General features: G+C 69.1%; 54 protein-coding genes (1 of these 54 cut by a window edge). 27 read left to right on the plus strand and 27 right to left on the minus strand.

Annotated features, from left to right (window positions below):
- Window positions 1–3: 3 nt before the first annotated feature.
- The gene (gene folD, locus PARJ55_RS0115825; RefSeq protein ID WP_028713924.1) at window positions 4–882 is read left to right on the plus strand and encodes a bifunctional methylenetetrahydrofolate dehydrogenase/methenyltetrahydrofolate cyclohydrolase FolD; all 879 of its coding nucleotides are present in this window, start codon (window positions 4–6) and stop codon (window positions 880–882) included.
- A 95-nt stretch (window positions 883–977) separates the two neighbouring features.
- On the plus strand, window positions 978–1862 hold the full coding sequence (purU, locus tag PARJ55_RS0115830; RefSeq protein ID WP_028713925.1) for a formyltetrahydrofolate deformylase: 885 nt from the start codon (window positions 978–980) through the stop codon (window positions 1860–1862).
- Window positions 1863–1974: 112 nt separating this feature from the next.
- Here the strand turns inward: purU and PARJ55_RS0115835 are convergent, their stop codons facing one another.
- From PARJ55_RS0115835 to PARJ55_RS0115845, 3 genes are all read right to left on the minus strand, one after another.
- The gene (locus tag PARJ55_RS0115835; RefSeq protein ID WP_028713926.1) at window positions 1975–3642 is read right to left on the minus strand and encodes a SulP family inorganic anion transporter; all 1668 of its coding nucleotides are present in this window, start codon (window positions 3640–3642) and stop codon (window positions 1975–1977) included.
- A 66-nt stretch (window positions 3643–3708) separates the two neighbouring features.
- The gene (locus PARJ55_RS0115840) at window positions 3709–3966 is read right to left on the minus strand and encodes a helix-turn-helix domain-containing protein (protein ID WP_028713927.1); all 258 of its coding nucleotides are present in this window, start codon (window positions 3964–3966) and stop codon (window positions 3709–3711) included.
- A gap of 133 nt (window positions 3967–4099) precedes the next feature.
- Window positions 4100–6142, minus strand: a complete 2043-nt coding sequence (locus tag PARJ55_RS0115845; RefSeq protein WP_028713928.1) for a TonB-dependent receptor domain-containing protein — start codon at window positions 6140–6142, stop codon at window positions 4100–4102.
- Between the two features lie 242 nt (window positions 6143–6384).
- On the opposite strand from PARJ55_RS0115845, the gene PARJ55_RS0115850 reads away from it, so the two are divergent.
- The 8 genes from PARJ55_RS0115850 to PARJ55_RS0115885 all read left to right on the plus strand — a co-directional run bounded on the left by PARJ55_RS0115850 (window position 6385) and on the right by PARJ55_RS0115885 (window position 11372).
- Window positions 6385–6999, plus strand: coding sequence for a ribonuclease D (locus PARJ55_RS0115850; RefSeq protein ID WP_028713929.1), 615 nt, complete (start codon window positions 6385–6387; stop codon window positions 6997–6999).
- A gap of 10 nt (window positions 7000–7009) precedes the next feature.
- Window positions 7010–7957 carry an SIS domain-containing protein gene (locus PARJ55_RS0115855; protein ID WP_028713930.1) on the plus strand — a complete coding sequence of 316 codons (948 nt, stop codon included), beginning with the start codon at window positions 7010–7012 and terminating at the stop codon, window positions 7955–7957.
- Window positions 7958–7959: 2 nt separating this feature from the next.
- A complete protein-coding gene (locus tag PARJ55_RS0115860) occupies window positions 7960–8541 on the plus strand; it encodes an LPS export ABC transporter periplasmic protein LptC (protein ID WP_028713931.1) in 582 nt (193 codons plus the stop codon).
- A 52-nt stretch (window positions 8542–8593) separates the two neighbouring features.
- Entirely contained in the window at window positions 8594–9079 is a 486-nt protein-coding gene (gene lptA / locus PARJ55_RS0115865; RefSeq protein WP_028713932.1) for a lipopolysaccharide transport periplasmic protein LptA, read from the plus strand.
- Window positions 9080–9082: 3 nt separating this feature from the next.
- The gene (gene lptB / locus PARJ55_RS0115870) at window positions 9083–9817 is read left to right on the plus strand and encodes an LPS export ABC transporter ATP-binding protein (RefSeq protein ID WP_028713933.1); all 735 of its coding nucleotides are present in this window, start codon (window positions 9083–9085) and stop codon (window positions 9815–9817) included.
- A 165-nt stretch (window positions 9818–9982) separates the two neighbouring features.
- Window positions 9983–10558 (plus strand): ribosome hibernation-promoting factor, HPF/YfiA family, encoded by a 576-nt coding sequence (gene hpf, locus PARJ55_RS0115875; RefSeq protein ID WP_028713934.1) that lies wholly within the window; start codon window positions 9983–9985, stop codon window positions 10556–10558.
- 82 nt (window positions 10559–10640) lie between these two features.
- Window positions 10641–11105 (plus strand): PTS sugar transporter subunit IIA, encoded by a 465-nt coding sequence (locus PARJ55_RS0115880; RefSeq protein ID WP_028713935.1) that lies wholly within the window; start codon window positions 10641–10643, stop codon window positions 11103–11105.
- Between the two features lie 75 nt (window positions 11106–11180).
- Window positions 11181–11372, plus strand: a complete 192-nt coding sequence (locus tag PARJ55_RS0115885) for a hypothetical protein (RefSeq protein ID WP_028713936.1) — start codon at window positions 11181–11183, stop codon at window positions 11370–11372.
- A gap of 79 nt (window positions 11373–11451) precedes the next feature.
- Here PARJ55_RS0115885 and PARJ55_RS0115890 read toward each other — a convergent pair whose 3' ends face one another.
- Window positions 11452–12321 carry a branched-chain amino acid aminotransferase gene (locus tag PARJ55_RS0115890; RefSeq protein WP_028713937.1) on the minus strand — a complete coding sequence of 290 codons (870 nt, stop codon included), beginning with the start codon at window positions 12319–12321 and terminating at the stop codon, window positions 11452–11454.
- A 151-nt stretch (window positions 12322–12472) separates the two neighbouring features.
- On the opposite strand from PARJ55_RS0115890, the gene PARJ55_RS0115895 reads away from it, so the two are divergent.
- Window positions 12473–12988, plus strand: a complete 516-nt coding sequence (locus PARJ55_RS0115895) for a MarR family winged helix-turn-helix transcriptional regulator (protein ID WP_028713938.1) — start codon at window positions 12473–12475, stop codon at window positions 12986–12988.
- Window positions 12985–13704 (plus strand): response regulator, encoded by a 720-nt coding sequence (locus PARJ55_RS0115900; RefSeq protein WP_028713939.1) that lies wholly within the window; start codon window positions 12985–12987, stop codon window positions 13702–13704. Before PARJ55_RS0115895 ends, PARJ55_RS0115900 begins: the two co-directional genes overlap by 4 nt.
- Window positions 13705–13857: 153 nt before the next feature.
- Here PARJ55_RS0115900 and secA read toward each other — a convergent pair whose 3' ends face one another.
- Complete coding sequence (gene secA, locus PARJ55_RS0115905) at window positions 13858–16563, minus strand: preprotein translocase subunit SecA (protein ID WP_028713940.1); 2706 nt, start codon at window positions 16561–16563, stop codon at window positions 13858–13860.
- Window positions 16564–16771: 208 nt separating this feature from the next.
- Between secA and PARJ55_RS0115910 the strand changes: the two genes are divergently transcribed.
- The 4 genes from PARJ55_RS0115910 (at window position 16772) to PARJ55_RS24785 (ending at window position 19660) form a co-directional block, all read left to right on the plus strand.
- Complete coding sequence (locus PARJ55_RS0115910) at window positions 16772–17611, plus strand: peptidylprolyl isomerase (RefSeq protein ID WP_028713941.1); 840 nt, start codon at window positions 16772–16774, stop codon at window positions 17609–17611.
- A 1-nt stretch (window position 17612) separates the two neighbouring features.
- Window positions 17613–19016 carry a bifunctional glutamate N-acetyltransferase/amino-acid acetyltransferase ArgJ gene (argJ, locus tag PARJ55_RS0115915; protein ID WP_028713942.1) on the plus strand — a complete coding sequence of 468 codons (1404 nt, stop codon included), beginning with the start codon at window positions 17613–17615 and terminating at the stop codon, window positions 19014–19016.
- On the plus strand, window positions 19013–19411 hold the full coding sequence (mutT, locus tag PARJ55_RS0115920; protein WP_028713943.1) for an 8-oxo-dGTP diphosphatase MutT: 399 nt from the start codon (window positions 19013–19015) through the stop codon (window positions 19409–19411). Before argJ ends, mutT begins: the two co-directional genes overlap by 4 nt.
- Before the next feature lie 120 nt (window positions 19412–19531).
- Window positions 19532–19660, plus strand: a complete 129-nt coding sequence (locus PARJ55_RS24785; RefSeq protein ID WP_028713944.1) for a hypothetical protein — start codon at window positions 19532–19534, stop codon at window positions 19658–19660.
- A gap of 264 nt (window positions 19661–19924) precedes the next feature.
- Here PARJ55_RS24785 and infB read toward each other — a convergent pair whose 3' ends face one another.
- The 6 genes from infB to pip form a co-directional block, all read right to left on the minus strand.
- Window positions 19925–22468 (minus strand): translation initiation factor IF-2, encoded by a 2544-nt coding sequence (gene infB, locus PARJ55_RS0115930; RefSeq protein WP_028713945.1) that lies wholly within the window; start codon window positions 22466–22468, stop codon window positions 19925–19927.
- A gap of 7 nt (window positions 22469–22475) precedes the next feature.
- Window positions 22476–23096 (minus strand): RNA-binding protein, encoded by a 621-nt coding sequence (locus PARJ55_RS0115935; protein ID WP_028713946.1) that lies wholly within the window; start codon window positions 23094–23096, stop codon window positions 22476–22478.
- A gap of 15 nt (window positions 23097–23111) precedes the next feature.
- Window positions 23112–24788, minus strand: a complete 1677-nt coding sequence (nusA, locus tag PARJ55_RS0115940) for a transcription termination factor NusA (RefSeq protein WP_028713947.1) — start codon at window positions 24786–24788, stop codon at window positions 23112–23114.
- A gap of 3 nt (window positions 24789–24791) precedes the next feature.
- Window positions 24792–25412 (minus strand): ribosome maturation factor RimP, encoded by a 621-nt coding sequence (gene rimP, locus PARJ55_RS0115945; protein ID WP_028713948.1) that lies wholly within the window; start codon window positions 25410–25412, stop codon window positions 24792–24794.
- Window positions 25413–25550: 138 nt separating this feature from the next.
- Window positions 25551–26000, minus strand: a complete 450-nt coding sequence (locus PARJ55_RS0115950; RefSeq protein WP_028713949.1) for a TspO/MBR family protein — start codon at window positions 25998–26000, stop codon at window positions 25551–25553.
- 30 nt (window positions 26001–26030) lie between these two features.
- The gene (gene pip, locus PARJ55_RS0115955) at window positions 26031–27011 is read right to left on the minus strand and encodes a prolyl aminopeptidase (RefSeq protein ID WP_028713950.1); all 981 of its coding nucleotides are present in this window, start codon (window positions 27009–27011) and stop codon (window positions 26031–26033) included.
- A gap of 51 nt (window positions 27012–27062) precedes the next feature.
- Between pip and ubiG the strand changes: the two genes are divergently transcribed.
- The gene (gene ubiG / locus PARJ55_RS0115960) at window positions 27063–27830 is read left to right on the plus strand and encodes a bifunctional 2-polyprenyl-6-hydroxyphenol methylase/3-demethylubiquinol 3-O-methyltransferase UbiG (RefSeq protein WP_028713951.1); all 768 of its coding nucleotides are present in this window, start codon (window positions 27063–27065) and stop codon (window positions 27828–27830) included.
- Between the two features lie 97 nt (window positions 27831–27927).
- Here the strand turns inward: ubiG and PARJ55_RS0115965 are convergent, their stop codons facing one another.
- From PARJ55_RS0115965 to PARJ55_RS0115980, 4 genes are read right to left on the minus strand one after another with little or no spacing between them, the layout of a single operon-like run.
- On the minus strand, window positions 27928–28431 hold the full coding sequence (locus tag PARJ55_RS0115965; protein ID WP_051416308.1) for a MarR family winged helix-turn-helix transcriptional regulator: 504 nt from the start codon (window positions 28429–28431) through the stop codon (window positions 27928–27930).
- 13 nt (window positions 28432–28444) lie between these two features.
- Window positions 28445–29296: a carbon-nitrogen hydrolase family protein gene (locus PARJ55_RS0115970; protein WP_198019373.1), complete on the minus strand. Its 852-nt coding sequence runs from the start codon at window positions 29294–29296 to the stop codon at window positions 28445–28447.
- On the minus strand, window positions 29293–29556 hold the full coding sequence (gene grxC, locus PARJ55_RS0115975) for a glutaredoxin 3 (protein WP_028713954.1): 264 nt from the start codon (window positions 29554–29556) through the stop codon (window positions 29293–29295). Before grxC ends, PARJ55_RS0115970 begins: the two co-directional genes overlap by 4 nt.
- 34 nt (window positions 29557–29590) lie before the next feature.
- Window positions 29591–30328 (minus strand): double zinc ribbon domain-containing protein, encoded by a 738-nt coding sequence (locus tag PARJ55_RS0115980; protein ID WP_028713955.1) that lies wholly within the window; start codon window positions 30326–30328, stop codon window positions 29591–29593.
- A 31-nt stretch (window positions 30329–30359) separates the two neighbouring features.
- Between PARJ55_RS0115980 and PARJ55_RS0115985 the strand changes: the two genes are divergently transcribed.
- The 4 genes from PARJ55_RS0115985 (at window position 30360) to PARJ55_RS22310 (ending at window position 33167) form a co-directional block, all read left to right on the plus strand.
- Entirely contained in the window at window positions 30360–31199 is an 840-nt protein-coding gene (locus PARJ55_RS0115985; RefSeq protein WP_028713956.1) for a methyltransferase domain-containing protein, read from the plus strand.
- Complete coding sequence (hemH, locus tag PARJ55_RS0115990) at window positions 31196–32227, plus strand: ferrochelatase (RefSeq protein WP_028713957.1); 1032 nt, start codon at window positions 31196–31198, stop codon at window positions 32225–32227. The genes PARJ55_RS0115985 and hemH overlap by 4 nt, the downstream gene beginning before the upstream one ends.
- Window positions 32228–32477: 250 nt before the next feature.
- The gene (locus PARJ55_RS23415) at window positions 32478–32747 is read left to right on the plus strand and encodes a YjhX family toxin (protein ID WP_084637885.1); all 270 of its coding nucleotides are present in this window, start codon (window positions 32478–32480) and stop codon (window positions 32745–32747) included.
- A gap of 60 nt (window positions 32748–32807) precedes the next feature.
- Window positions 32808–33167, plus strand: a complete 360-nt coding sequence (locus PARJ55_RS22310) for a GNAT family N-acetyltransferase (protein WP_232215726.1) — start codon at window positions 32808–32810, stop codon at window positions 33165–33167.
- Between the two features lie 151 nt (window positions 33168–33318).
- On the opposite strand, the gene PARJ55_RS0116000 is transcribed toward PARJ55_RS22310, so the two are convergent.
- A complete protein-coding gene (locus tag PARJ55_RS0116000; protein ID WP_028713958.1) occupies window positions 33319–33972 on the minus strand; it encodes a L,D-transpeptidase in 654 nt (217 codons plus the stop codon).
- 230 nt (window positions 33973–34202) lie between these two features.
- On the opposite strand from PARJ55_RS0116000, the gene PARJ55_RS0116005 reads away from it, so the two are divergent.
- Window positions 34203–34766, plus strand: coding sequence for a CAP domain-containing protein (locus PARJ55_RS0116005; protein WP_028713959.1), 564 nt, complete (start codon window positions 34203–34205; stop codon window positions 34764–34766).
- Between the two features lie 357 nt (window positions 34767–35123).
- Here the strand turns inward: PARJ55_RS0116005 and PARJ55_RS0116010 are convergent, their stop codons facing one another.
- The 6 genes from PARJ55_RS0116010 to PARJ55_RS0116035 all read right to left on the minus strand — a co-directional run bounded on the left by PARJ55_RS0116010 (window position 35124) and on the right by PARJ55_RS0116035 (window position 41565).
- Complete coding sequence (locus tag PARJ55_RS0116010) at window positions 35124–35639, minus strand: murein L,D-transpeptidase family protein (protein ID WP_028713960.1); 516 nt, start codon at window positions 35637–35639, stop codon at window positions 35124–35126.
- 65 nt (window positions 35640–35704) lie between these two features.
- The gene (locus PARJ55_RS0116015) at window positions 35705–36922 is read right to left on the minus strand and encodes a class I SAM-dependent RNA methyltransferase (protein WP_028713961.1); all 1218 of its coding nucleotides are present in this window, start codon (window positions 36920–36922) and stop codon (window positions 35705–35707) included.
- Complete coding sequence (locus PARJ55_RS0116020; protein WP_028713962.1) at window positions 36919–38790, minus strand: ABC transporter ATP-binding protein; 1872 nt, start codon at window positions 38788–38790, stop codon at window positions 36919–36921. The genes PARJ55_RS0116015 and PARJ55_RS0116020 overlap by 4 nt, the downstream gene beginning before the upstream one ends.
- A complete protein-coding gene (locus PARJ55_RS0116025; RefSeq protein WP_028713963.1) occupies window positions 38790–39956 on the minus strand; it encodes a CCA tRNA nucleotidyltransferase in 1167 nt (388 codons plus the stop codon). The genes PARJ55_RS0116020 and PARJ55_RS0116025 overlap by 1 nt, the downstream gene beginning before the upstream one ends.
- On the minus strand, window positions 39953–40540 hold the full coding sequence (locus PARJ55_RS0116030) for a CoA pyrophosphatase (protein ID WP_028713964.1): 588 nt from the start codon (window positions 40538–40540) through the stop codon (window positions 39953–39955). The genes PARJ55_RS0116025 and PARJ55_RS0116030 overlap by 4 nt, the downstream gene beginning before the upstream one ends.
- Window positions 40540–41565 carry an Hsp33 family molecular chaperone HslO gene (locus PARJ55_RS0116035; RefSeq protein WP_028713965.1) on the minus strand — a complete coding sequence of 342 codons (1026 nt, stop codon included), beginning with the start codon at window positions 41563–41565 and terminating at the stop codon, window positions 40540–40542. Before PARJ55_RS0116035 ends, PARJ55_RS0116030 begins: the two co-directional genes overlap by 1 nt.
- A 219-nt stretch (window positions 41566–41784) precedes the next feature.
- Between PARJ55_RS0116035 and rpe the strand changes: the two genes are divergently transcribed.
- From rpe to PARJ55_RS0116050, 3 genes are read left to right on the plus strand one after another with little or no spacing between them, the layout of a single operon-like run.
- Entirely contained in the window at window positions 41785–42477 is a 693-nt protein-coding gene (gene rpe, locus PARJ55_RS0116040; protein WP_028713966.1) for a ribulose-phosphate 3-epimerase, read from the plus strand.
- Window positions 42474–43664: a 3-deoxy-D-manno-octulosonic acid transferase gene (locus PARJ55_RS0116045; RefSeq protein ID WP_028713967.1), complete on the plus strand. Its 1191-nt coding sequence runs from the start codon at window positions 42474–42476 to the stop codon at window positions 43662–43664. Before rpe ends, PARJ55_RS0116045 begins: the two co-directional genes overlap by 4 nt.
- A gap of 51 nt (window positions 43665–43715) precedes the next feature.
- Window positions 43716–44135, plus strand: a complete 420-nt coding sequence (locus tag PARJ55_RS0116050) for a DUF1178 family protein (RefSeq protein WP_028713968.1) — start codon at window positions 43716–43718, stop codon at window positions 44133–44135.
- Between the two features lie 37 nt (window positions 44136–44172).
- Here PARJ55_RS0116050 and PARJ55_RS0116055 read toward each other — a convergent pair whose 3' ends face one another.
- The 4 genes from PARJ55_RS0116055 to PARJ55_RS0116070 form a co-directional block, all read right to left on the minus strand.
- Window positions 44173–44949 carry an ABC transporter ATP-binding protein gene (locus PARJ55_RS0116055; RefSeq protein WP_028713969.1) on the minus strand — a complete coding sequence of 259 codons (777 nt, stop codon included), beginning with the start codon at window positions 44947–44949 and terminating at the stop codon, window positions 44173–44175.
- Window positions 44949–45983 (minus strand): iron ABC transporter permease, encoded by a 1035-nt coding sequence (locus PARJ55_RS0116060; protein ID WP_036714324.1) that lies wholly within the window; start codon window positions 45981–45983, stop codon window positions 44949–44951. Before PARJ55_RS0116060 ends, PARJ55_RS0116055 begins: the two co-directional genes overlap by 1 nt.
- Window positions 45980–47077, minus strand: coding sequence for an ABC transporter substrate-binding protein (locus PARJ55_RS0116065; RefSeq protein ID WP_028713971.1), 1098 nt, complete (start codon window positions 47075–47077; stop codon window positions 45980–45982). The genes PARJ55_RS0116060 and PARJ55_RS0116065 overlap by 4 nt, the downstream gene beginning before the upstream one ends.
- Before the next feature lie 62 nt (window positions 47078–47139).
- A complete protein-coding gene (locus tag PARJ55_RS0116070) occupies window positions 47140–48546 on the minus strand; it encodes a YncE family protein (protein ID WP_051416310.1) in 1407 nt (468 codons plus the stop codon).
- A 138-nt stretch (window positions 48547–48684) separates the two neighbouring features.
- On the opposite strand from PARJ55_RS0116070, the gene PARJ55_RS0116075 reads away from it, so the two are divergent.
- Window positions 48685–49521, plus strand: coding sequence for an alpha/beta hydrolase (locus PARJ55_RS0116075; protein ID WP_232215727.1), 837 nt, complete (start codon window positions 48685–48687; stop codon window positions 49519–49521).
- 121 nt (window positions 49522–49642) lie between these two features.
- On the plus strand, window positions 49643–49858 hold the full coding sequence (locus PARJ55_RS0116080; RefSeq protein ID WP_028713974.1) for a hypothetical protein: 216 nt from the start codon (window positions 49643–49645) through the stop codon (window positions 49856–49858).
- On the opposite strand, the gene PARJ55_RS0116085 is transcribed toward PARJ55_RS0116080, so the two are convergent.
- On the minus strand, window positions 49833–53542 hold the 3' portion of the coding sequence (locus PARJ55_RS0116085) for a non-ribosomal peptide synthetase (RefSeq protein WP_028713975.1). It continues 166 nt past the right edge of the window; only the last 3710 of its 3876 coding nucleotides appear in the window; its start codon lies off the right edge, out of view — the gene reads right to left on this strand; its stop codon occupies window positions 49833–49835. The two genes, PARJ55_RS0116080 and PARJ55_RS0116085, sit on opposite strands and share 26 nt — an antisense overlap.

Raw genomic sequence — 53542 nt, forward strand, 5'->3', positions numbered from 1 at the left:
GCGATCATCGACGGCAAGGCTTTTGCGGCCGGGGTTCGGGCGCGGGTTGCCGGGCATGTGGGGCGGCTGCAGGCCGCGCACGGGGTGGTGCCGGGCCTGGCGGTGGTGCTGGTGGGCGAGGATCCGGCCAGCCAGGTCTATGTCAGGAACAAGGGCATCCAGACCCGCGAGGCCGGCATGGCGAGCTTCGAGCACAAGCTGCCGGCCGAGACCGCGCAGGCGGAACTGCTGGCGCTGATCGAAGGGCTGAATGCCGATCCGGCGGTGCATGGCATCCTGGTGCAGCTGCCGCTGCCCGCGCATATGGACGCCGATGCGGTGATCAACGCCATCGATCCCGCGAAGGACGTGGACGGGTTCCACATCTCGAATGTCGGGCTGCTGGGGACCGGGCAGAAGAGCATGGTGCCCTGCACGCCCCTGGGCTGCCTGATGCTGCTCCGCGACCGGCTGGGCGATCTTTCCGGGCTGAACGCGGTGGTGGTGGGGCGCTCGAACATCGTCGGCAAGCCGATGGCGCAGCTGCTGCTGGGCGACAGTTGCACGGTGACCATCGCGCATTCGCGCACGAAGGACCTGGCCGGCCTGTGCCGGACGGCCGACATCCTGGTCGCGGCGGTGGGCCGGCCGCGGATGATCCGCGGCGACTGGATCAGGCCGGGGGCGACGGTGATCGACGTGGGCATCAACCGCATCGCGGAGGAGGGCCGCTCGCGCCTGGTCGGCGACGTGGATTTCGAGGCCGCCGCGCAGGTCGCCGGCGCCATCACCCCGGTGCCGGGGGGCGTCGGGCCGATGACCATCGCCTGCCTGCTGGCGAATACGCTGACCGCCTGCTGCCGGGCCAATGGCTGGCCCGAGCCCGAGGGCCTGACCGCCTGAGCGCGCCGCCGGACCGGGGCGCTGCCCCGGACCCCGGGATATTTGCACAAGAAAGAAATCAGGGCCTTTGCCCTTGCAAGACAGTGGAGAAACCGATGAACAAGTTCTGCCTGACCGTTGCCTGCGAATCCACGCGCGGCATCGTGGCCGCCATCTCGGGCTTTCTGGCCGAGAATGGCTGCAACATCACCGATTCCAGCCAGTTCGACGACCCGCAGACCGGCAAGTTCTTCATGCGCGTCAGCTTCGTCTCCGAGGAGGGCGTGGGGCTGGAGGAATTGCGCGCCGGGCTGGCCGAGCCGGCCAAGCCCTTCGGCATGGACTACGCCATCCATGACGAGGCCGAGAAGATGAAGGTGGTGATCATGGTCAGCCGCTTCGGGCATTGCCTGAACGACCTTCTCTATCGCTGGCGCATCGGGGCCTTGCCGATCGACATCGTGGCGGTGATCAGCAATCACATGGACTATCAGAAGGTGGTGGTGAACCACGACATTCCCTTCCACTGCATCAAGGTCACCAAGGAGAACAAGCCGCAGGCCGAGGCGCAGCTGATGGCGGTGGTCGAGGATTCGGGTGCCGAGCTGGTGGTGCTGGCGCGCTACATGCAGGTGCTCTCGGACGCCCTGTGCAAGAAGATGTCGGGGCGGATCATCAACATCCATCATTCCTTCCTGCCGAGCTTCAAGGGCGCCAACCCCTACAAGCAGGCCTTCGAGCGCGGGGTGAAGCTGATCGGCGCGACCAGCCATTACGTGACCGCGGATCTGGACGAGGGCCCGATCATCGAGCAGGACATCATCCGGGTGACGCATGCGCAATCGCCCGAGGATTATGTCAGTCTCGGCCGCGACGTGGAAAGCCAGGTCCTGGCCCGCGCCATCCACGCCCATATCCACCGCCGGGTGTTCCTCAACGGCAACAAGACCGTCGTCTTCCCGGCGTCTCCGGGAAGCTATTCCAGCGAGAGAATGGGCTGAAACAGCGCCGGGCGGCCATCGAGCCGCCCTTTTCGCGCCCGCCGCTTCACCGTTGGAAAAATACTCCCGCCGGAGGCAAGACCTCCCAGCAGGCACCGCCCGCGCAGAGTCGCTATGACCCGTGACGCCGGCGCAGCGCCTCCTCGACCGTCGGCGCATAGCGCGCCAGCGGGCGGCGCAGCCCATGCGTCAGCAGCACCCGGCGGATGTCGCGGCTGGTGCCGGTCAGCCACAGCGCGATGCCGCGGCGCTGCGCCTTGTGCGCCAGTCCCTCGATCATGTTGGCGCCGGTGGAATCCAGGAAAGGCACGGCGCTGAAATCCACCACCAGCACCCGAAACCCGTCCTGGATGCGATCCAGGACCGAGCCGATCGAGGCCGTGGCGCCGAAGAACAGTGCTCCCGAGATGCGATAGACCACCACGTCGCGCGGCTGCGGCTGGTCCGGGCGCGGCTGGGCGCTGTCGGCCGTGTCGGCGCCGACCAGCGCCTCGACCCCCACCGCCTGGCTCATGCGCTGGATGAACAGCACCGAGCCGAGCGCCAGCCCGACTACGATGGCTTCGGTCAGGTCGCGGAAGATCGTCAGCCCGAAGGTGACCAGCAGCACCGCCGCCTCGCCCCAGCCCGAGCGCAGCAGGATGGCGATGGCGGGTTTCTCGATCATGTTCCAGGCCACCACTGCCAGCACGCCGGCCAGCGCCGCCAGCGGGATATAAGACGCCAGCGGTGCCGCCAGCAGCATGAAGCCCAGCAGGAACAGCGCATGCAGCATCCCCGCCACCGGCCCATGCGCGCCGGCGCGCACATTGGTCGCCGTCCGCGCGATGGTGCCGGTGACGCAGATGCCGCCGAACAGCGCCGAGCCCATATTGGCCACGCCCTGCGCCACCAGCTCGCAATTCGAGCGGTGGCGGCGGCCGGTCATGCCGTCCGCGACCACCGCCGACAGCAGCGATTCGATGGCGCCGAGCAGCGTCAGCGACAGGGCGGCGGGCAAGAGCGACAGCACCCTGTCCAGCGACAGCTCCGGCAGCGCGGGGGCGGGCAGGGAGGACGGAATGCCGCCGAAGCGGCTGCCGATGGTCGCGACATCCGCCCCCGTCGCCGCGGTGAAGCCCGCCGCCAGCGCCACGGCGATCAGCATGCCGGGCCAATGCGGCCGGGCGCGCTTCAGCCCCAGGATCACCGCGATCGTTCCCAGCGCGATCCCCAGCGCGGCGGGGGACAGGCTGGCGCGGGCTTGCCAGAGGGCGGGGATCTTCTCGACCAGCTCGCCCGGCTCATGGGCCAGGGACAGGCCGAAGATCTCCTTCAGCTGGCTGGTGAAGATGATCACCGCGATGCCGGCGGTGAAGCCGACCGTCACCGGAAAGGGGATGAACTTGATGAAGGTGCCCAGCCTGAGCAGGCCGATGGCCACCAGCATCAGCCCCGACAGGAAGGTCGCCAGGATCAGCCCCGACATGCCGTGCTGCGCCACGATGCCGGCGACCAGCACGATGAAGGCCCCCGCCGGCCCGCCGATCTGGTAGCGCGAGCCGCCAAGCGCCGAGACCAGGAAGCCGCCGACGATGGCGGTATAGAGCCCCTGCGCCGGCGAGGCGCCGGAGGCGATGGCGATGGCCATCGACAGGGGCAGCGCCACGATGGCGACGGTCAGCCCGGCCAGGGCATCGGCGCGCAGCTGGGCCGCGCCATAGCCCTCGCGCAGGACGGTGATCAGTTTCGGGGTGAACAGCGGCGCAAATCCGGGCGCCGCGCTTGCCTGCTGGTTCATCTGGGCCGCACCTTCGCGAAGGAGGCGGCGGGATCGTCGGCTGTCTGTCGGCGGTCGCCGTCGCGATTACGTCTGCGGACCGGATTTCAGCCGCACGCCGCGCCCGCCCGAGGGGCTGGCGGCGCCCTCGCCGATCAGCTCGATCCCGGCGGCCTCCAGCGCCTCGACCACGCGGGTCAGGCTTTCGACCACGCCGCGCACATTGCCGTCGCTGGCCTCCATGCGCTGGATGGTCGGGACCGACAGGCCCGAGAGCTCGGCCAGGCGCTTCTGGTCGATGCCAAGCAGGGCACGCGCCGCACGCATCTGGGCCGAGGTCATCATGCAGTGATTTCCAATCCTTGATGATGGATGTCTAGCAGGGTGATAGTGATATTTCAAACATCATTTCTGCCGGCTCAGCCATAAAAAAGGCCCCCGCGGGCGAGGGCCTTTTCTATGCGTCTGTCGGGATGGATCAGAAGTCCATCTTCACGCCCAGCGTGACGGTGCGGCCGGGGGCGTAGAGGGGGTCGATGATCCGGCTGCCCATGACGCGTTCGACATAGCTGCTGCGCTCGTAATAGCTTTCGTCGAACAGGTTATCGACGCCCAGATGCACGACCACGTTCTCGTAGTTCTGGGGACGCCACTGGCCATAGACGTTCACGATGGTATAGGAATCGTGATCTTCGAAGCCGAGCGGGGCGCCACTCTCATCGACCAGTGAACCGCTGTTCAGCGAACCGGCCCATTCGACGGTGCCGCCGACCTTGAGGTTATACTGGGGGATCTCCTGGTCGATGAACAGGGTGGCCAGCTTGCCGACCGGCATCACGGTGCCGCCGTCCGGAACCTTGTCCTCGCCGTTCTGGGTTACGTCGGCCTTGGTGAAGCTGGCGCCGATGCGGCCCGAACCCCAAGTGTAGCTGCCTTGCAAGGTAAAGCCCTTGCTGCGGTATTCGTCGGCATTGGTCAGATAGCCGCTGGCAACATCATATTCGGCCAGCCCGTCCAGCCGCGTGTCGAAGAAGGTGATGTTTCCGGTCCAGTTGCCCTGATTGGCATTCAAGCCCAGCTTAACGTTGCGAGCCGTCGCCGGCTCATAGTCGGGGTCGGTGGTGAACGCATCGTTCCGCGCGTGCAGCAGACCGTATTCGCCGATTTCGTAACCCAGCCATGTGCGCGATGCGCCGGCAAAGACCTCGTATCCTTCCGCGAATTCATACGAAATCGTGCCATTCACGCTGGCGCCGGTATCGGAATAGCTGTTGTTGTTCCAGTCGGTATAGCGGTGATGATCCAGCCGCAGACCAGTGGACAGGTCGATGCCGTTGTCGAACGCAAAGCGGCCCTGCACGAAAGTGCCGATCTGCATGGTGTCCAGGTTGAACGGACGCGTCCGCGCCGCCGAGTGGTCACCGTAGTTGTCGATGTGATAGTCGTCGTGCTGCCAATCTATCCCGGCGGTGATCCGGCCCTGGTCCAGCGTGTAGGTGTTCTTCAGAACGCCGCCGATGGTCGTGGTTTCAAGAATCATGTCGCCATTGGGGCGGGACGACGCGCCTGGATCGTCGCTGATCAGGTCGCCGAGGGCATAGTTCGGGCGCCAATATTCGTTGCGGCTGACATAGACCGTCGCTTCGGGGTCCCAGGCATCGGTCGGCGCGGTCGAACTGTATTTCAGCTTCAGCGTGTTGCGCGTGACTTTCAGCGGATAGACAGCGTCGTCCGCATTCAGGTCCATGTTCATCTTGATGACGCGGTCGGCGTCGTCCTTGCTGTGGTCATAGGACAATTCGACGCGATGCGTGTCGAATTCATAGCCCAGCTTAAGCAATGCACCCCGGGTGGCCGGTTCGGTGCCCGGCATCTCGCGACCGTTCGCGGCCTCGTAATTGTCGCCGTTTGCGCCGTGCACCATGGCAAACCAGTCGAAGCCCTCATAGACCCCATAGCCGGCCAGCGAGCCCGCGACGCCGCGGCCGTTGCTGCCATAGGACAGCCCGACGCGGCCGCCCTGGGTCCTGCCATCGGTCAGCAGGTCCTTGGCGCCGACGGTTTCATAGCGCAGCGCGCCGGCGGCGGCGCCGAAGCCGGCATCGGCAGCGGCGGCGCCAGCCTCGACCTCGACCGATTTCAGGAAGGCCGGGTCGACGACGTTCGAGCCGGTATGATGCCAGCTGGTCGGCCCTTGCGGCACGCCGTCCACGGTGACGGCCAGGTTCGACTGCTCCATGCCGAAGACGTGGATGCGCTTGGACGGGCCGGCGCCGCCGGAAACGGTGATGGCGGAATCGCGGGCGAACAGCTCGGACACGTCGGCGGGCTGCATCGCCTCGATATCCTCCGGGGTGACCGACACGCCGCCGGTCGCCTCGACATTCTCCTGGCCGTCGGCGATCAGGGTGATCGGATTCAGGACGACGGCCTCGGCATTCTGACCCTCCTGGGCGTAAAGGGCTGTCGCGAGCGCAAGCGAGGATACGCCCGCCAGCGGGATGATACGGCGCATTTTCATGGTCACTGCCTTGATTCGTTCGAAACTGGCGCGAGTTATATGGCCGGTCCCAAAATGCACAAGTATTTTACTCGGATATTATGCCGGTCCAGAGAGAAACAATCGGGATTGTTGCGCTCCTGCGCCACCTTCCGGCGGGATGCGGCGATGGGCCGCGGCCTGCCGACTTCCGACGCCGGGGCTGGCGCAGGCGGGGGCAAAGGGGTTACAGCAACCCAAACCCGCAGCCCGAGAAGCCACAGATGACGATTACCCTTTACCACAACGACCTGCCGGACGATCTGGACCTGGGTCCGGTCGTGGCCATCGACACCGAGACGATGGGGCTGGACCCGCGCCGCGACCGGCTGTGCCTGGTGCAGCTGTCCTCGGGCGACGGCAACGCGCATCTGGTGCAGATCGCCCGCGGCCAGCACGAGGCGCCGAACCTGACCCGGATGCTGACCGATCCCGGGGTGCTGAAGCTGTTCCATTTCGGCCGTTTCGACATCGCGGCGCTGGAGGCGGCCTTCGGCGTGGTGACGAAGCCGGTCTGGTGCACCAAGATCGCCAGCAAGATGGTGCGCACCTATACCGACCGGCACGGGCTGAAATACCTGCTGTCCGAACTGGTCGGCGTCGACATCTCCAAGCAGCAGCAGACCAGCGACTGGGGCGCGGCCGAACTGACGGATGCGCAGCTGGAATATGCCGCCTCGGACGTGCTTTACCTGCACGCGCTGAAGGCCGAACTGGAAAAGCGGCTGGCGCGCGAGGGGCGGCTGGGCCTGGCCGAGGCCTGTTTCGACTTCCTTCCTGCCCGGGCCCATCTGGACCTGCTGGGCTGGGGGGATGAAAACGACATCTTTCACCACTAGGTTGCGGGCCATGAGCGCATATCTCGACACCGCCCGCAGGGTGATCCGCACCGAGGCCGAGGGGCTGGCCCTGCTGGCCGAGAGCCTTGGCGACAGCTTCGACCGCGCGGTCGAGACCGTCCTGGCCGCGCGCGGCCGGGTCGTGGTCTCGGGCATGGGCAAGTCCGGCCATGTCGGGCGCAAGATCGCGGCGACGCTGGCCTCGACCGGGACGCCGGCGCAATTCGTCCATCCGGCCGAGGCGAGCCATGGCGACCTGGGCATGGTGACGCAGGGCGACGTGGCGCTGGTGCTGTCCAATTCGGGCGAGACGCCCGAGATCGCCGATATCGTCGCCCATACCCGGCGTTTCCAGATCCCGCTGATCGGCGTCGCCGGACGGGCGCAATCGACGCTGCTGCGCCAGGCGGACGTGGCGCTGGTCCTGCCCGCGGCGCCCGAAGCCTGCGGCACCGGCATTGTGCCCACCACCTCGACCACCATGACCATGGCGCTGGGCGATGCGCTGGCCGTGGCGCTGATGGAGCATCGCCAGTTCACGCCCGAGCATTTCCGCACCTTCCATCCCGGCGGCAAGCTGGGCGCGAAGCTGTCGCGGGTGGCCGACCTGATGCATGAGGACATGCCGCTGGTCCCCGAGACCGCGCCCATGGCCGAGGCGCTTCTGACCATCAGCCAGAAAAGCTTCGGCGTGACCGGGGTGACGGATGCCGCGGGGCGGCTGACCGGCATCATCACCGACGGCGACCTGCGGCGGCACATGCAGGGCCTTCTGGACCATAGCGCCGCCGAGGTGATGACCCGCAACCCGCGCACCATCGGCCCGGACGCGCTGGCCGAGGCGGCGCTGGCCGAGATGCAGGCGCGCCGCATCACCTGCCTGTTCGTGGTCACCCCCGAGGGGGCGCCGGCCGGGCTGATCCACATCCACGACTTCCTGCGCACGGGGCTTGTCTGACGGTGACCACCCGCTCGTGCATCGTGGCCTGGTTGCGGGTGATCCTGCCGCTGACGGCGCTGGCGATCCTGTCGGTGCTGTTCCTTCTGGGCCGCAAGCCCGACCCCGAGGCCAGCATTCCCTATGCCGACGTGGACCCGCGCGAACTGGCCGAGCGGCAGGCGGTGACCAGCCCGACCTATGCCGGCGTGACCGAGGACGGGGCGCAGCTGAGCATCTCGGCCGCCGAGGCCCGGCCCGGCGCGGAACAGGGCGACGGCTTGGCGCAGGCGGTGCGCATGACCCTGCGCGCCCAGGACGGGCGGGCGGCGGATGTCAGCGCCGGCACGGCTGCGCTTGAGGGCGATCAGGTCCGGCTGGGCGAGGGGGTGCGCATGACCACCGCCGACGGCTGGGTGCTGACCGCGCCCGAGCTGCGGGCCTCGACCGGCGAGGGCAGGCTGGTTTCGGATGAAGAGGTCAATGTCCTCGCCCCCTTCGGCGATATGACGGCGGGGCGGATGGAGCTGCGGCCCTCGGGGGAGGGCAGCGGCGATCACGTTCTTGATTTGAGCGGCGGAGTTCGCTTGATATACCGGCCATGACCCGGCGCCGACTCCCGCGCAAGGGGCCCTCAGGCGCCAGAAAGGAAATCCGATGATCCGGCCCGGACCGCTTTTGCCCGTGTTCCTGTCGCTTGCGCTGGCGGCGGGCGCGGCCATGGGCCAGACCACCGGCTTCGGCAATGCGCAGGATGTCAAGCAGCCGGTCGAAGTCACCGCCGATTCGCTGACCGTGGATCAGAAGACCGGCCAGGCGACCTTTTCCGGCAATGTTCTGATCGGCCAGGGCGCCATGCGGCTTTCGGCCGCGCGCGTGACGGTGACCTATGCCCAGGGCGACCAGCGCCGCATCAGCGCCCTGCATGCCGAGGGCGGCGTCACCCTGGTCAGCGGCGCCGACGCGGCCGAGGCGCAGGCCGCCGAATACGATGTCGAGACCGGCACCGTCGTGCTGACCGGCGACGTGCTTCTGACCCAGGGCGGAAACGTGCTGGCCGGAGACCGGGTGACGGTGAACCTGGAAAGCGGCACGGCCAATGCCTCGGGGCGGGTGCGCAGCGTGCTGCAGCCGGGGGACTGACCGATGGCGGGGGAACAGGGGCTGCGGGTCCGGGGCCTGCGCAAATCCTATCGCAACCGTCCGGTGATCCGCGACGTGGCGCTGGATCTGGACCGCGGCGAGGTGGTGGCGCTCCTGGGTCCGAACGGGTCGGGCAAGACCACCTGTTTCTATTGCGTGGCCGGGCTGGTCGCGCCTGATTCGGGTCAGGTGCTGATCGACGGGCAGGACGCCACCGCGCTGCCGATGTATCGCCGCGCCCAGATGGGCATCGGCTATCTGCCGCAGGAGATGTCGATCTTTCGCGGCCTGACGGTCGAGCAGAACATCATGGCGGTGCTGGAACTGGTCGAGCCGCATGTGCACCAGCGCCGCGAGCGGCTGGAGGAGCTGCTGGGCGATTTCTCGATCGGCCATCTGCGCAATGCCTCGGCCATGGCGCTGTCGGGCGGCGAGCGGCGGCGGGTCGAGATCGCCCGCTGCCTTGCGGCCGATCCGGCCTATCTGCTTCTGGACGAACCATTCGCCGGCGTCGATCCCATCGCCGTGGGCGAGATCCGCGCCCTGGTCCACGACCTGAAAAGCCGCGGCATCGGCGTGCTCATCACCGATCACAACGTGCGCGAGACGCTGGAGATCGTGGACCGCGCCTATATCCTGCATGACGGCCACGTGCTGAAATCCGGCACCACCGCCGAGATCGTCGCCGATCCGCAGGTGCGCCGCGTCTATCTGGGCGAAACCTTCCGCATGAACTGAATGCAAGGTCATGCCGATCCGCCGCGCGCAGCCGTTGACACAGCGCCGCGGCTGTCACCAAATGAGGGTATGGCCGGGCAAGACCGCCCGGCCAGAGAAACCCGGACGCGACGCCCGCGCGAGGGCGTTGGCGACAAGATCGGGCAACCGAAAGGACGGACCACCATGCGCTACCAGATCAGCGGAAAACAGATCGACGTGGGCGATGCGCTTTCGACTCACGTCAAGACCGAACTGGGTGAAACCGTTGAGAAATATTCGCAACGCCCGACGGATGCGACGGTCATCTTTTCCCGCAACGCGCATGAATTCATCTGCGATGCCGTGGTGCATCTCTCGACCGGGCTGACCGCCCAGGCCAAGGGCGCGGCCACCGATATCTACGCGGCCTTCGAACAGTGCCGCGAGCGGATGGACAAGCAGCTGCGCCGCTACAAGCGCCGGCTCAAGGATCACTACAAGGATCGGACCCAGCCGGTTGAATTCGAGCAGGCGGGCATGTATGTGCTGGCCGCCGATGAGGACGAATGGGAATCGCAGGGCGACGGCCTGCAGCCCATGATCATCGCCGAGATGGAGACCCGCGTGCCAACCCTCTCGGTCGGCGAGGCGGTGATGCAGATGGAACTGGCCGGCAGCCCGCTGCTGGTCTTTCGCAACGAGAAACATGGGGGCGTGAACGTGGTTCACCGCCGCGACGACGGCAACGTGGGCTGGATCGACCCCCGCAATCTGGGCTAGACTGACGCAGAAGGGCAGTCTTGTTGAACCAAACGTCCCGGCTGCGCGGCCCGCAGCCGGGACCTGACAATTTTCGGGCGACATGCAGATCAGCGACATTCTCTCTCCCGCCGCCGTGCGGACGATGAGCCAGACCACCAGCAAGAAACGGTTGTTCCAGGAAATCGCCGAGCAGGCGCGCGCGGTCTATGGCGTGGACGCGCCGCAGACGCTGGACGCGCTGCAGGAGCGCGAAAGCCTGGGCCCGACCGGCGTCGGCCATGGCGTGGCGCTGCCGCATGCGCGGCTGCACGGGCTCGACCGCGTGGTCGGCCTGTTCCTGCGGCTGGAAAAGCCGCTGGATTTCGACGCGGTGGACCGCCAGCCGGTGGACCTGATCTTTGCGCTGCTGGCGCCCAAGAATTCCGGCGTCGATCACCTCAAGGCGCTGGCGCTGGTCTCGCGCACGCTGCGCGACCAGGACCTGCGCGCCAAGCTGCGCGCCAACGAGGACCCGGTGGCGCTGCACGCCATGCTGGCGGCGGCGCCCGGCATCAAGGCGGCCTGAGGTCGCAGCCCGGCCGGCAGGGGGTGAAATGCCCCCGCATCCGCGCTATACTCCCGCGCGGGGAGGAAGACCGAAATGACCAGACATATCGCAGACCGCAGTCACGAAAGCAGTTCCGGCCGCACGCAATACTACACGCGGCAGGAACGCGAATCCGGCCTTCATCCGGCCATCGCCGCCCTGCGCATGCGGCCCCGCGTCCGCAGCGAGGCTGCGAATCGCCGGGCCGCCGAATTCGCCAGGATCGAGCGCGGCCATCGGGTCTGACCGCTGACCCGCCAATGCGGAACCGGCCGGGCGCTGCCGCCCGGCCGGTTTTCATTCCGTCCTTCGCCCGGGGCCGCGATCAGCTGCGGACCAGCTGCTCGTAATCCTCGGCGATCTTGCGGGTGGTGTCGCCGACCTGGAAATGCCAGTCGCCGATCTGCCCGACCGGGGTGACCTCGGCCGCGGTGCCGGTCAGGAAGCATTCCTGGAAGCCCGCCAGCTCCTCGGGCTTGATGCGGCGCTCATGCACGGCGGTGCCGTTGTCCTTCAGCATCTGGATGACGGTCTGCCGGGTGATGCCGTTCAGGAAGCGGTCGGCCAGGGGCGTGTGCACCTCGCCATCCTTGACGAAGAAGATGTTGGCGCCGGTCGCCTCGGCGACATAGCCCTCCCAGTCCATGAACAGCGCGTCCGAGCAGCCCTTCTCCTCGGCGGCGTGCTTGGACATGGTGCAGATCATGTAAAGCCCGGCGGCCTTGGCGGCGGTGGGGATGGTCTCGGGGCTCGGCCGCTTCCACTTGGCGATGTCGAGCTTGGCGCCCTGCCATTTCGCCTCGCCGTAATAACTGCCCCATTCCCAGGCGGCGACGGCCATGCGCACCGGGTTGCGGCGGGCGGAAACCCCCATGTCCTCGCCCGAGCCGCGCCACATCACCGCGCGGACATAGGCGTCCTTGAAGCCGTTGGCGTTGAGCACCTCTTCCTTGGCGGCGTCGATCTCCTCGGCGGTATAGGGCGACTGCATGTCCAGCAGCCGGGCCGATTCGATCAGCCGCAGCGAATGCTCGTGTCCCTTGAAGATCTTGCCGCTGTAGCAGCGCTCGCCCTCGAACACCGAGCTGGCATAGTGCAGGGCATGGGTCAGGATGTGGATGTTCGCATCGCGCCACTCCACAAGCTTGCCATCCATCCAGATCTTGCCGTCACGATCGTCATATGCGCCCGCCATTTTTCCCTCCGGCCGGTTCTGTTTGCGGAATGTTGCGTTGGTCTGCCGCGTCTGGCAAAGAAAGTTGCGCAACTTGCGGTCTGGGCTATCCATTCATGGTTGGAAAGTCAATAAGTCTGACGTAATAAGGGCCATGCATTACGGAGAGGTCATGCAGAACAAGGGTGGCGTCGCCGCGGCAGGAAGCGAGAACCTGCTGTTTCTTACCGACGATCAGCTTCGCCGCGGGATCGAGGCGATGTTCTTTGCCTATCGCGCCTTCACCGCCGATCCCGACCTGATTCTGGCCGAGCTGGATTACGGCCGCGCCCATCACCGGGCGATCCATTTCATCAACCGCGAGCCGGGGCTGACGGTGACCGCGCTTCTGGACGTGCTGGGGGTGACCAAGCAGTCGCTGAACCGGGTGCTGCGCACGCTGATCGAGGACGGGCTGGTCGAAAGCCGCATCGGCCGCCGCGACCGGCGCGAGCGGCAGCTCTACCTGACCGAAAAGGGCGCGGCGCTGGAGCGCCGGCTGTCCGAGGCGCAGCGCGCCCGCATGCGCGCCGCCTATCGCGCCGCCGGACCGCAGGCGGTGGCGGGCTTCCGGCAGGTGCTCGAGGCGATGATGGACCGCGAGACGCTGCGCCAGTATCGCGCCCTGAAGCAGCTGCCCGACGCATGACCTCGGCCGACCTGCAGCCCGCCGCCCATATCCTTGTCGTCGATGACGACGAGCGCATCCGCAGCCTGCTGCGCCGCTTCCTGATGCGCAACGATTTCCTGGTGACCACGGCGCGGGACGCCGCCCATGCCCGGCGCCTGCTGGAGGGCCTGGATTTCGACCTGATCGTGCTCGACGTGATGATGCCGGGCGAGGACGGGTTCTCGCTGACCCGCGACCTGCGCAAGCAGATGACCACCCCGATCCTGCTGCTGACCGCCAGGGGCGAGACCGGCGACCGCATCGAGGGGCTGGAAAGCGGCGCCGACGACTACCTGCCGAAACCCTTCGAGCCGCGCGAGCTGCTCTTGCGCATCGCCGCCATCCTGCGCCGTATCCCGGCGGCCGAACCCAAGGGGCCGAAGTTCCTGTCGCTGGGGCCCCTGCGCTACGACGCCGACAAGGGCGAGCTTTGGCAGGGCGACGCCCCCTTGCGCCTGACCGGGACCGAGCAGGCGCTGCTGAAGCGCCTGGCCGATACGCCGCGCCAGCCGGTCAGCCGCAGCGCGCTGATCGAGGATCTGGGCCGCAGCCCGTCGGAGGAGCCGGGTGAGAATTCCGAACGCGCCATCGACGTGCAGATCACCCGGCTGCGCCGCAAGATCGAGCCCGATCCCAAGGAGCCGCGCTACCTGCAGACCGTGCGCGGAACCGGCTACATGCTGGTGCCGGACTAGGAACCTTCCGCGCAGCTTTCGCGGCCGCAATGGGTATTTGGAAAACAGAGAAGCACGAGCCGCCTCGCTCGGATCTTCTCTGTTTTCCAAATACCCATTTGCCGAGTGCGCAATCCGCATGGCGCATGAAAAAGGGGCCCGAAGGCCCCCAGTTCATGCCAGCGCGCCGTGGCAGTGCTTGAACTTCTTGCCCGAGCCGCAGGGGCAGGGATCGTTGCGCGAGGGGTTGCCCCAGGTCGTGGGGTCGGTCTCGTCGAAGCCGGCGACCCGGCCCGAAACCTCGCCGCCCTCGGCTTCCTCGTGTTCGGGATGCATCTGCGCCTCGGTCGCCGCCTGCTGCTGCTGGTATTCGCGCAGCATCTGCTCGCGCTCGGCATCGGTCAGCGGCCGGATGCGGGCCAGTTGCTGGGTCACGTCGAAGCGCAGCCCGTCCAGCATGGTCTCGAACAGCTGGAAGGCCTCGGTCTTGTATTCCGACAGCGGGTCGCGCTGTGCATAGCCGCGGAAGCCCACGACCGAGCGCAGATGCTCCAGCGTGACCAGATGCTCGCGCCATTTGCTGTCGATCTGCTGCAGCAGCACCTGCTTTTCGATCTGGCGCATGTTCTCGGGGCCGAACTGTTCGGTCTTTTGCGCCATATAGGTATCGGTGGCCTGCTGGATGCGTTCGCGGATCGCGTCCTGGTCCACGCCGTCCTCGGCTGCCCAATCGGCGATGGGCAGGTCCATGTTCAGCTTGTCGACCACCGCGTCGTGCAGGCCCTGGACGTCCCATTGCTCGGCATAGGCGCGCGGTGGCAGGTGCTGGTCGATCAGGTCGTCGATCACCTGCGCGCGCATGTCGGCGGCGATGTCCCCGACCTCGTCGGTATGCATGATTTCCAGGCGCTGGCTGAAGATCGCCTTGCGCTGGTCGTTCATCACGTCGTCGAATTTCAGCAATTGCTTGCGGATGTCGAAGTTGCGGCCCTCGACCTTGGCCTGGGCGCGTTCCAGCGACTTGTTGACCCAGGGGTGGACGATGGCCTCGCCATCCTTCATGCCCAGCGTCGACAGCACCTTGTCCAGCCGTTCCGAGCCGAAGATCCGCATCAGGTCGTCTTCCAGCGACAGGAAGAACAGCGAGCGGCCGGGGTCGCCCTGGCGGCCCGAGCGGCCGCGCAGCTGGTTGTCGATGCGGCGGCTTTCGTGGCGTTCGGTCGCCAGCACGAACAGCCCGCCGGCGTCCAGAACCGCCTGTTTCTCGGCGGCGTGCTCGGCCTCGATCTGGGCGCGCAGCTCGTCGGGATGGGCCTCGGGGTCGGCGGCCAGCGCCTCCATCACCTTCATCTCGACATTGCCGCCCAGCTGGATGTCGGTGCCGCGGCCGGCCATGTTGGTGGCGATGGTCACGGCGCCCAGCTTGCCGGCATCGGCGACGATCTTCGCCTCCTGCTCGTGCTGGCGGGCGTTCAGCACGTTGTGCGGGATGCCTTCCTTGGTCAGCATCTGCGACAGCATCTCGGATTTTTCGATCGAGGTCGTGCCGACCAGGATCGGCTGGCCCTTGGCATGGGCTTCCTTGATCGCCTCGATCACCGCGGCGTATTTCTCGGCCGCGGTGCGATAGACGCGGTCGTGTTCGTCGATGCGCTGCACCGGGCGGTTCGTGGGCACCTCGACCACACCCAGCTTGTAGATCTCGGCGAATTCCTCGGCCTCGGTGGCCGCGGTGCCGGTCATGCCCGACAGCTTGTCGTAGAGCCGGAAATAGTTCTGGAAGGTGACCGAGGCCAGCGTCACGTTCTCGGGCTGGATCGCCACGCCCTCTTTCGCCTCGATGGCCTGGTGCAACCCGTCCGACAGCCGGCGGCCCTTCATCATCCGGCCGGTGAATTCGTCGATCAGCACCACCTCGTCGTCGCGCACGATATAGTGCTGGTCGCGCATGAACAGCTTGTGCGCCCGCATCGCCTGGTTGGCGTGGTGGACGATGGTGGTCGATTCGGGGTCGTAAAGCGTCTGGCCCTCGGGCAGCACGCCCGCCGCCTGCAGGCGCTTTTCCAGGAACTCGTTGCCTTCCTCGGTAAAGGTGGCGTTGCGGGCCTTTTCGTCCAGCTTGTAATGCTCGGGCGCGAGTTCGGGCATGAAGGCGTCGAGCGTCTTGTAGAGCTCGCTGCGGTCCTGCGAGGGGCCCGAGATGATCAGCGGCGTCCGCGCCTCGTCGATCAGGATCGAGTCGACCTCGTCGACGATGGCGAAGAAATGCCCGCGCTGGGTCATCTGCTCGATCGAGCCCTTCATGTTGTCGCGCAGGTAGTCGAAGCCCAGCTCGTTATTGGTGGCATAGGTCACGTCGGCCCGGTAGGCCTCGCGCTTCTCGGCGTCCTCCTGGAAAGGATAGACCACACCGGTGGTCATGCCCAGCTGGGCAAAGACCTTGCCCATCCAATGCGCGTCGCGCTTGGCCAGGTAGTCGTTGACGGTGACGACATGCACGCCCTTGCCCGCCAGCGCGTTCAGATAGGCCGGGAAGGTCGCGACCAGGGTCTTGCCCTCGCCGGTCTTCATCTCGGCGATATTGCCCTGGTGCAGGAAGATGCCGCCCATCAGCTGGGTGTCGAAGGCGCGCAGGCCAAGCGCGCGGCGCGCCGCCTCGCGGCAATTGGCGAAGGCCTCGGGCAGAAGCTTGTCCAGATCCTCGCCCGCTTGCGCGCGGCCCTGCAACTCGCGGGTCTTGCCGATCAGGTCCGCATCGGAGAGGGCGCGGAACTGTTCCTCCAGCGCGTTGATCTGGGCCACCAGCGGGCGGACCGATTTCACCTTGCGGTCGTTGGGCGTGCCAAAGACCAGTTTCGCCAAGTTTCCGATGCCGAGCATATGAACCTTCAAAATCGCGTATCTGGGGGTGCGCGGGACGTTCCGCCCACTTGCCGGCACCATTCGCCTTGCCCTATCACTTGGGCCGGAAAAACGGCGACGGGCGCGCATTTTCGGTTGCGCCGGATGTATGCCCCGGCCGGCCCACTGTCAACGCTTGCGCCCGTTCACCTCTGCGTGGACGCGCCGTCCCACGAAGGGGAAACCTATGCTGAAACCGCTTCTTGCCGTCTCCGTGCTGCTCTCGGGGGCCGTATCGGCCATGCCCGGCCTGGCGCAGGACGCCGATACCGTGGTCGCCACCGTCAACGGCGAGTCGATCACGCTGGGCCAGATGATCGCCATGCGGCAGGGGCTGGACGCGCAGACCACGCAGGGCCTGCCGGATGCGGCGCTGTGGGACCTGATGCTGGACCAGATGATCCGCCAGACCGCCGTGGCGCAGGCCGCCGAGCCGCTGAGCAAGCGCGACGCCGTGGCGCTGGAGATCGAGAAGCGCGCCTATCTGGCCGGCTCGGTCCTGGAAAAGGTCGCGAGCGCCGAGCCGAGCGAGGCCGAGTTGAAAGCCGCCTATGACCAGGCCTTCGGCGGCCAGACCGAGCCCAAGATCGAATACAATGCCGCCCATATCCTGGTGAAGACCAGGGAAGAGGCCGATGCCATCGCCAAGGAGTTGCAGGACGGCGCCGATTTCGGCACGCTGGCCGAGCAGAAATCGACCGACAATTCCGGCCCGAACAAGGGCGACCTGGGCTGGTTCCAGCCCGAGCAGATGGTCGAGCCCTTTGCCGATGCCGTGAAGGCGCTGGACAAGGGCCAGGTCTCGGAGCCCGTCGAGACCCAGTTCGGCTGGCATGTCATCAAGCTGAACGACACGCGCGAGGTCACGCCCCCGGCCTTTGACGAGATCAAGGAGCAACTGGCCATGCAGGTGCGCCGCGACAAGGTGCAGGCCGAGATCGAGCAACGCGTGTCCGACGCCAAGGTCGAAAAGACCGAGGGGCTGGCCCCCGACCTGCTGAACAAGACCGATATCCTGGGGGAGTGACATGGCGAAATCGGACGACAAGAAGAGCAAGCCCTCCGATGCCGAAAAGCTGAAGACGGCGAAGAAGCGGCTGAAGAAGCTGAAGGCCGCGCTGAAGGAAGCCGCCGCCAGCCTGGAGGCGCGGGCCGAGGCGGCGGTGGAGGCCGTGGCCAAGGCCAAGCCCCAGAACCCGGTCTCGCCGCTGGCTCCGGCGCGCTTTCCCGACCTGCCGGTGATCGAGGGCGCCGAATTCGCCTCGGGCGCGGCGGGGGTGAAATACCAGGGCCGTACCGATGTCATGCTGGTGCGGCTGGCGCCGGGCACTGCCATCGCCGGCGCCTTCACCAAGTCCTCGACCCGCGCCGCCAGCGTGCTGGACTGCCAGGCCAAGCTGGCGCTGAAGCAGGACACCGGCAAGGGCGCGGCGATCATCGTGAACTCGGGCAACGCCAATGCCTTCACCGGCCGGAACGGGCAAGAGGCGGTGGATGCCGTGACCGGCGGCGTCGCCAAGGCGCTGGGCGTGCCGCGCGAGCGGGTCTTCTCGTCCTCGACCGGGGTGATCGGCGAGCCGCTGCCGGCCGATCGCATCACCGCCGTGATCGGCGATCTCGCCGCCAACCTGGACGCGGCCGGCGCGGCCGGCGCGGCGCGGGCCATCATGACCACCGACACCTTCCCGAAAGGCGCGGCGGCCAGTTTCGAAGGCGATGGCGGCACCATCAACATCACCGGCATCGCCAAGGGCTCGGGCATGATCGCGCCCGACATGGCGACGATGCTGGTCTATGTCTTCACCGATGCGAAGATCGCGCCCGCGCTGCTGCAGCGCATGCTGTCGGCGCGGCTGGATGAGACCTTCAACGCCATCACCGTGGACAGCGACACCTCGACCTCGGACGCGCTGATCCTGGCGGCGACCGGCAAGTCGAAGGCCGCGCCGATCACCGACCTGCGCTCGGCCCCGGCGCGGGCCTTCGGCAAGGCGCTGACCCAGGTCATGCTGGACCTGGCGCAGCAGGTGGTCCGGGACGGCGAAGGAGCGACGAAATTCGTCGAGGTGCAGGTGACGGGCGCGGTCAGCGATGCCGATGCCCATCGCGTCGCCATGGCCATCGCCAATTCGCCGCTGGTCAAGACCGCCATCGCCGGCGAGGATGCGAACTGGGGCCGCGTGGTCATGGCCGTCGGCAAGTCCGGGGCCGAGGCCGACCGCGACCGGCTGACCATCCGCTTCGGCGACATGGTGCTGGCCGAGAACGGCTGGCGCGCGCCGGGCTATGACGAAGCCGCTGCCAGCGCCTATATGAAGCGCGACCATCTGGTGATCGGCGTCGACCTGGGGCTGGGCAGGGGCAGGCGCACGGTCTGGACCTGCGACCTGACGCATGGCTATATCGACATCAACGCCGATTACCGCTCATGAAGATGGTGCTTGTCGCGGCCGTCGCGCTGATCGACGCGGACGGCCGCGTGCTTCTGGCGCAGCGCCCCGAGGGCAAGTCCCTCGCGGGCCTGTGGGAGTTTCCCGGCGGCAAGGTCGAGCCGGGCGAGACCCCCGAGGCCGCGCTGATCCGCGAGCTGCACGAGGAACTGGGCATCGAGACCTGGCATTCCTGCCTGGCGCCGCTGACCTTCGCCAGCCACGCCTATGACGATTTCCACCTGCTGATGCCGCTGTTCGCCTGCCGGCGCTGGCAGGGCGTGCCGATGCCCCGGGAAGGGCAGAATCTGGCCTGGGCCCGGGCCCGGGAATTGGACAAATATCCGATGCCGCCGGCAGACCTGCCGCTGCTGCCCATCCTGCGCGACTGGCTATGAGACATATCCGTCACGCCGGGCGCGGCATCATCATCATTTTGCCGTAGCTTTGGACATTCTTAGTTAACATTTAACGATTTTGCGACAATTCTGAAATCCTGTAGGAGGAGGAGATCGGACATGATTCGCACGATCACGATCGGCAGCTGTATTTCTGTCCAAGGTATCTTTGAACGGCAGCAGGCGAACGGGAACATCGTGGTCCGAGTAGGCAGCAAAACCTATGAGGGCAAGCCCGTCCTGTCCTGACGCAGCAGAAACGTGCCCATGCTTACGGAAACGGGGTCCTTCGGGGTCCCGTTTCTTCTTGCCGGACCATGGGCCGCGCGCCACCGGCGCGAGCATTCGGCGAATGGAAAGCGGCCAGGCGGCCGAGGCTTCCAGGGGCCCGGCAGCGGCGCCCATGCCGGCGGGGCAGGGGCGTCTTTTACAGTTCTGTAAAGGAATCGCCGGGCGCCGGACATGGAAAGGGCGGACCTGCAGGCCCGCCCCTCATGCCATTCGGTTCCCGGATCACAGCTGGCGCTGCACTTCCTCGCGCTCGAAGATCTCGATGACGTCGCCCTTGCGGATGTCGTCGTAGTTCTCGAAGGCCATGCCGCATTCCTGGCCGGACTGCACTTCCTTGACCTCGTCCTTGAAGCGCTTGAGCGTCTTCAGCGTGCCTTCGTGGATCACCACGTTGTCGCGCAGCAGGCGCACGCCGGCCGAGCGCCGCGCCACGCCCTCGGTCACCAGGCAGCCGGCGACATTGCCGACGCCCGAGACGCGGAAGACTTCCTTGATCTCGGCATAGCCGATGAAGTTCTCGCGCACCTCGGCGGAAAGCAGGCCCGAGGCCGCCGCCTTGATGTCGTCCACCAGGTCGTAGATGATCGAGTAATAGCGGATCTCGACGCCCTTCTGGTTCGCGGCGTTCCGCGCCGGAGCATTGGCCCGGACGTTGAAGCCGATGACCGGCGCCTGGCTGGCCTCGGCCAGGCCGACATCCGATTCGGTGATCGCGCCGACGCCGTAATGCAGCACGCGGACGCGCACCTCGTCGTTGCCGATCTTTTCCAGCGCCTGGACGATCGCCTCGGCCGAGCCCTGCACGTCGGCCTTGATGACCACTGGCAGCTCGGCGACGTTCTCGTCGGCCTTGGCCTTGGCCAGCATCTGGTCCAGCGTGATCGCGGCACCGGCGGCGGCGCGTTTGTCCTTGGCGGCCTGGATGCGGTAATCCGCGATCTCGCGCGCCTGCGCCTCGGTCTCGACCACGTTCAGCACGTCGCCGGCCTCGGGCGTGCCGTTCAGGCCCAGCACCTCGACCGGGACCGAGGGGCCGGCGGCGTCGATGCGGTCGCCCTTATCGTTGATCAGGGCGCGGACCTTGCCCCACTGTTCGCCGACGACAAAGATGTCGCCGCGCTTCAGCGTGCCGTTCTGCACCAGAACCGTCGCGACCGGGCCGCGGCCCACGTCCAGCTTGGCCTCGATCACCGCGCCCGAAGCCGGGCGGTCGGGATTGGCCTTCAGCTCCAGGATCTCGGCCTGCAGGGCGATGGCCTCAAGCAGCGCGTCCAGGCCCTGGCCGGTCTTGGCCGAGACCTCGACATCCTGCACGTCGCCCGACATCGCCTCGACGACGACCTCGTGCTGCAGCAGGTCGGTGCGGACCTTCTGCGGATTGGCATCCGGCTTGTCGATCTTGTTGATCGCCACGATCATCGGCACCTTGGCGGCCTTGGCGTGGTTGATCGCCTCGACCGTCTGCGGCATCACCGCGTCATCGGCCGCGACCACCAGAACGACGATATCCGTCACCTGCGCGCCGCGGGCCCGCATCGAGGTGAAGGCCGCGTGGCCGGGCGTGTCGAGGAAGGTCAGCACCGCCCCGTTCGACGCCTTCACCTGATAGGCGCCGATATGCTGGGTGATGCCGCCGGCCTCGCCCGCCACGACATTGGCGTGGCGGATGGCGTCCAGCAGCGAGGTCTTGCCGTGGTCGACATGGCCCATGATGGTGATGATCGGCGCGCGCGGCTTCAGATCCTCGGGCTTGTCCTCGACCTGGTCGATGACCTGCTCGACGTCGGCATCCGAGACCCGGACAGCGCGGTGGCCGAATTCGTCGATCACCAGCTCGGCGGTGTCGGCATCGACCGCCTGGTTGGCGGTGACCATCATGCCCATGCGCATCAGCGACTTGATGACATCGGGGGTGCGCTCGGCCATGCGGTTCGCCAGTTCGGACACCAGGATGGTTTCCGGCAACTGCACGTCGCGCACCTGCTTTTCGGCGCGCTGGCTGCCGCCCATGGCCTTCTGCCGGGCTTTTTCCTGCTTGCGCTTCATCGCGGCCAGCGAACGCTGCCGCCCGCCCTCGCCGTCCAGCGCCTGGCTCAGCGACAGCTTGCCGGTGCGGCGGCTGTCGTCGCGGCTCTTGTTGCGGCTGTCGCGGTCGTCGGCCGGGCCGCGGGTGTCGCGGTCGCGGTCGGTCTTGCGCGGCGTGGTGGCGCTGACGCCCTTGGTCTCGGCGCGCGCTGCGGCGGCTTCGGCGGCGGCGCGGTCGGCCGGGGTGGCCGGGCGCGCATCCGCCTTGGGCTTGGCGATCTCGGCCTTCTTCTTCTCGCGCAGCTCGGCTTCGCGGGCGCGGCGCTCGTCCTCCTCGGCCTTCAGCCGCAGGGCTTCCTCGCGCTCGCGCTCCTCGCGCTCCTTGGCTTCCAGCTCAAGGCGGCGGCGTTCGCGTTCTTCCTCGCGGGCCTTTTCCTCGGCGACGCGCTGCGCGGCTTCCTCGACCTCGCGGGCCTTGGCGGCGCGCAGGGCGGCCATGCGCCGCTCCATCTCGGCATCCGAGATGCCGGCGGGACGCTTCGACGGGTCGCCCGACACGGCCGAGGGCGAGCCGGAGCGTCCGCCGCCGGCCGCCGCGCCGGTCTTGCCGGGCACGACCACGCGCTTGCGCTTGGTCTCCACGACCACGTTATGGGTCCGGCCGTGGCTGAAGCTTTGCTTCACATGGCCCGAACGGCCGCCACCAAGACCCAGGGGTTTCTTTCCGTCAGTATCGCTCATCCGATCTTCATTCCTTCCCGGCAGCCGCATTGCCGCCGTCATGCTCGCGCAGACCCGTCAGTCTGCTCGCGTCCCTGATCAATTTGTCGGTCAGGCCCCCCGGCGCAAGCGCGCTGTGTATGACATGATCGCGCCCAAAGGACAAACCCAATTCTGATGCGGTCATGCAGCCGAACCACCGGCCCCCGGGCGGGGTCCAGAGCTTGCCTTTGCCGCGTTCCGATCCGTCGCTGGCCTGCAGAAGCACCTTGGCCTTGCCGGCGGCCAGCCAGTCCTTGACCTTTTCGAAGCCGGCGACCGCCAGCCCGGCCTTGCGCGCCAGCGACAGCGTGTCCGTCACCCGCCGCGCCAGCCCGGATTCGATCATCGCCAGCAGCTCGGGCGGGGCGGTCACCCGCGCCCTGGCGCCTCGCGAAAACAAGCCCTTGGCGGCCGCCTTGTCCAGCGCCTGCCGGTCGGCCACCACCCAGAAGCCGCGTCCGGGCAGCTTCTCGCCCAGATCCGGCACCACCTCGCCATCGGGGCCCGCGACAAAGCGGATCAGCCCAGCCTTCGGCTGGACCTCGCCCGTGACGATGCAGCGCCGTTCGGGCGTCTCGCGGTCCTTGATACGGCCCCCGCGTGTCATCCGGCTCCCGGGGCGTTACACCCCGGCCTCCTGTTCGTCGCCGGCCTCGGCCTCGCCGGCCGATTCGAGCTCGGTCGGATCGACCCAGCCCAGCATGACCCGGGCGGTCATCACCAGGTTCTGCGCCTCTTCAAGCGAGACGTCGAAGGGTTCCAGGATGCCGTCATCCTTGACGCGCTGGCCGTTCTGCGTGGTCCAGCCGCCGGCCAGTTCCCAGTCGGCACAAGTGGCGAAATCCTCCAGCGTCTTGACGCCGTCCTTGGCCAGCGCCTCGACCATCTGCGGGGTCAGGCCCTCGAACTCGATCAGGCTGTCCTCGACGCCAAGGGCGCGGGCATTCTCCAGCGCGGCCTTGTTCGCGGCTTCCAGATGCTCGCGGGCGCGGGTCTGCAGCTCTTCGGCGGTGCCTTCGTCCACGCCCTCGATGGACAGAAGCTCGTCCAGATCGACATAGGCCACTTCTTCGAGGTTGGTGAAGCCCTCGGCGACCAGCAGCTGGGCGAAGAACTCGTCCAGGTCCAGCGTGTCCATGAACAGCTTGGTGCGGGCGTTGAATTCGGCCTGGCGGCGCTTCGACTCTTCCTCTTCGGTGAGGATGTCGATGTCGAGGCCCGTCAGCTGGCTTGCCAGCCGCACGTTCTGGCCGCGCCGGCCGATGGCCAGCGACAGCTGCTCGTCCGGCACCACCACCTCGATGCGGGTGGCGTCCTCGTCGAAGACGACCTTCGCCACCTCGGCCGGCTGCAGCGCGTTCACGAGGAAGGTCGCCTGATCCTCGGACCACGGGATGATGTCGATCTTTTCGCCCTGCAGCTCGCCCACCACGGCCTGCACGCGACTGCCGCGCATGCCGACGCAGGCGCCGACCGGGTCGATCGAGTTGTCGTAGCTGATCACGGCGATCTTGGCGCGCGAGCCCGGGTCGCGGGCCACGGCCTTGATCTCGATGACGCCGTCATAGATTTCCGGCACTTCCATCTTGAACAGCTCGGCCATGAACTGCGGATCGGTGCGCGACAGGAAGATCTGCGGGCCGCGGGCCTCGCGGCGCACGTCCTTGACATAGGCGCGGATGCGGTCGTTCGGGCGATAGCTTTCGCGGCCGATCTTCTCGTTGCGGCGCAGGATGGCCTCGCCCCGGCCGACGTCCACGATGATGTTGCCGTATTCCTCGCGCTTGACGACACCGTTGATGATGGTGCCGGCGCGGTCCTTGAATTCCTCGTATTGGCGGTCGCGCTCGGCCTCGCGGACGCGCTGCAGGATCACCTGCTTGGCCGATTGCGCGGCGATGCGGCCCAGGTCGACCGGCGGCACCTGCTCCTGGAACACGTCGCCCGGCTGCGGCTTGCCCGAGAAATCGGTCAGCAGCTGGCCGTCGCGCAGCCAATGGGCGCGGCCGTCCTTCGAGGGCTCGAAATAGGCGCGGGCCTGGTCGGCGGTGAATTGCGCCTGGTAGTTCTCGACCGCGTCATCCTCGACCACGGTGCGGGCGCGGGTGAAGGTGGCATTGCCGGTCTTGCGGTCGATATGGACGCGAATGTCCATTTCCGAGCCGTAGCGCGACTTCGCGGCGCGGGCCAGGCTGTCCTCCATCGCCTCGATCACCAGATCGGGGTCGATCATCTTTTCCCGTGCAACGGCCTCGGCGGTTTGCAGCAGTTCAAGCTGGTTGGCAGAGGTGATGGCCATTCCTCACTCCTTCGCGGCGGCGTTGTTTTCGCCGGCTTCCGTTTCGATCTCGTCAAAGGCGGTCTCGTCCAGATTGTCGATCTGCACGCCCGCGTCCTTTTTCTGTCGCAGCATCTCGGCGATCAGCTCGTCGGTCAGGACCAGCTTCGCATCGGAAAGCCAGTCGAAGTTCAGCCCGATGGTCTGGACCTCGCCGCCTTCCTCGATGTTCAGCAGCACCTCGTCGCCGCCCTCGCCCTTCTCGACGCCCGCCAGCACGCCCTTGAACCGCTTGCGGCCGTCGATGGGCTGGTTGGTCTCCAGCCGCGCCTCATAGCCCTCGAAGGTCTCGAAATCCTTCAGCCGGGTCAGCGGCCGGTCGATGCCGGGGCTGGAGACCTCCAGATGATAGGCGTCCTCCAGCGGGTCCTCGACATCGAGGATCGCGCTGACGGCGGTCGAGATATCGGCGCAGTCGTCGACATTGATGCCGCCTTCCGGCCGGTCGGCCATGATCTGCAGCGTGGCGGTCTTGCCGCCCTGCAGGCGGATGCGCACCAGCTCGAAACCCAGATCCTCGATGACCGGGGCGATGATCTCGGCCAGGCGCCGGTCGATGGCGGTCTTGGCGATGAGGTCGGTCATTCGTGATACCCCAAATACAAAAAACGGGCCGAGGCGGCCCGTGCGTCTTCCCGGTGGGCAGGGTGTGGACGCCTGCGCCGCTGTTGAGCCGCATATAGGGCGCGGCGCGCGGGATTGCAAGGAAAACCGGCGGGGCCCTCATCGCGGCGCCGGATTGTCCCGCCAGATGCGGAAATTCAGCGCCCCGGCCAGGGTCAGCCAGGCCAGATAGGGCAGCAGAAGCACGCCGGCCAGCAGGTCCAGCCGGAAGGCCGCGACCAGCAGCGCCGCGACCACCAGCCACAGGATCGCCAGCACCGCCATGGCCGCGCCCGGCCGGCGCGCGCCGAAGAACACCGGCGTCCACAGGGTATTCAGCGCGATCTGTGCCGCCCACAGCGCCAGAGCGGGCCCGGCGCCGGGCAGGCCGGCCAGCCGCGCGCCCACCCAGGCCAGCAGCAGGTAAAGCGTGGTCCAGGCCACCGGAAACGCCCAGCGGGGCGGAGTGAAATCCGGCTTGCGCAGCCCGTCATACCAGCCGCCGGGCGGGAAGATCAGGCCGGTCGCGGCCGCCGCGCCGCAAGCGATCAGGAAGAACAGGAACGTCACGCCGCACCCCGCCCAAAAAGGCGGCGCGCCCTATCGCGCCGCATCCCGGAAACAATCCATCACCCGCACCAGTTCCGCAGCGATTCGCGGTTCGCTCAGCGCATGGCCCGAGGCGGGGACCAGCCGCAGGTCGGCCTTGGCCCAGCCCTCGGCCAGCTCCCAGGCGGTGCGGGGCGGGCAGACCATGTCGTAGCGGCCCTGCACGATCACGGCCGGGATGTGCTCGATGCGGTGGCGGTCGCGCAGAAGCTGGCCCTCGGCCAGGAAGCAGTCATGGGCGAAATAGTGATTCTCCAGACGGGCAAAGGTGCGGGCATAGTCGGGCGGCGCATGGCCCGGCCCGTTGATCTCCAGCCCCGCCAGGGCGTTTTCCCAGACCAGCCAGGGCAGGGCATAGCGGATCTCCCGTCCGCGGTCGCCGCTGAACAGCCGCCGGTGATAGGCGGCGATCATGTCGTCGCGTTCGGCCTCGGGAATCGGCGCCTGGAATTCGGCCCAGCGGTCGGGAAAGAAGCGCGCGACGCCGCCGCCATAGAACCAGTCCAGCTCGGCCCGCCGGCCCAGGAACACGCCGCGCAGCACCAGCGCCACCACCGGGTCGGGATGCGCCTGGGCATAGGCCAGCGCCAGCGTGGCGCCCCAGCTGCCGCCGAACAGGATGGCGCGCTCGATCCCCAGCTCGCGGCGGATCACCTCGATATCGGCGATCAGGTGCTGGGTGGTGTTCGCCGCCACCGCGGCATGGGGCAGCGAGCGGCCGCAGCCGCGCTGGTCGAACAGCACCGCGCGGTAATGCGCCGGGTCGAAGAAGCGCCGCATGAAGGGGCTGCACCCCCCTCCGGGTCCGCCATGCAGGACGATCACCGGCACGCCGTCGGGATTGCCGCTCTGCTCGACATGCAGCATGTGGCCGTCGCCGACCACGATCATCCGGCGGTCGAAGGGCTCGACCATCGGATGCAGCCTGCCATGCGACGGCGTGCCGCCGATTTGCCCTGCCAATCTGTCCATGGCACCACTATATAGCGCCTCGCGCGCGCCCGCCACATGAAGGACGGCCAGATGACCGAAAGACCAGCCCCCGCCAGCCCGGCCCCCAGCAGCATCGACCCGGCCGAGGTCGCCAAGTTCCAGGCCATGGCGCGGGAATGGTGGGATCCGAACGGCAAGTTCAAGCCGCTGCACATGCTGAACCCGACGCGGCTGGACTATGTCACCGCCCAGGTCGCGGCGCAGTTCGGCCGCGACCTGGCCGCGCCCCGGCCCTTCGAGGGGCTGACGCTGCTCGACATCGGCTGCGGCGGCGGGCTGATGGCCGAGCCGATGGCCCGGCTGGGCGCAACCGTGACCGGCGCCGACGCGGCCGAGGGCAACATCGCCATTGCCGGCCTGCATGCCGCGGAACAGGGCCTTGCCATCGACTACCGCGCCACCACGGCCGAGGCGCTGGCGGCCGAGGGGCGCCGCTTCGACGTGGTCATGGCGCTGGAGATCGTCGAGCACGTCGCCGACCCGGCGCAGTTCATCGCCACCTGCCGCGACCTGGTGGCGCCGGGCGGCATGCTGATCGCCTCGACGCTGAACCGCACGGCGCGCAGCTTCGCCGCCGCCATCGTCGGGGCGGAATGGGTCATGCGCTGGCTGCCCAAGGGGACGCATGACTGGCGCCGCTTCATCACCCCCGACGAACTGGCGCGGATGACCGAGGCGGCGGGGCTGCGCGTCGTCGACCGCTGCGGCATGGTCTTCAACCCGCTGGGCTGGAGCTGGTCGCTGTCGCATCGCGACCTGTCGGTCAATTACGCGATGACCGCCCTGCGCGACGCCTGAGCTTCTTCGTTCCGCAAATACCCGACCGCCACGGAGCGGCGGGGCGGGCCACAGCCGGCTTTCACCGTTTCCCAAATACTCGGGCGACCGGCGCCCCTCAGCGCCCGCCGCGCGATTCGTGACGCAACGTCTCTTCCAGCTGCTTGCGCAGCATGCGCAGCACCGGCAGCGCCGCGCGCACCCGGTCGGCGCCGACATCGCGCACCACATCGGCGATTCGCGGCATGAAGGCCGCCAGCGCCGCGTCCCGCGCCGCCCGGCCCGCCGGGCTGATCGCCACGAACTTGCGCCGCGCATCGTCCCAGTCCGGGCGGATGTGGATATGCCCGGCCCATTCCAGCCGCGACAGCGTGTTGGTCATCGCCCCGCGGGTGACATGGAAGGCCTCGGCCAGCTCGGCGGGCGTGCGCTCGACATTCAGATGCGCCAGCAGGTTCAGCACCGAGAAATGCGAGATCTGCATGCCCTTGGGCAGCGCCTTGCCGATCAGGTCGCGCGCCAGCTGGTCGGCGATGAACACCTCGGAAAACAGGCTGGCCGCAAGGGCATCGGCCGAGATGTCGGCATGCCCTGCCGGGTTGTCATGGGTCTTGTCGATCATGGGGTCTTGTCGGTCATGGGCCGGCGAAGTCTCGGTCATGCGTGAGCGATGGGATGCGGGACCGTGCCCCGAGAACGGCCTCGCGGTCAAGCGTGACGAAGGTGACGCCGGGCTCGCTGCCGCCGTCGGCCAGCACCTCGCCCCAGGGACCGACCGCAAGGGAATGGCCATGGCTGCGGCGGACCCGGCGCCCGGGGTCGAAATGCGTCGCATGGCTGCCGCATTGCGCCGGGGCCAGCACGATGCAGCCGGTCTCGATGGCGCGGGCGCGCAACAGCACCTCCCAATGCGCGGCGCCGGTGGTGTCGTTGAAGGCGGCGGGGACGGTCAGCACCTCGGCCCCGGCCTTGGCCAGCGCCCGGTAGAGCTGCGGAAAGCGCAGGTCGTAGCAGACCGTCATGCCGACCGGCAGCGGCCCTTCGGCCAGCACGGCCTGGCGGCCGGGGCGGAAGGCCGCGGATTCGCGATAGGATTCGCTGTCCGACACCGTCACGTCGAACATGTGCAGCTTGTCGTAGCGCGCGCGGATGCTGCCGTCCGGCGCGATCAGGAAGCTGCGATTGGCAAAGCGCGTCTCGGCCGGATCGCCGGTCTTCAGCGACAGCGAGCCGATCAGCAGCCAGATCCCCAGGTCGCGCGCATCCTCGCGCAGGGCGGCCAGGGTCGGGTCCTCGGCCTCGACATGCAGGATGCGCTCCTGCAATTCGCGGCCGGCGCCCAGCAGGTTGGTGGCCTCGGGCGTCAGCACCCAGCCGGCGCCGCCCTGCGCCGCCTCGCGGACCAGGGCCCGCGTGACCGGCAGGTTGCGCGCTGGATCGTCCGAGACGCTGAGCTGCACCAGCGCCGCCCGCAGCGCCTCGCTCATGCCGTCAGGCCCAGCAGCCCGTCGAGCTTGCCCTGATAGTCCAGCGCATGCAGGTCGTCGCTGCCGCCGACATGGCGGCCGTCGATGAAGATCTGCGGCACGGTGCGCCGGCCGCCGGCGCGCTGGGTCATGGCGCCGCGCAGCTGCGGATCGCGGCTGACATCGGTTTCCTCATAGGCGACGCCCTTCTTGCGCAGCAGCGATTTGGCGGCAATGCAATAGGGGCAGGTGGGGGTGGTATAGATCTCGACCTTGGCCATAAGCGCGTCCCGGCAGTCATTGTTCGGCCCTTATCTATGCATCCTTGACCGCCCGCGCCAGAACCACCACCGAGATCGGCCCGGCCCCGGCGGTCCGCAGCGCCTCGGCCGCCGCCGCCATGGTCGCCCCCGAGGCCATCACGTCGTCGACCAGCAGCACCGCGCGGCCCTGCAGGCGCGAAGCCATGCGCGCCGGCACGGCGATGGCGCCCGCGACATTCGCGAACCGGTCGCCGACGCTGCCGTGGTCCTGCATCGGCGTGTGCCGCAGCCGCCGCAGGCCCCCGGGCAGATGCGCCAGCCCATGCGCCCGCGCCACGTGCCGGGCCAGCATCTCGGCCTGGTTGTATTTCCGCCGCAGCAGCCGGCGCAGATGCACCGGCACCGGCACCACCACCATGCCCGGACGCAGCAGCGGCTGCGCCGCCCGCGCCACCCAGTCCCCCAGCGCGGGCGCCAGGTCCAGCCGGTCGCCATGCTTCAGCATCAGCGCCAGCTGGCGTCCGGTGCCGCGATAGGCCAGCGCCGCGCGGCCGCGCAGCCAGGGCCGCTGGATGCGCAGGCAGTCGTCGCAGACCAGCAGCCCCGCCGCCTCATCGGCCGCATCCTCCAGCCCGTCGCCGGGCAGCGGCACCCCGCAGCGCCCGCAGCAGGTGCCCTGGATGAATTCCGCCTCGCGCCAGCAGGCGGGGCAAAGCCCGCCCTCCTCGGCCACCGGCGCGCCGCAACACAGGCATTGCGGCGGGTAGACCAACCGCAATGCGCCTTTCATCAGGCCGCGAAGCCCCCTATGTTCTGCCCCCATGATGCCCGACCGTTCCACCCCCGTTCCCAGCCTTACCGACCGCGGCGCGCTCGAGCGGAACCGCCGCCGCGCCCTGCGCCTTGGGCCGGTGGATTTCCTGCATCGAATTGTCGCCGACGAGATCCAGGATAGGCTGGCGGAGGTTAACAGAAGGTTTAGCGACGTCGCCGTGGTGACCGGCCTGCCGGAGTTCTGGCGCGAGGCCATGCCCGGCGCGAAGATCGTCGCCGACGCGCCCCAGCTGGACCTGCAACCCGGCGCGCATGACCTGGTGATCCACGCCATGGCGCTGCACTGGGCCGAGGACCCGGTCGGCCAGCTTGCGCAGGCCGCCCGCGCGCTGCGCCCCGACGGCCTGCTGATCGCCGCCTGTCCCGGCGGGCGCAGCCTCTCCGAGCTGCGCGAGGCGCTGACCCGCGCCGAGGCCGAGGTCGCCGGCGGCCTGTCGCCCCGCGTCCTGCCCATGGGCGAGATCCGCGACCTGGGCGGGCTGCTGCCGCGCGCCGGGCTGGCGCTGCCGGTCGCCGACCAGATCACCCAGTTCGCCAGCTATCGCAGCCTGTTCCATCTGGCCCGCGACCTGCGCGCCATGGGCGAGGGCAACGCGCTGGCTGGCCGGCTGCGCCGCCCGACGCGACGAGATGTCCTGTTGCGCGCCGCCGCGCTTTATGCCGAAACCCATCCCGACCCGCAGGACGGCACGCGCATCCGGGCGACCTTCGACCTGGTCTTCCTGACCGGATGGGCGCCCGATGCCAGCCAGCAGAAACCGCTTCGCCCGGGCTCGGCCAGGATGCCGCTTGCCGAAGCCCTGGCCCACACGAGAAAGCCCGAATGACCCTTGCCGCGCACGCCCCCGCCAGCCACCCTCCGATTCCCGCCCGCAAGATCGGCGTGCTGATCGCCAATCTGGGCACGCCCGACGCGACCGATTACTGGTCGATGCGGCGCTATCTGTCCGAGTTCCTGTCGGACAAGCGGGTGATCGACTACCCGGCCTGGAAATGGCAGCCGCTGCTGCAGACCGTCATCCTGACCAAGCGGCCCTTCACCTCGGGGGCGAACTACAAGACCATCTGGAACAACGAGGCGAATGAAAGCCCGCTGATGACCATCACCAAGGAACAGGTGGCGGCGCTGCGGGACCGGGTGGCGGCGCTGTGGGGCGACCGGGTGATGGTCGATTTCTGCATGCGCTACGGCAATCCCTCGACCCCCGACGTGGTCGAACGCATGGTCAAGGCGGGCTGCGACCGCATCCTGTTCTTCCCGCTTTATCCGCAATATGCGGGGGCGACGACGGCGACGGCGAACGACCAGTTCTTCCGGGCGCTGATGGCGCAGAAATGGCAGCCGGCCTCGCGCACCGTGCCGCCCTATTTCGACCGGCCGGACTATATCGCGGCGCTGGCCGGCTCGGTCGAGCGTGCCTTGGGCGGCCGCCAGCCCCGCAAGCTGGTCGCCAGCTATCACGGCATGCCGAAACGCTATCTGCTGGAGGGCGACCCCTATCATTGCCAGTGCCAGAAGACCTCGCGCCTGCTGCGCGAGCGGCTGGGCTGGGACGAGGGCGTGATCGACACCACCTTCCAGTCGGTCTTCGGCACCGAGGAATGGCTGCGCCCCTATACGGTCGAGCATGTGGCCGAGCTGGCGCGGCAGGGCATCACCGAGATCGCGGTGATCTCGCCGGCGTTTTCCGCCGATTGCATCGAGACGCTGGAAGAGATCCAGGGCGAGATCCGCGAGGCCTTCATCCATGCCGGCGGCAAGGAGTTCACCTATATCCCCTGCCTGAACGCCGAGCCCGCGCATATCGACGTGCTGACCGCGGTGATCGGCGAGAACCTGGCGGGGTGGGTCTGAGGGCCCGCGCTGCCGCTGACGCCGATTGGGGGCAGGCCGCCACGGTTCGTCTATGTTACGGGGTTGTTCCAAAGCCGCCCGTTTCCTGGATTGGGGGGCGTGAGCAGCGACGATCCCCTGCTGCCTGTGGAGACTGGATGTCAGAGCTTGTGTGACAAGGCTCTCTGAATCTCGGAGAGCCGCGTGAACCCAAAGCCGCCGGGTGCATGTGCGCTCGGGGTGTCTTTCACGTCCGTCATGCGAGACTTCCATGAACATCTCACGAAATGAACAACGTGCGCTGCACGTCCTGGCCCTTGGCGGCCGTATCCTGCACGAGCGCGTCGACAGCGCCAAGATCACCTCCGTGACATGCGTCACGCGCGAGGGGATGATCCTTGCCGGCTTCGATTTGGCCGTCTTCAACCGATTGCGGCGGAAAGGGCTGATCGAATCCCGGTCAGGCAGCCCGTATCGGATCTCGAAACGCGGCCGCTCCTCCGTTCGCGCAGCTCGACAATCAGGGGGCCTGACATGCTGATCCGCAATGAAACCGCCGGTGACATCCCGGCGATCAGCCGGCTTGTCGCCGAAGCCATGGATGCTTGCGCAATCCACTGGAACCGAGGCCGGCCTCGTCGCGGCGCTGCGGGCGGAGGGGCGGCTTTCCCTCTCGCTTGTGGCCGAGGACGAGGGTGAGGTGATCGGCTACCTGGGCGCTTCGGCGGCACGGATCGGCACGCAGGACGGCTGCGGCCTGATCGGCCCGCTTGCCGTTTTGCCGTCAATGGCACAGGCCCTCCGCCGGTTGCGGGCCACCGGCCGCGGCGCGGCGCTGGTGGGCGATCCCGCCTATCATGGCCGGTTCGGTTTCCGGGCCTTCCCTGGCCTGGGCGCAGCTGGCTGCCCGGGGTGGTTCTGGCCCTGCCCTTCGGCGGCACCGAGCCTTGCGAAGAACTGATCCGTCATCCGGCATTCGGTCTGGGTCCGGAGGCGTGATCAAAGGTCGGGCCGCATCCTCCGGCGGTGCGGCCCGAGCCTTGGCTGATCCAGGCGGTCGAAACGAAAAAGGGGCCTTGCGGCCCCTTGCTGTCGTTCCTGTCCCGGCCAGGTCAGATCAGCAGCACCTGGGTGCCGATCTTGGTCAGGTCGTAGAGCTGCTTGATATGCTCGTTGTAAAGGCCGATGCAGCCGTTCGAGGACTTGCGGCCGATCTTGCGCGTGTCATGCGTGCCGTGGATGCGGTAATACTGCCAGCTCAGCCACAGCGCATGGGTGCCCAGCGGGTTGTCCGGCCCCGGCGGCACGAAATCCGGCCATTCGGGGTTGCGCTTCTTCATCTCGGGGGTGGGCGCCCAGCTAGGGCCCTCGACCTTCTTGATGATCTCGGTGCGGCCGGTGCGGGTCAGGTCGGGGCTGACCGGGACCGAGGTCGGGAACAGCTTGTAGACCGTCTGGTCCTCGGACCAGTAATGCAGCGCGCGCGAGGTCAGGTCCACGAGGATGGCGCCGTTGGTCAGGGTGCTGAAATAGGGCTGCCAGTCCTGCATGCGGAAGCTGGAGATGTTGCGGCGCGAATCCTGCCCGGCGTCGTATTGCACCATGCCCGCATCCGGGGTGGCGCCGCCCGCCGTGCCCTGCAGCGGCTGGCCGGTATAGGGGTCGAAGGACTGCGCGATGGCCGGCGCCGCCAGCCCTGCCGCGCCCATCGCCACCGAGGCGGTCAGAAATTTCCGGCGCGAGACCGGATTTTTCGGCGTGATCATGTGTCGCTCCTGATATGTGACGGACCGCTTGCGGCGGCCTTCTCTGCCCGAATTTGCGAAAGAGGTCTGCTGATGCGCGGATTTACGCCCGCGCCGGACACCTTGCAATTCAAACAAGCGTCATTGTCGCAACAGAGTCGCAGCCTGTGGCCCTCACGCAATCTTGGGTTTGAAGCGGGCCCCGGGCTTTTGTATGGCTGGCGCAAAATATCCTTTCGGGACAGGACATCATGCTGAAACTCTCCACCCTGGCGCTCGTGTCGGTTCTGGCCCTTGCGGCCTGCCAGCAGCCGCAGCAGCAACTCGGCCCCGATGGCCAGCCGCTGCCGGTCGCCTACAAGATCACGCCGCGCGAAGAGGCGCAGATCCCCGGCCGGATCGCCGGCCAGATCAATGCGCTGCGCGCCAATATCGCGGCGCCCGGCGTGGTGCAGAACCCGATGCTGGACGCGGCGGCCAAGGTGCATGCCCGCGACATGGCGGCGCAGAACCGCGCCTGGCATTTCGGCTCGGACGGCTCGTCGCCGCTGGATCGGGTGCGGCGCCAAGGCTACATGGGCCATCTGGTCGGCGAGAACATCTCGGAAACCTATGAGAACGAGATCACCACGCTGAATGCCTGGATGCAGAATCGCGACACGCGCGACGTGATCATGGATCCGCGCGCCGCGGAATTCGGCGTCGGCTGGTATCAGGAGCCGTCGGGCAAGATCTGGTGGGTGCTGATCACCGGCGGCGGGGCGGGTGCGCCGACGGCCATGGCGGGCGGCTTTGCGCCGGGCGCCGGCATCTGATCCGGCAGCGCGGCCCCGAGGCGGGCCGCGCCTTTCGCTTGCCGACCCGCAAAGCGGGCAGGCGGTATCGGTCCGGTCCCGGAAGTCTGGGTGGCTGCGACCCGGATTGCGGCAGGCGGCAAGGGGCAATGCTCTGTCGCCCGGCGCGTCTGGATGGCAAGGCAGGCACCGCCGGACAGGACAGGCATCCCCATCCCGGGCTTTCCTGCTGCGGCGGCCGGCGGCCGCAAGGCCCTGCAAGGCTGCAGGGCGGAGAACAGGCCGTCAGCCGGCCTGCGAGCTTCCTGAAAGCCAAGGCCCCGCGACGCTGCGCGGAGCCTTTGTCGTTCCAGGCACCAGCCTGAGCGCCAGCGGCGCCTAGGGGTAGATGAAGATCGGCACGCCCGGCCGCAGCATGGTGAAGATCTCCTCGATCTCCTCGTCGGTGACGGCGATGCAGCCGGCGGTCCAGTCCGGGCGGTTCAGCGCCTTGCCCTCGGGGCCCAGGCCATGGATGAAGATGTCGCCGCCCGGCCGCAGTCCCATGGCTGCCGCATTGGCCACGTCCTGCGCCGAAGGATAGGAGATCCCGACCGACAGGTGGTAGCGGCTGCGCGGATTGAAGCGGTCGACGAAATACAGGCCCTCGGGCGTGCGGCCGTCGCCTTCGAACCGCTTGGGTCCGACCGGCTGGTTGCCGAGATGGATCTTGTAGCTTTTGACGACTTCCTTGCCGCTGACCAGATACATCTTGCGATCGGCCTTCTTGACCACGATCTGCGTGATCGGCGGACCCTGATAGGTCTTGCTGGGTTGCAGGCTGTCGCCACCGCCGCAGCTTGCCACAACGGCAACCGCGACAACCGCGAAAAATGCGCGAATTGCCCGAATCATCACTGCCCTCTATGTGCGCTATGCGCTTCGTTTTGTTATGAAATACCACAGAGATTAAGATTTCGCTAGCGCCGGCGGAATTCCGCCGCGGTCTCGACATGCGGCGACCAGCGGAACTGATCGACCACGAAGAGCCGCGTCAGCGCCAGCCCGCCCTCGGCGAGAATCCGCGCATCGCGGGCGAAAGTGACGGGATCGCAGCTGACCCAGGCGAGCCTGCCCACCCCGGAACGGGCCAGCTCGCGCGCCTGCGCCTCGGCCCCGGCGCGCGGCGGGTCGATCACGATTGCGTCATAGACCAGCTCGTCGGGCAGCAGCGGCCGGCGGGCAAGGTCGCGAATCTCGGTCGTGATTCGGCGCAGGCCGGGGCTGCGGCGGGCGGCGGCGTCCAGCGCCTGCAGCGGCGCGGCAAGGCCCTCGACGGCATGGACCTCGGCCGCCTCGGCCAGGGGCAGGGTGAAGGTGCCGCAGCCGGCGAACAGGTCCAGCACCCGGCCGGCGCCGCGCAGCATGTCGCGCAGGGCGGCCAGCAGCGCCGCCTCGCCCTCGGCGGTGGCCTGCAGGAAACCGCCCGGCGGTGGCACGACCTGCGCCCGCCCCATCGGCAGCGCCGGCGGGCGGCGGGTAATGCTTTGGCCGTCCCAGCTGAGCCGCGCCAGGTCGCCCTGGTCGGCCAGCGCCGACAGGGTCTGGAACAGCCCCGGCTCCATCGGCTTGCCGCCGGTCACCGCCACGTCCAGCCCGGCCGGCGTGTCGGTCACGGTCAGCGACAGCTCGCCCGCGCGCGAGGCGCCGGCGGCGACCAGCCGCCGCAGCAGCGGCAGGGCCGACTGGATGGCGGGCCGCAGCACATGGCAATCGGCAATGTCCACGATCACCTCCGAGGCGCGGGCGTGAAAGCCCAGCAGCGCGCCCTTCTTCGTCCGCCGCCCCGACAGCACCGCCCGCCGGCGCGAGCGCGGCGGCGAGACATGCACCCCCGCGATCGGCGCGGAAAGCCCCTGCGCGCGCAGCGCCTCGGTCACCACGCCGACCTTCCAGGCCTTCACGAAAGCCTCGGAGCCGTGCATCAGCGCGCAGCCGCCGCAGGCGCGGTAATGCGGGCAGGACGGGCGCACCCGCTCGGGCGCAGGCGTCACGATGCGCGGGCTGGCGATGCGGCCGTTCTCGGCCTCGCCCTCGATCACCTCGCCGGGCAGGGTCAGCGCCGCCAGCGCGCGGCCCCCGGTCCCGACCGCCACGCCATCGCCCTTGCGGCCCAGCCGCTCGACGGTCCAGATCACTCGGCGGCCTCGGTGGTTTCCTCGTGCTCGTCGGTGCCCAGGAAGCCGCCGGATTGCCGGTTCCAGTAGCGGGCATAGGTGCCGTCCAGCGCCAGCAGTTCGGCATGGCTGCCCTGCTCGACGATGCGGCCGGATTCCAGCACGACGATGCGATCCAGTTCGGCGATGGTCGAAAGCCGGTGCGCGATGGCCAGCACGGTCTTGCCCCGCATGGCACGGTGCAGCGCGTCCTGGACCTGCGCCTCGACCTCGCTGTCCAGTGCCGAGGTCGCCTCGTCCAGCACCAGGATGGGCGCGTCCTTCAAGAGCGCGCGGGCCAGCGCGATGCGCTGGCGCTGCCCGCCGGACAGCTTGACGCCGCGCTCGCCCAGATGCGCGTCATAGCCGGTGCGGCCCATGTGGTCGCGCAGCTTGAGGATGAACTCATGCGCCTCGGCGGCCTTGGCTGCGGCGACGATCTCGTCCTCGGTCGCGTCGGGGCGACCGTAGAGAATGTTCTCGCGCGCCGAGCGGTTGAACATGGCGGTTTCCTGCGTGACCATGGCGATGTTGCGGCGCAGGCTTTCCTGCGTCACGGCGCGCACGTCATGGCCGTCCACCCGGACAGCGCCGCCCTCCACGTCGTAAAGCCGCAAGAGCAGCGAGACCATGGTGGATTTCCCCGCCCCCGAGGCGCCGACGATGCCCAGCTTTTCGCCCGCCGCGACATGAAGGTCCAGGTCGATGATGCCGCCGCCATTGCTTTGCCCCTCGCCGCGGCCATAGGCGAAATCCACGTGGTCGAAGTCGATGCGGCCCTGGACCCGGCCCAGGGTGACGGCATCGGGCGCATCGGTCAGGGCATGGGGCGGGGCAAGGGTCTTCATGCCGTCCTCGACCTCGCCGATCGAGCCCCAGACCCCCATCAGCGCCATGCTGACCCAGCCGGTCATCTGCGCCAGCCGCATGGCGATGGCGCCGGCGGCGGCGATGTCGCCCGCCGTGGCCATGCCCTGCCGCCACAGCAGGATGGTGCCGCCGACCAGGATCACCGGCAGTGCGCCGGCAATGGTCATCAGCGACAGGCGGAACCAGGTGCTGACCCGGCCGAAATCCAGCGCGCGTTCGCGAAAGCCGGCCATGGCGCCAAGCGCGGCGCGGTCCTCGTGCTCGGCATGGGCGAAAAGCTTGACGGTCTTGATATTGGTGATCGTGTCCACGACCTGACCCGTCACCATGGCCCGCGCCGAGGCCCGGCTGGCCGAGCGCGTGCGGATGCGCGGCAGGAAGAAGCGGATCAGCAGCACGTAGGAGCCCAGCCAGACCATCAGCGCCAGCGCGCCCCAGCCGTCGACCGAGACCAGGAAGGCGGCCGAGCCGATCACCGAGGCCAGGGCAAAGGCCACCACGTTGACGAATTCTGTCGCCACGTCGGTCACGGCGCGGGCGGTCTGCATCTGCTTTTGCGCGATGCGGCCGGCGAAGTCGTTGTCGAAGAAGGTCACCGCATGGCCCATGGTCCAGCGATGCAGCCGCGACAGCACCAGGGGCAGGATGTTCGGCCCGATGATGACGCTGGAACTGGCGGTCGAAAGCCCGAAGATCGCCGGGCGGATCAGCAGGAAGAAGGCGGCAAAGCCCAGGATCAGCCCGCCCTGGTCCGCCCAGATCCGGTCCACGGGGGTTGAGACCACCGCGTCGACCACCCAGCCCAGCAGCACGGCCGAGACCACGTCGGCGATGCCTCCCAGCGCCGAGGCCACCGCGGCCAGCGTCAGCCCCGGCCATGCGCCCGACAGGCACCAGCGGAAAAAGGCCAGCAGGCTGCGCGGCGGCGGGCCCTCGGCCGGGCGGAAGGCGTCGATCATGCGGGCGAAGAAATCATGCATCAGGCGCGGGCCTCCTGTTGCAGGGCGATCCGCAGCAGCGCCTCGCGCGGCAGGGTGAAATCGCTTTCGACAAAGGCGTCCTCGGCCCGGCGCAGCGCCTCGCCCAGGGCGGGGCCGGACAGGTCCGGCATCAGGTCGCGGGCGGTCAGCGGGAATTTCGCCCCGGCGCCGCGGGCAAGCTCGTGGCACCAGCCGAAGGCGGGCCTGTCGCCGCGGGCGGCGCGGATCAGCACCGCTTGCGCGGCGCTGGCGCGGCCCAGGCGATAGGCGGCGGCGGGCGCAGGCATGGTCAGCGCCTGCACGATCCGGTCCTGGGTGCGGGCCTCGTCCCGCGACAGGCGCAGCGCCTCGGCCGGGTTCGGCGCGCCCAAGAGCGCCAGCCGGCGCGGCCAGCAGGGCAGGGCGCCGGTGCCGTATTCCCGCTCGATCTCGACCAGTTCCGGCAGGTCGCTGGCATCCGCGCCAGGCAGGACCAGCGGCAGCACCCCCGCCTCGGCCATCAGCGCCACGGCGTGGGACGGGTCGGGGGCGCCGAGCAGCTTGCGCATCTCGTGGCCGATGCGTTCCTTCGAGATGCCGGCAAGCCCCTGGCGCAATTCGCGGCAGGCGGCCAGCGCGTGCAGGTCGGCCTCGCGCCCATACCAGGCCAGCAGGCGAAAGAAGCGCAGGATGCGCAGATAGTCCTCGGCGATGCGCGCGCGCGGGTCGCCGACGAAGCGCAACCGGCGCGCCGCCAAGTCGGGCAGGCCGCCCACCGGGTCCAGCACCTCGCCCGAGGCGGTGGCGTAAAGCGCGTTCATGGTGAAGTCGCGCCGCCGCGCATCGTCCTCGATGCGGTCGGAATAGGCCACGACGGCACGGCGGCCATCGGTTTCCACGTCGCGGCGAAAGCTGGTGACCTCGAAGCCGCGGCCATCGGCGATGACGGTGACGGTGCCATGCTCGATGCCGGTGGGCACCGAGCGCAGGCCGGCCGCCTCGGCCAGTTGCACGGTCTCCTCGGGCCGGGCCGAGGTCGAGATGTCCACATCCGCCACCGGCTCGCCCAGAAGCGCGTTTCGGACCGCACCGCCGACGATCAATGCCTGGGCGCCGCCCGCGGAAAGTGCGGCCAGCACCTGCCCCAGGGCCGGGTCGTCCAGGAAAGGCGCGGTCAGCCGGGTCATGCGGAAAGCCTTGTCGCCAGGGAATGCAGCACGCGGGCGGTGGCGCCCCAGATATAATAGGGCCCCCAGGGGGCGACATAATAGTCCCGCCGCGCGCCGCGCCAGATCCGGCCCTCGATGTGGTAACTGGCCGGATCGGCGACATGGGCGAAGGGGACGGTGAACACTTCCTCGACCTCTCCGGCCTCGGGGATCGGGGTAAAGGGGCCGTGGATCAGCGCCAGCACCGGGGTCATGGCGAAACCGGTGATGGTGCGATGCGGCGGCATGGTGCCCAGCACCTCGACCCGGGCGGGATCGAGGCCCACCTCCTCATGCGCCTCGCGCAGGGCGGCGGCGACCTCGTCGGCATCGCCGGGATCGACCTTGCCGCCGGGCAGGGCGATCTGGCCGGGATGGTGGCGCAGGCTCGAGGCGCGCTTGGTCAGCACCAGCCGCCCGTCCGCGGCGTCGAAGGCGGCGAGCACCCCGGCGGGGCGCAGCGCGACCTCGGCCGGCGCGGGGGCGCCGCCGAAGTCGAAATCGGACGAGGGCCCCGTCGTTCCCGACAGGGCCCGCATCAATGTCTCGCGGATCGCCGTCATCAAAGCGCGGCCCGGTTTTCCCCGGCCCCGGCTTGCGGCAGGGGATTGCCCTCGGCATCCACGGTCGCCTCGAAGCCGAGGCTTTGCGGGTCGAATTCGTAATGCGCGCCGCAGAACTGGCAATCGGCGGTGACGATGCCGTCCTCGTTCGTCATGTGGGCGATGTCCTTGGCGGAATAGATCGACAGCGTGCCGCGCACCCGGTCGGCATTGCAGGAACAGCCGAAGACCAGGTCCTGAACCTCGAAGGCGGTCGGTTCCTCCTCGTGGAACAGGCGGAAGACCAGATTCGGCAGGGGCAGGGCGGGATCGACCAGCTCCATCGCCTCGACCGTGGCCATCAGCATGCTGCTGCGGTTCCAGTCCTCGGATTGCGCGCCCTGCAGGATGTCGGCGGATTGCAGCGTGCCGCCTTCGGGCGCGGCATGGCTGGCGGCGGGCAGGGTCTGCAGCATGATGCCGCCGGCACGCCAGTGCTCCTCGGCCTGGCCGGGCATGCGCGCGCGGCCCACCGTCAGCTCGAAGCGGGTCGGCAGCTGCTCGGACTGTTCGAAATAGGTCTGCGCGCAGGTGGCAAGCGAGCCGCCGGCCAGGGGCGTCAGGCCCTGGTAGGGGGTCGTGCCCTCGCCCTGGTCGATCAGCACCGCGAAATAGCCCTGGCCGAGCTGGTCGAAGCCGGGCAGGCCCTCGTGCAGCCGGTCCGCGTCGAAGCTGGCCCAGGCGCGCATGCGGGCCGGACCGCCCTCGGTCTCGGGGGCGTAATAGTCGGTGGCGATGGTGCGGATGGCCCCGTTGCCGCGCACCTGCAGCGACAGTTTCCAGCGCAGCTTGATGGTCTGGCCGATCAGCGCGGTCAGGGCGGTCAGCTCCGCCACCATGGCGCTGACCGCGACCGGATAGTCGTGGCGCGACAGGATATGTTCGAGCACCGGCCCGAGACGCGCGGCGCGGCCGCGCATGCCCGAGCGCTCCAGCTGGAAGGGCAGCACGCTGTCGTCCCAGGAAAGATCCTTCGTTTCGGTCATTACAAGTCCTTCGGAATGCGGATGCGCGGGGCCGGTGGCGGCCTGGCGCCTTGGTCCCAATATAGGCCCTGCGGCGGAAAGCCCAAGAGGGAAGCCGGGGGCTTCGCGCCCCCGGACCCCCGCGGAGTATTTGGAAAACGGAGAAATGCGACTTTCATGCCGGTTGACGGCCGGCGGGCCGGGACGGTAACCCGAGCGGGTATGTGCAGGGAGCCAGCCATGACGTTCGACCGCCGCATCAAGATCGCGCCTTCGATCCTTTCCGCGGATTTCGCCAATTTCGGCCAGGAATGCCGGGCGGTCGAGGATCAGGGCGCCGACTGGGTCCATGTCGACGTGATGGACGGGCATTTCGTGCCCAACCTGACCTTCGGTCCCGCCATGTGCAAGGCGATCCGGCCGCATATCCGCGGCGTGATGGACGTGCATCTGATGATCGCGCCCGTCGATCCCTATATCGAGGCCTTCGCCGAGGCGGGCAGCGACATCATCACCGCCCATGTCGAGGCCGGGCCGCATGTCCACCGCACGCTTCAGGCCATTCGCGGCGCCGGCGCCAGGGCCGGGCTGGCGCTGAACCCGGGCACGCCCGCCGAGGCGGCGCGGCCGCTGCTTGACGATATCGACCTGATCTGCGTGATGACGGTGAACCCCGGTTTCGGCGGGCAGAAGTTCATCTACAGCCAGATCGAGAAGGTGCGCGACCTGCGCGCCATGATCGGCGACCGGCCGGTGCATATCGAGATCGACGGCGGGGTCGATCCCACCACCGCGCCGCTGGTCGCGGCGGCGGGGGCGGATGTGCTGGTCGCCGGCTCGGCGGTGTTCCGGGGCGGTTCGGTGTCGAACAGCGCACCCTATGGCGAGAACATCCGCGCCATCCGCGAGGCCGCCGAGGCCGCCCTGCGTTGATCTGGCGCGGCGCCACGGCGCTGGCCGGCGGGGCGCTGGATCTGGCCGCGCCGCTGGCCGGGGCGGATTGGCGCGAGCGGCTGGCGCTTTCGGGTCCCGAAGCCGCGCCGGGCGGGATCTGGCTGCATGCGGCGAGCCTGGGCGAGCTCAACTCGGTTCAGGTGCTGGCCGAGGAACTGGCGCGGGATTTTCCCCTGGTGGTGACGACGAACAGCCTGACCGGGCGCGATCTGGCCCGGCGGCTGGGCCATGCCTGCGCGCTGGCGCCGCTGGACGTGCCGCAGGCGGTGGGGCGCTTTCTGGACCGGGTGCGGCCCGCCGTGATGGTCACGGTCGAGAACGAGCTTTGGCCCAACCGCTCGGCCATGGCGGCGGCGCGGGGCGTGGCGCAGGTGGTGGTCGGCGCGCGCATCTCGGCGCGCTCGGCGGCGCGCTGGGGCCGGCTGCCGGGGCTGATCGGGCCGATGCTGGCCCGCATCGACGCGCTTTCGGCGCAGGATGCGGACAGCGAGGCGCGGCTTCTGGCGCTGGGGCTGCGGGCTGATGCGCTGACGCCGCGGCTGAACCTGAAGCTGCTGGGCCCGGCCCGTGTCGATCCGGGCGAGGATGCGCCGGAGCGTTGCCGCACCGTGCTGGCGGCCTCGACCCATGAGGGCGAGGATGCGCTGATGCTGGATGCCTGGACCGCCGCGCGCGCGGCGGTGCCGGAGCTGCGGCTGATCCTGGCGCCGCGCCATCCCCAGCGCGGCGACGCCGTGGCGGCGCTGATCGCGGCGCGCGGGCTGGATTTCGCCCGCCGCAGCCGGGGCGGCGGGCCCGGCGCTCCGGTGCTGCTGGCCGATACGCTGGGCGAGATGGCGCTGTGGTATCGCGCCGCCGGCATCTGCGTCACCGGCGGTTCCTTCGCCGATCACGGCGGCCATACGCCATGGGAGCCGGCCGCCTGGCGCTGTGCCATCCTGAACGGGCCGCATGTCGCCAACCATGCCTGCGACTATGCCGATCTGGCGGCGGCGGGCGGGGCGCGGCCCTGCGAGGCCGCGGCGCTGCCGCAGGCGTTGGCCGCGCTGGTGCAGGACGCCGCGGGCCAGCGCCGCATGGGTGCGGCGGCCCGGGCGCTGCTGCTGGCGCGGGCTGGCAATCCCGCAACGCTGATCGCGCGGATTCGGCGTCTGGCGCGGCCCTGACCTTGTATAAGCCCTTGCGCGGCCCGATATTTGACAGGGAAAGGAGTCGAGATGATCCGCTATGCCCTGCGTTGCGACAAAGGCCATGATTTCGATGGTTGGTTCCGGTCCTCGGACGGGTTCGAAAGCCTGCGCGCCGCGGGCCAGGTCACCTGCACGCATTGCGGCTCGGCCGAGGTGGAAAAGGCGCTGATGGCGCCGCGCGTCGCCCAGCCCCGCGACGAGGCCGCCGACCTGCACAGTCCCCGCAACGACCACGAGGCCGCGCTTGAGAAGCTGCGCCGCCATGTCGAGGAACATTCGGATTACGTCGGCATGTCCTTCGCCGCCGAGGCCCGCGCCATGCATGAGGGGCTGGCGCCCGCCCGCGCCATCCATGGCGAGGCCAGGCTGGAGGATGCCAGGAAGCTGCTCGAGGATGGCATCCCGGTCGCGCCCTTGCCCTTCCGGTCGCGGCAGCGGGCGCATTGAGCGGCCGCCGGGCCTGACGAGCCCTTAGCCCGGCCCCTTAGCCCGGCGCGTGTTCGGCGTCGATCAGCACCATGATGCGGCCGCGCGAGCAACGCTCGACCCTTGCCTCGACGCCATAGACCTCGGCCAGCAGGGCGGGGGTCAGGACCTCTTCCGGGCGACCCTCGGCATGGGTCCGGCCGCCATGCATCAGCACGATCCGGTCGGCCCATTGCGCCGCCAGCGCCAGATCGTGCAGCACGGCGACGACGATGCGCCCCTCGGCCGCCAGGCGCCGCAGTTCGGAAAGCAGCCGCACCTGCCGCGCCAGATCCAGCGCGCTGGTCGGCTCGTCCAGAAGCAGCAGGCGCGGGTCGCGCACGATGGCCTGCGCCAGGCTGACCATCTGCCGCTGGCCGCCCGACAGCGCCGACAGGGGCTCCAGCGCCAGCGCGCCGATGCCCAGCTTGTCCAGCACCGCCATGGCGGTGGCATCGGCCCCGCGCGCGCCCAGCGTGTCGCCCGCGCGCAGCGCCGCGATCACGCTTTCCAGCGCCACCAGCGACGAGCCGGCCGGCAGGCTTTGCGGCATGAAGCCCACCAGCCGGGCGCGGTCGCGCATCGGCACATGGGCCAGGTCCCTGCCGTCCAGCAGCACCTTGCCGCCATGCGGCTGCAGCTGCGCGATGGCGCGCAGCAGCGTGGACTTCCCGGCGGCGTTCGGCCCGGCCAGCACCGTGACCTCGCCCGGGCGCAGCAGCGGCAGGTCCAGCCCTTCCAGCACGCTGCGCGCGCCGTAGCGCACCGAGATGCCCTGCGCCAGCAGCCCCTGCATCAGCGCCGCCTGCCGCGCAGGATCATCGCGAAGAAGATCGGCAGCCCGATCAGCGAGGTGACGAGCCCGACCGGCAGCAGCACGCCGGGCACCAGCGTCTTCGACAGCGTCGAGGCCAGTGACATCACCAGCGCCCCGGTCAGCAGGCTGGCGGGCAGGAAGACGCGGTGGTTCTCGCCCACCAGCATCCGGGCGATATGCGGCCCGGCCAGGCCGACAAAGCCGATCACCCCGACCATCGACACCGCCGAGGCGGCAAGCAGGCTGACCCGCAGCAGCGTCCAGCGCCTGAGGCCGGTGACATCGACGCCGAAGCTGCGCGCCTGGTCCTCGCCCAGCCGCAGCGCCGTCAGCTTCCAGGCCGCGCGGAAGGAAAATGGCACCGAGACCAGCAGGACCACCGCGATCAGCACCACGCCGGGCCATTGCGCCGAGGCGAGGCTGCCCATGGTCCAGAACACCAGCTGTTGCAGCGCATCGGCCGAGGCGACGAATTGCAGCAGCGACAGCAGCGCGGCGGCGGTGAAGTTCAGCGCCACGCCGAACAGGATCAGCACCTCGGGGCCGCCGCCGCGGATGCGGCCCAAGAGCTGCAAGAGCCCCAGCGCGCCGAGCGCGAACAGGAAGGCGTTGCCCGAGACGCTCCAGACCGCCGGCAGGCCGGGCAGGGTCAGGCCCAGCACGATCGCCACGGCGGCGCCGAGCGCGGCCGAGGAGGACACGCCCAGCGTGAAGGGCTCGGCCAGCGGGTTTTCCAGCACCGTCTGCATCTCGGCCCCGGCCAGCGCCAGCGCCGCGCCGACCAGCAGCGCCATGCAGGCCACGGGCAGGCGCACCTCCCAGACGATGACGCTGGTGCCGCGCGCCACCTCGCCGCCGGCCAGCGCCCGCAGCGTATCGGCCAGCGGCAGCCCGGCCGGGCCGGTCACCAGATCCAGCAGCAGCGCCGCCAGCGCCGCCAGTCCCAGCACCCCGACCAGCAGGGCGTTGCGCCGGCCCTGCCGGTGATAAAGCTGAAGCGTCGCGTCGCTCATTGTTCCGGCGTCACCCACCATGTCCCCGGCACGATGACCGGCGAGAAGCGGGCGTTGATCTCGGCCAGGGTGGCGAGGGGATCGACATCCTCGAACAGGTCGGGATGGAAGGTCTTGGCCAGGTATTCGATCAGCGCGATATGCACGGGCGAATCGTTGAACAGGTGCCAGACGCCGGCGGCCCGGCCCTGTTCCACCGCGCGCAGCGACGAGAATCCGGGCGCCGAGATCAGCCTGTCGAAGCTGGCCCGGGCGGTTTGCGCATCGACGCCCGAGCCCAGCACCAGCCCGCCGCGCGCCGCCATATGCGTGCCGCCGGTGGCGATATAGACGTCGGGATCGGCGCCGATCAGGTATTCCAGGCTGACATTGCCCAGCACGCCCTTGACGCTGTCATTGCCGATATTCTGCCCGCCCGCTGTGGTGATGAAGTCATGGAACACCCCGGTGCCGACGGTCGAGCAGCAGTTCTGTGCGGCGGCATGGACATGGAAGAAGACCCGCGGCCGGGTGATGCCCGGCACGGCCAGCCGGTCGCGGATGCGGTCGAGCCGGCTTTCGTAGAAGGTGGCGAATTCCTCGGCGCGTTCCTCGGCGCCGGTCAGCTTGCCCAGGATGCGCAGGCTGGGGATCGAGTTCTCCTGCGGATGCGAGAAGAAGTCGACATAGGCGACCGGGATGCCCGCCGCCTCGATCTGCCGGCGGGCGACCTCCATGCCGGGATCCTTCTGGTCGATCAGCGTCAGCAACACCAGGTCGGGATGCAGCGCGATGATCGCCTCGGCCGAGATGTCGCGATTGCCCGAGCCGATCGGGCGGATGGCGTCGATGGCCGGGAATTTCTCGCGATAGGCCCGCATGGTCGGCTCGTCCAGCGCCTTGTCCAGCCGCCAGCCGGAAACCAGCGCCACCGGATCGTCATGGATCAGGCCCAGCACCGACAGGTGGCGCCCCTCGCCCAGCACGATATGGCGGGCGGGCTCGGGCAGGTGCACCTCTCGGCCCAGGATGTCGGTGGCCACCACATCCGCCGCGGCAGCGCCAAGCGAGGCGATCAGGGCAAGGGCGGCAAGCAGCGGGCGGGTCAGGATCATGGCGGTTCCGTTGGCTCAGGCCGGGGCGCGCGTGGGCGCCCCGGCGGGGTCGGTGCCCCTCTTTACTGCGCGGCGGGGGTGATGCGCCAGATGCGGTCGCCCGCCTCGTCGTCCTCGCCCCGCGACTTGTTGACCGCCCAGACATTGCCCTTGCCGTCGGCGCGCAGCTGGTTCGGATAGCTGCCGGCGTCGAGATTGGCGACGATTTCGCCCTCGGGGCTGACCACGGCGATGGTGCCGGCTCCGCGATTGGCGACATAGGCCAGACGGCTGACCGGCTCGAAGGCCACGTTCAGCGGGCCGGCGCCCACGGCGACGTCATGGATCACCTCGCCGGTCTCGGCCTTGACGATCAGCAGGTTGTCGGTGGCCTGCGAGGCGACGAAGATCAGCCCCTCCTGCGGGTCGTAGGCCACGCCCGAGGCCGCCTTGGCGCCGGGCAGCGGGATCACCTTGACCTCGCCCGAGGCCAGGTCGACCAGCGCCGCCTCCGGCGTGGAGAGGCTGACGGTGACCAGCTTGCCGCCCGCCTCGTCGATGTCCAGCGCCATGGTCGAGAATTCCTCGCCGCGGATCTGCGACTGGATGGTGATCGGCTCCAGCGGCTCCAGCGTCTTGGTGTCGAAGACCTTGATCTCGGGCGTGCCGGTGGCGCTGGCATAGGCGCGGCCGTTGGCCTCGTCCACCACCACGTCGCGGGCATGGGGCACGGCGCCCGGCTCGAACTGCTTGACCAGCGACAGGTCGGATTGCTTGTAGACCGCCGCGGTGTCCTGGCGGGTATTGGTCACCCAGACATGGCCGTTCGCCTCGTCGACATCGACGCCATAGACCGCGAAGACGCCGCCGTCGCTGCCGTCGGGACGGGCGGGCGCGGCGCCGGGCGTGGCCTCGGCCTCGACCTGCAGCGTCTCGGGGTTGATCTTGACCAGCTTCGATTCCTTGACCGGCGGCCGGCCGACCGCGCTGGTCACGAAGGCGGCATTCGCGGCTTCGCTGAACTTCACCTGATAAAGGCCGCGCACCACCGGCTCGCTGGTGACGGCGAATTTCTCGGCGCCGGCGACCGGCACCTCGGGCGAGACCTTCAGCTCGACCACCCGGGCCGAGGCCGGGTTTTCGGTGATGACCACGACCGGCTGCAACCCGGTCTCGGCCTCGGCATCGATGTCCAGCGCGAAGCTGAACTTGCCCTCGGCATCGACGGTGATCGGCTCGGCGTTCAGCGCGGTGGTGCCGCGCATCAGCGTGACGGTCTGGCCGGGGATCAGGTTCTCGCCCTCGATCACCGCCTTGCCGCCCTTGTGGACCGGGGCGCGCTCGGCGCCGCCGGCGCTGACCCGGCCGGCGAAATCGACCAGCGGCTTGGTGAAGACGGTCTCGGCCAGAACCGGACCCGAGAGGACGGAAAGCGCCAGCGCCGCGGCGCCGAGCAGGGCTTGCAAAGGACGGCGGGATTGAATGGCCATGGGAACTCCTGAAGAAAGGGACCGGACTTGGCTGACCACTCGGGCTGGCTCGTGTCAGGCGGCAACCTATATTCCTGACAGTCCTTGTCAATTAAGGCCGGGCAAGGCACAGGGTTTTGTGAACGAAAGGATTGTCGCATGATGTCGCAGCTGGGACGCGTCGGACCGGATCACGCCAGGAAGCAGGCCGAGCTGCGCCTGTTCCAGACCGGGGCGCCGACGCATGTGCTGTCGCAGCAGGTGGTGGCGGTCGGCCCCGGCTACCGGCTGTTCATGGCCGTGCCCAGGGCGCCTGCGCCGGCCGGGGGCTGGCCGGTGCTTTACATGCTGGACGGCAATGCCGCCTTCGATTTCCTGACGCCCGAGCATCTGGCGCTGGCCCCCGGGCTGATGATCGTCGGCGTCGGCTATGACACCGACCGGCAATTCGCGCGCGAGTTGCGGACGCTGGATTTCACCGCGCCGGACGGGCCGGGCGACGGGCTGCGCCCCGACCATGTCCACGAAGGCCGCACGGCCGGCGGCGCGGCGATCTTTCACGACCGGCTGACCGGCCCGCTGCGCGCGGCGGCCGAGGCCGGGCTGCCCGTCGATCCGGCCCGCCGCACGCTCTGGGGGCACAGTTTCGGCGGCCTCTTCACGCTTTACGCGCTGCTGGCGCGGCCGCAGGGCTTTGCCCGCCATGCCGCGATCAGCCCCTCGATCTGGTGGGACGAGGCGCTGATCCGCCGCGTGGCGCAAGAGGCCGCGCCGGCCTCGCTGCCGCTGCTGGTGGCCTTGGGCGACCGCGAGAAGCGTTCGGGCAGCGACGGCCCGCCGCCCGACGGGCCCGCGCCGGCGACCATGCAGTTCGTCGCCGATCTGGCCCGCCATCCCGGCCACCGGGCGCAGGTCCATGTCCTGCCCGGCCATGTGCATATCCAGACGCTGGCCGGCTCCTTCCCGCTGGTCCTTCCCTTTGCGGTCGCGGATTAACCGGATCTTCAGCCTTTCGTGCTTGGCTGTCGGCCGGCAAGGAAAGAGGATTCGGATGGTGTTCGCCAGATATTTCCTGGTTCTGCTGGGGGTGGGGCTGTGCCTGATCGGCGCGGCCTAGGTGCAAGAGGGCATTCCCGGTCTTTACGTCTCGCGCGGGATCGCGCAGCTGCAGGCCGATGCGAATGAAATCCTGCTGGGCATCGCCTGGCTGATCGGCGGGCTGGCCAGCGGGGTGTTCGCGCTGGCCTTTCCGCGCGCCGGAACGCCGGCCGCGATGCGCCCGGCGGCAGGGCCCGGCCGCCCGGCCGTCAGCCCCGATCCAGCCTCCGGCTGAGTTCGGGCGCGATCAGCGCCGTGGCCTCGGCTGAGGTCATTTCTGCATGCAGGAAGGGCAGGTCGATGACTTCCAGCCGGGCGGCATAGGGCGCCCACATTTCGGGCGTCAGCGTGCGGTCCTTGTGGTCGCGCGCGGCGCGGAAATGCGTGACGGTGCTGCCGAAGCGGCGGTGATGATGGCCGCGGATCAGCCGGTTGGTGCCGGTCACCGTGCGCACCACTCCGTCCAGAACCGGCTCGGGCAGGGCGCCAAGCGCGCTGTCCCCCCGGCGCAGGAAGGCCACCACCGCCTCGCGCGTATCCAGGTCGCGATGCGCTTCGGGATCGTAGCCGGCGATGGCCAGCAGGGCGCGCAGGGCGGCGACCGGATCGGGCTCGGGCTCGTCGCGCCAGGCATCGCAGGGATAGCTGTCGAGCATGGCGACCAGGCCGGGCTCGCGCCCGGTCGCGGACAGGATCACCGCGATGTCCTGCGCCAGGATGCCGCCGACCGACCAGCCGGCCAGATGCGCCGGCTGGCCTTCCGGCACCAGCGCCGCGATGCGCTGCGCATAGTCCCGGGCCAGTGCCGCCAGGCTCTCGGGCATGGCCACTGTCGGGTCGAGGCCGGGATGCTGCAAGCCCCAGACCCGCCGCGCCGGGGCGATGCGCCGCGCCAGCCCGCGATAGCCCCAGGCCAGGCCGCCGGCCGGGTGGATCAGGAACAGCGGCGCGGCTTGCGGGTCGCCCTCGGCCAGCAGGATCAGCGGGCCAAGCCCGTCGTCACGGGGCGCCTGCGCATCCAGCGCGGCGGCCAGGGCGGCCAGCACCGGCTGCTCGAAAATGGTGCCCAGGCCCGGGTCGCGGCCGGTCGCGGCTTCCAGCGCCTGCGCCAGCCGCACAGCGGAAAGCGAATCGCCGCCGAGCGCGAAGAAATCCGCCTCGGCCGGGGCGGGGGCGTCCAGGTGCAGGATCTCGGCGTAAAGCCGTGCCAGCAGCCGTTCGGTCGGGGTCTCGGCCGCCCGGCCGGCGGCGGCGAATGCCGGCGCCGGCAGCGCCTTGCGGTCCAGCTTGCCGTTCGACGTGACCGGCAGGGCCTTCAGCGCCACTTCGGCCGCGGGCAGCATATAGGCGGGCAGGCTGGCCGCCAGCCGCTCGGCCAGCAGGCCCGGCCGCCAATCCGCCGCCGGCACCAGATAGGCGACGAGGCGCTTTTCGCCGGCATGGTCTTCGCGCGCGATCACCACCGCCTCGCGGGCCAGGCCCGAGGCCATGATCGCCGCCTCGATCTCGCCCAGCTCGACGCGCAGCCCGCGGATCTTCACCTGGTGGTCCGAGCGGCCCAGATAGACCACCGCCCCGTCCGGCCGCAGCCGCGCCAGGTCGCCGGTGGCGTAAAGCCGCCCCTGCGGCGCGTCGACGAAGCGTTCCGCCGTCAGGTCGGGCCGGCCCAGATAGCCGCGCGCCAGCTGCACGCCGCCCAGATACAGGTGCCCGGCCAGGCCCGGCGGCACCGGGCGCATGCGCTCGTCCAGAACCTCCAGCGCCGTGTTCCAGACCGGAAAGCCGATGGGGATCGGGTTCGCGCGGTCCTCGGGCCCGGCGGGCCAGAAGCTGACATCCACCGCCGCCTCGGTCGGGCCGTAGAGGTTGTGCAGCTCGGCCCGGATGCGGGCGTGGAAGCGGTCGCGCTGATCCGCCGTCAGCTCCTCACCCGAACAGAATACGCGGGCCATCGCCAGCCCCTGCGAGGCGGGCGAGGCCAGGAAGGCCGAGAGCATCGAGGGCACGAAATGGCAGGTGGTGATCCCGCGTTCCCGGATCAGCCGGGCGATGGCGGCGGGGTCGCGATGCGCGCCGGGCGGCGCCATGACCAGCTCGGCCCCGGCGATCATCGGCAGGAAGAACTCCCAGACCGAGACGTCGAAGGTTGCCGGGGTCTTTTGCAGGATGCGGTCGCTGGCATTGATGCCGTAATGCGCCTGCATCCACAGCAGGCGGTTTACGATGGCGCGATGCTCGACGGCGACGCCCTTCGGCTCGCCGGTCGAGCCCGAGGTGAAGATCACATAGGCCAGATCGTCCGGGGCCGGCGCGGCCTTGGGGCGGCCTTCGACCGGCGGGTCGGTGGGCCAGTCGGCGGGCAGCAGCAGCCCGGTGCCCGGGGGGAACAGCCCGGCCAGATCGGCCGAGGTCAGCACCGCGGCCGGCCGGGCCTGCGCCAGGATGCGGCCGATGCGCTCGGGCGGATGCGCCGGGTCCAGCGGCAGATAGGCGGCGCCCGCGCGCAGGATCGCCAGCAGCGCCACGGGCAGCTCAAGCGAGCGTTCCAGCGCCACCGCGACGATGCGGTCGGGACCGGCGCCGAGCTCTTGCAGCCGCGCGGCCAGGGCGGCGCTGCGGCGGTCGAGCGCCGCGAAGTCCAGGCTGTCCACGCCGAAGCTGACGGCGGGGGCCTGGGGCGTGGCGGCAAGCTGCGCCTCGATCAGCGCGGTCAGGGTGGTGTCGGGCAGGGGGTGGCGCGTCGCTTCGGCCCGCGCCCTTGCCGCGGCGATCTCGGCGGGACTGGCGGTCGGCACCTCGGCCAGGGTTTCGGCGGCAAGCGCCGCGGCCAGGAAGGCCGCCAGCCGGTCGCCATGGCCGCGCACCTCCTCGGGGGCGTAGAGCGCCGGGTTCGCGTCCACCTCGAAGATCATGCCCGCTTCAGGGTCGCCGCGGAAGGTCAGCGTCAGGTCGTCCACCGCCCCGGCGCCCAGGATGTGCAGCCGGCAGTCGAGCCCCGGGAATTCCGGCGGCTTGTCAAAGGGCTGCACGTTCACAAGCGGGCCGTAAAGCCGCCGCGTGCCGCCGACCAGCCCCAGTTCGCGCCGCAGAAGCTCGCTGCGATAGAGGCCGCGGCGGCGGGCCTGGGCCATGGCCTTCGACTGCGCGGCCAGCCATTCGGGCAGCGGCGCGTCCTCGTCCAGACGCAGCCGATGCGGCAGCACGTTCATCGCCATGCAGGGCACCTGCGCGATCCTGCGACCCATCCGCGCCATGAAGGGCAGGCCGATCACCGCCTCGCCCCCGGTCCAGCGCGCCAGATAGGCGCCGCAAAGCGCGTTCAGCACATCCGGCCAGCCCAGCCGGTGCCGGGCGGCATAGGCGGCCAGCAGGTCCAGCAGCGCCTGCGGCAACCGGCGCGAATCGCGCAGGAAGTCATGGCCGCTGACCGCACGGCCCGGCGCCGGGCCCGCGACCTCGGGCAGGCCGGCAAGCTGGGCGTGCCACCAGTCGCGATCTGCCGCGCGCCGGGACGAGGCGCGCCAGGCTGCGTCCTCCTCGGCCGCCAGCGCCAGCGGGCCGAAGGGCTCGGGCTCGGGCGTCCCGGCCACTAGCGCGGCGTAATGCGCGGCGATGCGGTTGGTCACCAGCACCATGCCGTAGCCGTCGATGGCCAGGTGGTGGATGCGCTCGTAAAGGAAATGCCGCTCGGGGCCGAGTGCGATCAGGGCCAGCGCCCCGGCCGGCTCGCGCGCGAGGTCCAAGGGGCGGCGGCTGTCGGCCTGCATCTGCGCCAGCGCCTGCGCCTCGGCATCGGGCTGGGCCGAGAGGTCGGCAAAGCCCAGGATCGGCGGCAGGCCCAGCCATTGCCGCGGCCCCTCGGGCCCGGCGGCGAAGCGCAGCGCCAGGGCCGGGGTCTCGGCGATGGTGCGCTGCACGG

Source organism: Paracoccus sp. J55, assembly GCF_000513975.1.
Classification (GTDB): domain Bacteria; phylum Pseudomonadota; class Alphaproteobacteria; order Rhodobacterales; family Rhodobacteraceae; genus Paracoccus.

Excerpts from the sequence above, each read along its gene's own strand:
- purU (WP_028713925.1), top strand. The coding sequence starts at position 978 with ATGAACAAGTTCTGCCTGACCGTTGCCTGCGAATCCACGCGCGGCATC.
- PARJ55_RS0115835 (WP_028713926.1), bottom strand. The coding sequence starts at position 3,642 with ATGAACCAGCAGGCAAGCGCGGCGCCCGGATTTGCGCCGCTGTTCACC.
- PARJ55_RS0115840 (WP_028713927.1), bottom strand. The coding sequence starts at position 3,966 with ATGATGACCTCGGCCCAGATGCGTGCGGCGCGTGCCCTGCTTGGCATC.
- PARJ55_RS0115845 (WP_028713928.1), bottom strand. The coding sequence starts at position 6,142 with ATGAAAATGCGCCGTATCATCCCGCTGGCGGGCGTATCCTCGCTTGCG.
- PARJ55_RS0115850 (WP_028713929.1), top strand. The coding sequence starts at position 6,385 with ATGACGATTACCCTTTACCACAACGACCTGCCGGACGATCTGGACCTG.
- PARJ55_RS0115855 (WP_028713930.1), top strand. The coding sequence starts at position 7,010 with ATGAGCGCATATCTCGACACCGCCCGCAGGGTGATCCGCACCGAGGCC.
- lptA (WP_028713932.1), top strand. The coding sequence starts at position 8,594 with ATGATCCGGCCCGGACCGCTTTTGCCCGTGTTCCTGTCGCTTGCGCTG.
- lptB (WP_028713933.1), top strand. The coding sequence starts at position 9,083 with ATGGCGGGGGAACAGGGGCTGCGGGTCCGGGGCCTGCGCAAATCCTAT.
- hpf (WP_028713934.1), top strand. The coding sequence starts at position 9,983 with ATGCGCTACCAGATCAGCGGAAAACAGATCGACGTGGGCGATGCGCTT.
- PARJ55_RS0115880 (WP_028713935.1), top strand. The coding sequence starts at position 10,641 with ATGCAGATCAGCGACATTCTCTCTCCCGCCGCCGTGCGGACGATGAGC.
- PARJ55_RS0115885 (WP_028713936.1), top strand. The coding sequence starts at position 11,181 with ATGACCAGACATATCGCAGACCGCAGTCACGAAAGCAGTTCCGGCCGC.
- PARJ55_RS0115890 (WP_028713937.1), bottom strand. The coding sequence starts at position 12,321 with ATGGCGGGCGCATATGACGATCGTGACGGCAAGATCTGGATGGATGGC.
- PARJ55_RS0115895 (WP_028713938.1), top strand. The coding sequence starts at position 12,473 with ATGCAGAACAAGGGTGGCGTCGCCGCGGCAGGAAGCGAGAACCTGCTG.
- PARJ55_RS0115900 (WP_028713939.1), top strand. The coding sequence starts at position 12,985 with ATGACCTCGGCCGACCTGCAGCCCGCCGCCCATATCCTTGTCGTCGAT.
- secA (WP_028713940.1), bottom strand. The coding sequence starts at position 16,563 with ATGCTCGGCATCGGAAACTTGGCGAAACTGGTCTTTGGCACGCCCAAC.
- PARJ55_RS0115910 (WP_028713941.1), top strand. The coding sequence starts at position 16,772 with ATGCTGAAACCGCTTCTTGCCGTCTCCGTGCTGCTCTCGGGGGCCGTA.
- argJ (WP_028713942.1), top strand. The coding sequence starts at position 17,613 with ATGGCGAAATCGGACGACAAGAAGAGCAAGCCCTCCGATGCCGAAAAG.
- mutT (WP_028713943.1), top strand. The coding sequence starts at position 19,013 with ATGAAGATGGTGCTTGTCGCGGCCGTCGCGCTGATCGACGCGGACGGC.
- PARJ55_RS24785 (WP_028713944.1), top strand. The coding sequence starts at position 19,532 with ATGATTCGCACGATCACGATCGGCAGCTGTATTTCTGTCCAAGGTATC.
- infB (WP_028713945.1), bottom strand. The coding sequence starts at position 22,468 with ATGAGCGATACTGACGGAAAGAAACCCCTGGGTCTTGGTGGCGGCCGT.
- PARJ55_RS0115935 (WP_028713946.1), bottom strand. The coding sequence starts at position 23,096 with ATGACACGCGGGGGCCGTATCAAGGACCGCGAGACGCCCGAACGGCGC.
- nusA (WP_028713947.1), bottom strand. The coding sequence starts at position 24,788 with ATGGCCATCACCTCTGCCAACCAGCTTGAACTGCTGCAAACCGCCGAG.
- rimP (WP_028713948.1), bottom strand. The coding sequence starts at position 25,412 with ATGACCGACCTCATCGCCAAGACCGCCATCGACCGGCGCCTGGCCGAG.
- pip (WP_028713950.1), bottom strand. The coding sequence starts at position 27,011 with ATGGACAGATTGGCAGGGCAAATCGGCGGCACGCCGTCGCATGGCAGG.
- ubiG (WP_028713951.1), top strand. The coding sequence starts at position 27,063 with ATGACCGAAAGACCAGCCCCCGCCAGCCCGGCCCCCAGCAGCATCGAC.
- PARJ55_RS0115965 (WP_051416308.1), bottom strand. The coding sequence starts at position 28,431 with ATGATCGACAAGACCCATGACAACCCGGCAGGGCATGCCGACATCTCG.
- PARJ55_RS0115970 (WP_198019373.1), bottom strand. The coding sequence starts at position 29,296 with ATGAGCGAGGCGCTGCGGGCGGCGCTGGTGCAGCTCAGCGTCTCGGAC.
- grxC (WP_028713954.1), bottom strand. The coding sequence starts at position 29,556 with ATGGCCAAGGTCGAGATCTATACCACCCCCACCTGCCCCTATTGCATT.
- PARJ55_RS0115980 (WP_028713955.1), bottom strand. The coding sequence starts at position 30,328 with ATGAAAGGCGCATTGCGGTTGGTCTACCCGCCGCAATGCCTGTGTTGC.
- PARJ55_RS0115985 (WP_028713956.1), top strand. The coding sequence starts at position 30,360 with ATGATGCCCGACCGTTCCACCCCCGTTCCCAGCCTTACCGACCGCGGC.
- hemH (WP_028713957.1), top strand. The coding sequence starts at position 31,196 with ATGACCCTTGCCGCGCACGCCCCCGCCAGCCACCCTCCGATTCCCGCC.
- PARJ55_RS23415 (WP_084637885.1), top strand. The coding sequence starts at position 32,478 with ATGAACATCTCACGAAATGAACAACGTGCGCTGCACGTCCTGGCCCTT.
- PARJ55_RS22310 (WP_232215726.1), top strand. The coding sequence starts at position 32,808 with ATGCTTGCGCAATCCACTGGAACCGAGGCCGGCCTCGTCGCGGCGCTG.
- PARJ55_RS0116000 (WP_028713958.1), bottom strand. The coding sequence starts at position 33,972 with ATGATCACGCCGAAAAATCCGGTCTCGCGCCGGAAATTTCTGACCGCC.
- PARJ55_RS0116005 (WP_028713959.1), top strand. The coding sequence starts at position 34,203 with ATGCTGAAACTCTCCACCCTGGCGCTCGTGTCGGTTCTGGCCCTTGCG.
- PARJ55_RS0116010 (WP_028713960.1), bottom strand. The coding sequence starts at position 35,639 with ATGATTCGGGCAATTCGCGCATTTTTCGCGGTTGTCGCGGTTGCCGTT.
- PARJ55_RS0116020 (WP_028713962.1), bottom strand. The coding sequence starts at position 38,790 with ATGCATGATTTCTTCGCCCGCATGATCGACGCCTTCCGCCCGGCCGAG.
- PARJ55_RS0116025 (WP_028713963.1), bottom strand. The coding sequence starts at position 39,956 with ATGACCCGGCTGACCGCGCCTTTCCTGGACGACCCGGCCCTGGGGCAG.
- PARJ55_RS0116030 (WP_028713964.1), bottom strand. The coding sequence starts at position 40,540 with ATGACGGCGATCCGCGAGACATTGATGCGGGCCCTGTCGGGAACGACG.
- PARJ55_RS0116035 (WP_028713965.1), bottom strand. The coding sequence starts at position 41,565 with ATGACCGAAACGAAGGATCTTTCCTGGGACGACAGCGTGCTGCCCTTC.
- rpe (WP_028713966.1), top strand. The coding sequence starts at position 41,785 with ATGACGTTCGACCGCCGCATCAAGATCGCGCCTTCGATCCTTTCCGCG.
- PARJ55_RS0116050 (WP_028713968.1), top strand. The coding sequence starts at position 43,716 with ATGATCCGCTATGCCCTGCGTTGCGACAAAGGCCATGATTTCGATGGT.
- PARJ55_RS0116055 (WP_028713969.1), bottom strand. The coding sequence starts at position 44,949 with ATGCAGGGGCTGCTGGCGCAGGGCATCTCGGTGCGCTACGGCGCGCGC.
- PARJ55_RS0116060 (WP_036714324.1), bottom strand. The coding sequence starts at position 45,983 with ATGAGCGACGCGACGCTTCAGCTTTATCACCGGCAGGGCCGGCGCAAC.
- PARJ55_RS0116065 (WP_028713971.1), bottom strand. The coding sequence starts at position 47,077 with ATGATCCTGACCCGCCCGCTGCTTGCCGCCCTTGCCCTGATCGCCTCG.
- PARJ55_RS0116070 (WP_051416310.1), bottom strand. The coding sequence starts at position 48,546 with ATGGCCATTCAATCCCGCCGTCCTTTGCAAGCCCTGCTCGGCGCCGCG.
- PARJ55_RS0116075 (WP_232215727.1), top strand. The coding sequence starts at position 48,685 with ATGATGTCGCAGCTGGGACGCGTCGGACCGGATCACGCCAGGAAGCAG.